The sequence below is a fragment of the Chitinophaga sedimenti genome (genome assembly GCF_023156195.1).
Taxonomy (GTDB): domain Bacteria; phylum Bacteroidota; class Bacteroidia; order Chitinophagales; family Chitinophagaceae; genus Chitinophaga; species Chitinophaga sedimenti.
On the sequence record NZ_JAKUKA010000001.1, the window covers coordinates 5,531,521 to 5,587,897 of the forward strand.

Below are 56,377 nucleotides of genomic sequence, written 5' to 3' on the forward strand. Positions count from 1 at the left end.
CTGAAAGTCAGTGTCTGCTTGGATTTGAAAGGCAGTTTGCGGAAGCCGTGATTCGTGTATTGCACTCCTGCTCCCAATGATATGCCATCGTCGAGGTTGTAACCGGCGTATACCAGTGGCACCACTTTGTCGTACAGGAAAGCCTTGCGGTTATAGTCAATGATCTCCGGTTTGTCCGATAAGTGCAGTTTCGCATTGTTGTGCGCGAAGCCGAAGGCATCGGCGCCGTTCTTTAAATCGTATACCTGTACACGTTTACCCACGTGCCCGGAAGTGCTGTCTACATAAGTATCCGCATCTTTGCCGCCAATGATGCGGATGAGGATGGGCGAGTGATCTTTGCCGTACAGTTCGAATCGATCTTTGCCACCCAGGCTGTACAGGCGGATTTCCTTCGTTACTTTTGGATCAAACGTACGTTTGTAGAGTGTTTGCTCCACATCACCGCTCTTCGCGATTTTTGAAACTTTCACTTTTACTTCGCCACTCGGTTGCCTTTCGATCTGGAACAATTCGTTTTTCTCGCTGCCCGGAATATCTACACCTTTAGAGATGAAGCGATAATGTTTGAGCGCCTGCTCTTCTAAAATACCCCTCCTGGCTTTTAATACTTCCAGCGTGCGTGCGGTGCCGGGCAGACTGCGGATGCTGTCGGGGAAGTAGTGTACGGCTTTCGCGAGTACGTCGTCGTTCATGGTGGCCACGAATGCCCGGGTTTGTTTATGCCAGTCGTTCGCGTCGAGCTCATTTAAAAATGAGCGGTCGAAATATCTTGGGTTGAAGTTGAAACCTTGTATGTACGGTACTTTCGCCCGGAAGCCCTGTGTGAATGGCAGCAGGAAACGCCAGCTGAGTACGCGCGTAATCACACCTTCGTTCACATAAAAGGCCTGGTCACGGTCGCGGGGAACAGGATAAAAACTGTAGCGGCCTTTCTTTTCTTTCTGCATGCCCCAGCGCCACTGATCGTCATGGCGGTCCCAGTCGGCCATCAGCATATCGAGCAGTCTTGCCTGCAAAGCGGCGTGCTGGTCCACCTGGTTATCATTATCACCGTGCAGCTTCTCCAGCATTTTTCGGTGTTGTATGTTTTTTTTCTCGCTGCCGGGTTCTCGTTCTTCGAACAGGTAGATCTGGTCGCCGAAGTCGTTGCGGTAAATGCCGAGCGAGGTGTCTTTGGGTAAGTACATTAACTTGGGGTTCGCGTGCGGAACACCTGCTGCTTCGGCCAGTGGCGCCACGACTAATGGCGCATAAGGATTGGCCGCCGATATCTGGTCCTGTACTAAATCTACCGCAAACGTTTCGCGCAATGCTACCGGAACGGCCACTATCGGGTTTTTACGAAGCGATCGAAGCACCCATTCCGTGCCGCTGGCATCTTCCAGCCGCAAAGAGTAAGTTTGTTTGCCCCCACCACGCTGTAAAATTTTCATCCCGCCTTTTTCGTGTTTCAGGTCCATTACGGGGAAAGACATGGGTTGCGCCCATTCCGCGCGGTAGTTGTTACCAAGCATTTTGCGGTGGAATCCGTTGGCGCGGTCGTACTGCGGATCAATGGCCATGATTACCGTATCACCGATTTTTTTATCAGATATCGGTGCCGTTTGCTGCAGGCGATGCGCCGTTAGCTTAATTACGTTGGTCGTGAACAGCGGCGCCGTCGATTGCTCGCCGTAGAAAGCTACGCGCATGGTGCTGTCGCGCAGCATTTCCAGTACGGTGTAGCCGTTATCACAGGTCGCGAATTCAGACCCTTTTCCTTTTTTACGCGGTTATCCTTCGCACCCGCGCCGCTTACGATGTAAGGAAAGCGATCGTCGCGGATAAACTGCAATGTATGGTCGTGTCCTGAAACGAAGACGGCTGGCTGTCCCTCGGGAATTGCAGCTTCTACACTCCTGACCATTCTTTGGTAAAGCGGATGTGGAATATCTTCCGTCGTACCAAACACGCCGCGGGTAACCGGATAAATAGAACCGATAACAGGCAGCGGAATATACAGCGAGCGATTCAGGTCTGTCTGTAAAAGGAAAAATATGTTGCTTTAAGGTATAATAGCCGCCATGGGGACCGTAACTCCGGAATGGATGATGCGTGGCGAATACTACGAGGCGGCCTGGATTACGAAGAATTACGTCGGTGATGGCGGTGGTCACTTCATCTTCTGTTTTGCAGTCGCAGGAGGAGGTGAGACCGGGTTTTTCGTACTGGTGCAGCCACCATTCACTGTCCATGATGATGAGCAGGAGTTGGTCGCCCAACGGTATGCCCACCGGGCCGGGACAGGCATCCTTTGGGAAAAACTGCACATTGGCGAGGTATTGCGAGTCAACGTAGCGCTGCTGGCGTTGTACGGTTTCCCAGCCGCCTGGGCCCTGTTTTTTCCAGTCGTGGTTGCCGGGAATAATATAACCATTTGCGTTAGTGCCGCGAATAAGATTGATCTGGTAATCGATAATGGCTTTGGCACCCGGATAGTTTTGTGCTACTTCCGGTGGCAATCCCTTAGGATAAATATTATCGCCCAGGAACAGCACGGTATTATTTCCTTTATCCAGGTCGATGCGCTGTTTCACTGCATCGATCACCGCATTGCGGCCGTTTTGCAGTTCACCTGCATCGCCTATCAGGATGATGCGTTGTAACACGCTGTCGTTTGTTTGCTGCGCCATGACAGGTAGTTGCGTCATGGTGGCGAAAGCGGCCATTGCCGCTATCTTTCTGAATGCTTGCATATTACTTGCCTGGTTGATACTTAAATTTCAGGATGTTTGCCGAACCTTCGTCGCCGGCCTCATTGGAAATAAACATGTCGCCGTTCGGCGCAAACGTAATGCCTTCGGGCTGTCTAAAGCGTGTATGCGGCAACTGGTATACCTCTTCTACTTTCCCTTTCAGATCGGTGATTACCAGCAGGTGGTTTACGGAGGCCACGATGTACAGGCGGCGCTGCAATGGTTGAATGGCTGCGGCCGAGGGCTGAAATGCTTTCAGCTTTTCTTTTTCTCTGTCATCTTGTCCAGTATTTCCGCTACACTGATCTGGAAAAAAGGTGCAGGGTCGAAGGCCATCGTTGTCAGGTTAAAGCGGTAAGCACTCGTCCGGTGCTGCTTTTTATCTCCTTCGCAGTGTTTGCAGATGATGATAATACTGTTAACATTGCGATCATAATAAGCCGTTTCAAACTCCTTTCTGCCTTTGACGGGCAGCTCATATTCCACGGCGCTGATGCTGTCGGTAAACATGTTTTGCACATGGAACAACGAGCCATTGCTCTTCAGTACAAAGTAGTCCTTGCCGGTAAAGGCGAGGTCCTCGTAGTCGGTATTTTTCCCGAATTTCCAGTTTTCGTAAGGCTTGTCGGCTCTTACGTCCATCCTGAAAATACGGCCTTCTTCGTCATTAATCGCCATAAACTCGCCATCCTTGCCATGATGGATAATTCCGGAAATCTCTTGCATAGATCCTCGTACCCGCAACTTCTCCGGGGTGGCCAGGTTGTACCCTTCAGGGGAGGGAGCTTTGCCGCTCTGGCCTTCGGTTAAGCCGTTACAGGACAGTAAAAGCAGCAGCAGGGCACAGCATGGATACAGTTTCATACTCATAGTTTGATAGGTAAAATTAACGCAAAAAATGCTGTAAATTGCTGTCATTCAAGTGCTGCTTTTTAACTCGAAAATCATATGAAAACAGGCGCTCTTATTGAAGCTGCAGAAGCATACGTCACCCAACAGTTCGAACAAAACGCCGACCCCGTGCTGGTATATCACAACCTTGGACATACGCGCCAGGTGGTGAAAGCCGCCTCGCAGATCAGTGCGTTTTACCGTTTGCGCGACGATGATCTTACCATTGTGATGGTGGCGGCCTGGTTTCACGACATGGGCTATGTGCTCGGCGTGCGCAAAGGCCATGAAGAAAAAGGCGCCGAAGTGGCCCGGGTGTTTTTGCAACAGCAACAGGCGCCAGATCACCTTGTCGACGGAGTAAGCGCCTGTATCCTGGCTACGCGGCTACCGCAAAATCCGGATACGTTGCTTGAGCAGATTGTGTGTGATGCCGATCTCTTTCACCCGGGCTCCAAGGATTACCGCGACCTCGACAAAAAACTGCGTACCGAAGCGGAACTGGTCACCGGTGAGAAAATTCCTTCAGAAAAATGGACCCTTGGTTCTATCGCTTTCCTGGAATCGCATCGTTATCATACCACTTATTGCCAGACTTTGCAGAAAGCGCAAAAGGAGGAGAATCTCGAAAAGCTCCGTTCCAAACTGGAGAAGAAACAACGGGAGGCTCTTTTAGCCGCTGATAAAGCTACTAAAGAAATGGAAGCGCCGGCCGGCTCGGGGCCCAATGATCCAACACAAACCATGATCCATACAATCAAGTTGAAGGAAGAGAAAGACAAGGATAAAGAGAAGAAGGTGAAGAAGCCCGAACGCGGTATAGAAACCATGTTCCGTACTACTTCCACCAATCATATTCATTTAAGCCAGATGGCCGATACCAAGGCGAATATTATGATTTCGGTAAACTCGATCATTATATCGATCATGGTGTCGGTGATGTTCCGCCGGCTGGAAGATTATCCGAATTACATTCTGCCGTCCATTATATTTTTGATGACGAGCGTGACCACCATCATATTTGCAGTGTTAGCCACGCGGCCGAATGTGAGCAGCGGCCGTTTTTCGGATGCGGATATCCGCGATAAGAAAGCGAACCTATTGTTCTTCGGCAACTTTCACCAGATGGAATACCTCGATTACGAACGCGGTATGGAAACCATTATGAGGAATTCCGAATACCTGTACGGCAATATGATCCAAGATATTTATCACCTGGGTGTGGTGCTTGGCCGCAAGTATAAGCTGCTGCGCATTTCCTATAATATATTTATGTTCGGGCTCATTGCTTCTGTGTTGTCGTTTGTAATTGCAGCCGTATTTTTTCCTGTAGCGCGATAAATGAATCATGACAAACCAGGCAGATAAGCATATGACCGCGCCGCTGTTCGACCGGGACCTCAGTTGGCTTTCATTTAACTTCCGTGTGCTGCAGATGGCGGGGGAGGAACGTGTACCACTATACGAACGCATTAATTTTCTTTCTATTTTCTCTTCTAACCTGGACGAGTTTTTCAGGGTGCGCATGCCGGCTATATTGGCCATGAGCCAGGTAGGGCCGGCTAAAATGCTGAAAGACGGTGACGTGCCGGATTCGGCGATCCTGGAAAAAGTCCGGGGGCAAATCCGTATGCAGCAGGAGACTTATGGACGCATCCTGACTCAAAAGGTGCTGCCGGCCTTGCGCGAAAGAGGTGTACACCTGTATTACGGCGAAACCCTGCATGCGGAGCACGCGGATTTTCTGACCGACTTCTTCCTGACCAAAGTGCTGTCTTATTTACAGGTGCTTTGGATCAATTTTGATAAACCGGGGAAGGTATTCCTGGAAAACAATGCCCTGTATTTTGCGGTAAGCGTCACGCCGAAGGGTGCTACTGAGCCGCGTTACGTGATCGTAAACATTCCTACCGCGGATGTGCCGCGCTTCCCGGCGTTACCGGGACAGGCGCCCGCATACATCGCCTGGCTGGACGATATCATCCGTGAGCATCTTGCTTACATCTTTCCATATCACACGATCAACGGCTGTTACAGCGTGAAAATTACCCGCGACGCCGAAATGGACCTGGATGAACTGAGTAGTGATATGTTGGCGCAGGTGGAAAAGATGATCATTCATCGCGAAATTGGTTTGCCGACACGCTTCCTGTACGACCCGGCGATGCCGGAAGAAATGTTGCAACAACTGGCGGCTTATTTTGAAGTGTTACCTGAGGAACGTGTTGCCGGCGGCCGTTATCACAATTTGAAAGACCTGAACGCCCTGCCCATGCCTGTTAGCGGCCCGGACCTCAAATATCCGCCGTTTCCGCCGGTGCATGTGCCGGTGCTGGACCATGCACCCATCCCGGACACGGTTGTAAAACAGGATGTATTGCTGCACCTGCCTTACCAGCGTTATCATTATATATTGCGCTTCTTTAACGAGGCCGCCATCGATCCCGATGTAAAAGAAATTTATGTAACGCTGTACCGCGTGGCTTCCGGCTCACAGATTGTGAACGCGTTAATCAGCGCGGCCCGGAACGGTAAAAAGGTGACCGTGCTGGTGGAACTAAAAGCCCGCTTCGACGAGGCGAACAATATTCACTGGGCGAAGCGCATGAAGGATGCGGGAGTAAAGATTATTTACAGCATCCCCGGGTTAAAAGTGCATGCAAAAATAGCGCTGGTAAAACGCCAACGCGGCCAGGTTTGGGACCACGTAGGGCTAATGGCTACGGGTAACTTTAATGAAAGTACTGCCCGTTTTTACACCGATCATGTATTGTTGACCGCCAACGCGCAAATGACGCAGGAAATGGAGCTATTATTCCTGTACCTGCAAACCCGCCAGCAGCCGCAAGCGTACGGTTTTATTCCATTCAGGGAATTGCTGGTGGCCCAGTTCAACCTGCTCGATCGTTTTAAAGAAATGATCGACCGGGAAATCCAACATGCGCGGGAAGGCAAAAAAGCAGCGATCGTCATCAAATTGAACAACCTGCAGGAAAGGGCGATGATCGAAAAATTGTATGAAGCGGGACATGCGGGCGTGAAAATAGAATTGATTATCCGCGGGATCTGCTGCCTGGTACCGGATTACGCGCCCAATATTACATTGAGGCGTATTGTGGACAGGTACCGGAACATGCGCGGATCTTTGTTTTTCACAATGATGGAAAGGAGGAAATGTACCTCGGTTCCGCCGACTGGATGAACCGCAACCTGCACCGGCGCATCGAAGTATGTTTTCCGGTATATGGCGCGGAACTGAAACGGCAGATAAAAACGATCCTGGACCTGCAATTGGCAGATAATACAAATGCCGTAATATTGGATAATGAAATGCGCAATGTGCCCATCGTTCCCGCCCCCGGCGAGCCGGAAGTGAACGCGCAGACGGGTATTTACGCTTATGTAAAACAACTGCAGCCGGCCGGAGTGCCTGCTGTATAAAATATCAGCTCATGATGAAATACCTGATGGCAATAGGATGCTCTTTGTTACTGGCTCTCCCGGCGGTAGCGCAACAGCCGCAACCCAAACCGGGGCATCTCGACAGTATTTACAACCCGACCGCCAACGCGGAAGCGGAGTTAGGCGCGGCTATTAAAAAGGCGGCGGCCGAAAAGAAGCATGTACTCGTGCAGGTGGGCGGCAACTGGTGTATCTGGTGTAAGCGCCTGTATAAATACGTGGAAGATAGCACTGATTTGCGCACCTACCGTGACGCGAACTATGTAGTATATCATCTCAATTATAGCAAGGAGAACCAGAATCTGCCGCTGCTGGCCAAATACGGTAATCCACAACGTTTCGGGTTCCCGGTGTTGCTGGTGCTGGACGGGCAGGGCAAATTGCTGCACATCCAGGACAGCGGTCTGCTGGAGTCGGCGGACAGTTACGATAAGCGTAAGATCATGGGATTCTTCAGGAACTGGTCGCCCGCCGCGGTAAATAAATCGTAACATGCCGGCCGTCATCAATGATAGTGCTGTAAACGCTTTTCTCCGGAAGATGAACAACCGGTGGAATTTCCGCCTGTTCCTGCTGGCGAAACTGCCTATAGCACTGCTCAGTGGCGTACGTGTAACGCAACTTGACCGGCAAACCTGCACGGCGAAAGTGCCTTTCAAATGGCTTTCGCAGAACCCTTTTCGCTCCACCTACTTCGCGTGCCTTTCTATGGCGGCGGAAATGAGTACCGGGGCTTTAGCCATGATGTATGTACAGGCAGCTTCACAACGTGTATCCATGTTAGTTACAGGTATGGAAGCTGCTTTTAATAAAAAGGCGAAAGATATTACCTGGTTCAGCTGCCATGAGGGCCAGGCCATCGCCGACGCGATTTCGGAAACGATTACTACCGGGCAGCCGGTCACCATAACAATTAACAGTACGGGGAAGGATAAAGCTGGACAGGTGATTGCCAGCTTTAACATTACCTGGTCTTTTAAAGCAAATCAGCATCGATCATGAAAATTGCATTCCACGGCGCGGCGCGCACCGTTACCGGCTCCAAACACCTCATCACTCTAAAGAATGGAAAGAAGATATTGTTAGACTGTGGCATGTTCCGGGCATGGGGCCGGATACAGATTCCCTAAACCGCGAATTTGGGTTTGAACCGAAAGATGTGACCTATATGATTTTGTCCCACGCCCACATCGATCACTCCGGGTTGATCCCACGCCTGACGAAAATGGGGTATTCGGGCAAGATTTATTGCACGCACGCCACGAAAGATCTGACTGAAATATTATTGATGGATTCCGCCGAAATCCAGGAGGACGATATCAAATTCACCAATAAAAGAATGGCGCGCGAAGGCCGGCCCTACCTGCAGCCGCTCTACACTATCGATGATGCTAAAAGTGCGCTGGACCAGCTTCGGCCCATCATGTACCGGCAGTGGTTCCGCATCGATGATGACATTGAAGTGATGTTTACCGACGCCGGTCATATTATTGGCAGCGCGGCCGTGCACCTTCGCATCACCGAAAATGGCAAAACAGAACAGGTGACATTTAGCGGTGACATTGGCCGTTACCGCGATGTGATTTTAAAATCGCCGGAAGAATTTCCGCAGGCAGATGTGATTATCATGGAATCGACTTATGGCGACTCGCTGCATACCGACGTGGCGCCAGCGGACGAGGAGCTATTGAAATACATCCATGAAACCTGCATTAAAAAAAGAGGGAAACTGATTATACCTGCGTTCAGCGTGGGCCGCACCCAGGAATTATTATTCGCGCTGAACAACGCGCAATTGAACGGTATCCTGCCGCCCGTGGATATTTTCGTGGACAGTCCGCTGTCCATGGAGGCTACGGATGTTACGCGTAAACACCCGGAATGCTTTAACCGCACTATCCAGAAGTTGCTGGAGAAGGATGAAGATCCTTTCGATTTTCCCGGACTGCGTTACATCAAATCCGTATCTGAGTCCAAGTTGCTGAATTTCCGTAAAGATCCCTGCGTAATTATTTCCGCATCGGGTATGGCCGAAGCGGGCAGGGTAAAACACCACATCGCCAACTCGATCGATGAATGGAAAAATACGATCCTGCTGGTGGGGTACTGCGAGCCGCAATCGCTGGGTGGTCGCCTGATGCGCGGCGCGAAAGAAGTTTCCATCTTTGGTACTAAATATGAAGTAAAGGCGGAAGTGGGCATTATCCGTTCGCTAAGTGCGCATGGTGACTACGAAGACTTGAGCCAGTGGCTTGCCTGCCAGCATCCGGGTGATGTGAAAAAGCTGTTCCTGGTGCACGGGGAGTATGATGTGCAGCAACATTTCCGGGACTGGCTGCACAAGAAGGGGTATAAAGATGTGACGATCCCGGACAGGCATTTCGAGATCGGCGTTTAAATTTCTATTTATGTTGATATCGGGCCACGGGCGGTGCAGCTGCCGGTGGCCTTTTTATTAATCTTCTATCAGGGGAAACCAGATATTAACACGCGTTCCCGAAGGTTGCCCATCTGCATCCCGGAGATCTTCGATATCGAAAGAGGCGTCCATGCCGAAACGGCTGTTGTATAAAGAGAGACGGTCGCGGGTAATCTGTAATCCCTTGGAGGTGTGCCGCTGGCTGCTGTGCTGTTTAAGTGCGGTGGCAGCCTCGCGCCCCACGCCATTATCTTCGATGGTACACAGAATGCGATCATTAATAACTTTAAAGCTTAGAAGAAGTAACCCCTTTCCCTTTTTGTGCATCAGCCCATGCCAGATGGCATTTTCCAAAAACGGCTGGATGATCATGGACGGTATTTCTGTATAATCCGCATCCAGCTTGGGATCCAGCACCAGTTTGTAATCAAATTGCCCGGAGACCCTTAACCGCTCCAATTCCGGTAGTTTTCCAGCATCTCCAGTTCTTTCGTGATGGAAATGTTATTCAATTGTGAGTGATCCAGCACATTCCGGATCAGCCGGGCGAAGCGGCCGAGATAGGAGAGGGCCTGTTCCGTTTCGTTCTTCAACATAAATGTCTGAATGGAATTCAGGGAATTGAAGATAAAATGCGGGTTCATTTGCGCACGTAGCGCCTTCATTTCCAGCTGATCGATCCGTTGTTGGAAGGCTGCACGTCTTTTTTCATCGCGTTTTACCAGGTACAATCTGGCCTGGAAGTAGCCGTAGACAAGGCTCAATGCAAACAGAAATAACAGCAGCCGGAACCACCAGGTTTGCCAGAATGCTGGTTGCACCACGATATCGAGGGTGGTCATATTCTCGGAAAAAATGCCTGCGGTGTTCACACTGCGCACACGGAACGTGTAGCTGCCCGGCGCCAGGTTGGTGTACCTTGCGGTGAGCAGTCCCCGGGCATTAACCCAGCGTTCGTCCACGCCGTCCAGTTTAAAAAAGTAGCGCAGGCGCTCCTGGTGGTATTGTAAACTCTTAAATTCTATACTGATGAAGTTCTGGCGGTAGTTGAGTTTTACCGGCTGATTGTTGGAGATCAGCGAATCGATGATCATGTCGTGATCAAGCACGCGGAAGCCGGTAATTGTTACATCCGGCGGTGGCGGCGAAGCTACCAGTCGCAGCGGGTCAAAGGCCAGCACGTGATCGGAGGCGCCGGTCATGAGTCGCCCGTCGCGCAGGAGGGCAATGCGCCGTCGAACTTTTCGGTCGTTGTCAATGATGTCGTCGTTTTGAACAAACGAGGTGAGTGCTTTGCCCCGCGGATCGAAACGGTAGAAGCCGTATTGCGTGGTGAGCCATATGCCGTTGTATTTGGAACCCTCAGGCTGAGCACCCATTCATCAAAAAAGGTGTCGTTTACCTTCAACGCCTCGTAGCTGTGAGTGTTAGTGTGATACAGGAACAGGCCATGATCTGTGCCGGCGAGCAGGGTGCTGTCGTTAAGATTGTACAGGCAACTGATGTTGCGGATGGTGTCGAGACCGTGTTGCCAGAACACGACCCGGCGCGTGACCGATTGCGTTTCTGTATTAAATACCAGGATGCCGCCGGTGCTGGTGGCGAGCCACAACAGCGAATCGCCCTGCCTGGCAATGTCCATTACGGAGGTGCTGCGCTGAATGTATTTGAGCACATCGCCGCACAGTTCCGCTTCGCCGGTGCGGGGATTCCAGCGGGCCAGGCCGCGTTTGTAGAGGCCTACCCATACGGTGGAATCGTTCTCCGGCTCCATTGTCAATACCGTCTGGTCGTTAAATGCCCTGGGCTGATAGTGTGTAAACCGCCGCTGCCGGGGATCGAATACGGACAGATAGCCATTTTCCTGTCCGACAAGGATGTTGCCATCAGACAAGGCGTTAATACTCCATACAAGTCCATGCTCTTCGGGCAGGCTATGTTCCGGGTCATTTTCATTTACGCTGAAATGTTGCTTCAGCCGGAACTGATTGTCCATCCACGCCAATCCCTGGCCCCAATAGGCAATAAACACATCGCCGTTCGGACCCTGGAAAATATCGGTGACTTCGGAGCGAGGAAGTTTAGCGTCGTTGGCGGATACGTTGCTGCGATGGTCCAGGCGGGTAAAGGACTGGCTGTGCAGACTCAGGATATTTACGCCGAGGTCTGTTCCGATCCATAGGTGGCCGTCGCGGTCGTTCAGGAAGCAGTTGACTTCATATTCGTAATGCAGCCCCAGTTCATCTTTACGATTGCCGGTGATGTGTTCGGAGAATTTGTCGCCCAGACTATCATACTTAAAAATACCACTATGCTCCGTGGCTACCCAGAGGTTGTGGTTCATGTCCAGCGCAATATCGTAGGCACGCACATTGGCGGTTTTGTCCGGGTGCGGAAAAACATATTCTTTCAGTTCATTGCTGGTGGGGTTGTAGCGGTACAGTATACTATTCCTGCCCGCTATCCACAGCCTGCCGCGGTGGTCGGAAAAAATCTTTTGCGCTGGCGGGAATATTGAGGGCGGCGACCTGGCCGGTATTATTGTATTGCCCGTATAGCGTTTTCCTGTCCTTGCTAAACATGTAAAGATTGCGGGTGCCGCTGATCCACAAATTACCATGAACATCCTCACCGATACCGCTGTTCATCTGCCTGCAAATACTATCCGGAATCGCTGCCGGCCGCAGAAACGCTTTCTTCGAGGGATCGTACTGCAGCAGTCCGGCGCGGGTAGTGGCCCATATTTCGCCATGGTGATCTTCCAGCAGATTATAGCAGGATAGTCCCTGCTGTGATACATCGAGGCCCACTTGCACGGGCATTACCGATTCCCGCGCAGTAACAGGATCGTACATACGAATATTATCGGGAGTGCCTGCCCAGATGCGGCCTTTACGGTCTTCCATCAGGCAGATATCTTCGTAGTAAATAGAACCCGGTACACGGTTGTAATCCGCGATGGTAATGAAGTTGGCGCCATCATACCGCTGCAACGCAGTGCTGGCATCCAGATGAAACCTTTGCGGTCCCGGAGAATGGCGGACACGTGATTGCTCGCCAAACCTTCCTGCATGGTGAGGTGCTTGAAGGTATAGGCGTTCGGTGACTGCTGCGCGTAGCAGGAGGTACTGCATATTAGCGTAATCAGGACTCGTAACCAGTGTCTATAAAAGGCCATTAGCGATTGTTCGTTACCGAAAATACTCTTTTTCAGCTTGTCATGTTAGGAGTTTGTCCGGCAATGGCGGCACGGTATTTTTCTTCGTCGAAGGCGTTTTCGCTTTTAGCAACCACGATGGTGGCCACGCCGTTGCCGATCAGGTTGGTGATGGCACGGGCTTCTGACATAAAACGGTCGACCCCCAGCAGGATCGCGAGCCCTTCGGTGGGTATGACCTTCAGGATGGCAAGCGTGGAGGCGAGTACGATAAAACCGCTGCCCGTCACCCCCGCGGCGCCTTTGGAGGTGATCATCAAAATAAAAATAATAGATGCCTGCTGTCCCAGTGTTAATGGTACATTAAACACCTGGGCCATAAAAATAACGGCCATAGACAGGTAGATGCTGGTGCCATCGAGGTTAAAAGAATATCCGGCCGGGATTACCAGTCCCACCACCGGGCGTGCGCAACCGAGTTGTTCCAGGCGCTCCATAATGCCAGGCAGGGCAGATTCCGACGAGGAAGTGCCGAGCACGATCAGTAATTCTTTGCGGATAAATTTTAAATATTGCCAGAGACTTACCTTATAAAAGCGGCAAATCGTACCAAGAATAATAAAAATGAAAAGAAACATGGTAATATAGACGCTCACCATGAGTTTGCCCAAAGGTTCAAGCGCTTTCAAGCCGTGTTCGCCGATGGTAAAGGCCATGCCCCGAATGCGCCGATCGGCGCCAGCTTCATAACGAATTTTAAGATATTAAAGAATACCTGTGACAGCTTCTCGAAATTAAGGATAATAGAATCGCCGGTAGCGCCCATTTTGGTAAGTCCCCAGCCAAAAGCACAGAAAATACGAGTACCTGCAATACATCGCCCTGTGCAAAGGCCTCTACTACATTAGATGGGATAATGTGGCGGATGAAGTCCATCCAGTCGATGCCGGCGGCTTTTTCCTTATACTCTGCTACCTTGGCGACGTTTTCATTGTGGAATACGACGCCGTGCCCGGGTTTTACGAGATTGGCCACGAGCAGGCCAATGCCGATCGCGAGGGTGGTAACAATTTCGAAGTACAGCAGGGCTTTTCCGCCCACACGCCCCACTTTTTCATATCTCCCATTTTCGCAATACCCAAAACGATGGTGAAAAAGATAATAGGAGCGATCAGCATTTTGATCAGGTTGATAAATAACTCGCTGATGAGTTTGGCGGTGGGTGCGAATCCAGGAAGCACAGACCGACGATAATACCGATGATGATAGCAATGATAACCTGAAAATACAGATGACCGAACAGTTTTTTCATGACGCAGCTAAAAAATTTGGCCTTTAAGATAATGTTAAAAAATATTCTTATTAGGAGAAGTTAATGCCCGGATAAGGATTATCTATTAGGCGGCTCGCGAGATAGGCGTATATTTGCAGGATCAATCGCACCTCGTGCGCTGATCAAAATCATTAATTGGGAATAGAAGGGTTTATAATTTCGTTTCATGAATAACACACCACAAAGAGGAAAAATTCACTGGCTCCGGGAGCTGGATTTTATAGGAATACATTTCGTGCCCTTGTTGGCATTTTTTACGCATGTGACCGCGTTCGACTGGATTTTGTGTGCTGCATTGTACGTGGCGCGTATGTTCTTCGTAACGGGTGGTTATCACCGTTATTTCTCTCACCGGTCGTACAAAACGTCGCGCTGGTTCCAGTTTATCCTGGCCGGTGGTGCGCAGAGCAGTCTGCAGAAAGGCGCTTTATGGTGGGCGGCTAACCACCGTGTGCACCACAAGCACAGCGATACCGAAGAGGATCCGCACTCAGCAAAATTGTATGGTTTCTGGTATTCGCATATTGGCTGGATCATGACGGAAGAGCATAAAGAAACCCGTTATGATCTGATCAAAGACTGGAAAGATCATAAGGAGCTGCATTGGCTTAACAGGTATCATTGGGTGCCTGCTGTAATACTCGCTGTTGCTGTGTATTTCGTAGGTAATAAGGTGAACGGTGCCGGTTGGTTCGACTGGTCTGCTGGCGTTTCTACCTTGCTGATCGGCTTTTTTCTGAGCACTGTGCTGTTGTTTCATGGTACTTTTACCATTAACTCACTGATGCACAAAATTGGTGGTAAACGTTACAAGACCGGTGACGAAAGCCGCAACAGCCTGGTGCTGGCGCTGGTGACACTGGGCGAGGGCTGGCATAATAATCACCACTATTACCAGAGCGCTACCCGTCAGGGCTTTTACTGGTGGGAGATCGATATCACTTATTATATTATTCGCACATTGGGCGTATTTGGTATCGTGTGGGATATTCGCGGTGTGCCTGAAAAAGTGAAGGAAAGTAATAAGGTGAACGCGCCGCATGCTGCTGCTGTGCCCATTGTAGAGCCGGTACACGACTAATATTACACGTAGAATATTGAAAAGGCTTTCCGGAAGGGAGGCCTTTTTTATGCCTCTGCTCCGTCCTGAAATAAGTTCGTTTTAAGTGTCAACTTATTTCAGGACGGAGCAAATTCCCCTAAAATGCTGCTCCGGCTACGAAGCGGCCTTATTGTTTTTAATCGTTATATTGAAGCATGAACAACTTTTATATTTCTACGGATAAGGAAAAGTTGGATGTCGATGTTATTACGGAGTTTCTCAGCCGCAGGTCTTACTGGGCACGGAACAGAAGCAGGGAGCAGGTGGAGCGTACCATCGAACATTCGCTTTGCTTTGGGGTGTATACGGAAGCGGGCGTCCAGGTGGCGTTTGCCAGGTTGGTGACCGATTATACCGTGTTTGCGTATATCATGGACGTGTTCGTGCTCGAGTCGTTCCGCGGACAGGGGATCAGCAAATTGCTTATGCAGCATATCAGCGAACATCCGTCGTTACAGGGCTTGTCTCGCTGGATGTTAGCCACCAGCGATGCGCACCGGTTGTACGAGCAGTTTGGTTTCCGCGGACTCGCGCATCCCGAAAAAATGATGGAAAAACTCTGATCACCGCATAATGTCCGTATCCACCGGCGTGTACCCAAAGTGCCGGCTGATCGACAAAATCTGCCCTTTGTGATGGAATTCGTGCGTGGTCACGTGCGTAAATAATTGCAGCGCGGAAGTTGGCCCCTGCGGTACGTTTACGAGTTCATGCATATCCAAGAACCGCGTGAAAAAAGCTTCCAGCAATTGATCTATCGAGGCGAACAGCTGCCGCGCATCGTCCACATTTTGCACATCGTGAAAAGCAGCATATGGAAAGTCCAGCTGCAGTGCACGTTTGCCGATCCAGGCCTGGTAAGTGGTACAGGTATGCACCAGCAGATTGCGAATGCTGCCGCCGTGGCCAAAACCTGCGCAAGGCGCGGTAAAGTGCATATCGCTAAGGCTGTCGCAATACGCCAGCAGCACTTGCCGCGAACCCTTCACCATCTCGTATTGTTGTGTGATCATGTGTATAAATTTAACAAGTTTGGGACCAGCATCCGTACTTTTTTCAGCGGCCGTGGGTCACTCACTTCAGCCTTTTCTCGCTATTCAACAAGCTAAAGTTACCCTCATAAATTCATCCCGCAAGCCCTGTTGTCGCGTATCGTCGTCAAGTGTCGTGATTGTCGCAATATGTCGTGATTGTCGCAAAGTGTCGCGGCTGAAATGCAAAATTTCTAGAGGGAGAGTGCACGGGGAGTGCACGGGGAGTGCTTGAACAGTGCACGGGGAGTGCACGAATAGTGCACGAAAAGCCCATCTTGAAGGAATCGATACAATCCATTAAAAAAAGTATTTACCTTTGAGCCGAACCTACAATCACCTCTCTTTTAACAATCCACGAAATTTTCTGAAACGCTCTATAACCGGAAGCAATTGCTTCAGGTAGGGCTGATTTTATGTTCAAATCAAAGGTCGCATGGAAAGGAAGACGTTTATATCATTAGTACTCATACTGGGCTCGCTCACTGCGTTAGGTCCTTTTTCGATAGATATGTATCTGCCGGGATTCCCGGCTATTGCCACCTCGCTGGATACTACGGTGTCGCACGTGTCGCTGTCGCTATCAAGTTATTTTATCGGCATATCGGCCGGACAGCTTCTCTACGGCCCGCTGCTCGACCGTTTCGGCCGCAAACCGCCGTTGTTCATAGGCCTGGTGTTATATATATTGGCTTCTGTCGGCTGCTCGTTCGCCGGCACTATCGATCAGCTGGTGGCGCTACGTTTTATCCAGGCGATAGGTAGTTGTGCTGCAGCCGTGGCATCTATTGCCATGGTGCGCGACCTGTTCCCGGTAGAAGATAATGCTAAAGTGTTTGCCCTGCTATTCCTCGTCGTAGGTGCATCGCCGATGATCGCGCCAACGGTGGGGAGCTATGTAACCGCCGCCTGGGGCTGGACTTCGGTGTTCTGGGTGCTCGGCGGTATGGGGGCGCTGCTCCTGCTTGTTTGTATTTACTACCTGCCCGACAGTTATCTGCCCGACACATCGTTGTCGCTGAAACCCGGGCCTATCATCAATAATTTCCTTTCGGTGATCCGTGAGCCGCAGTTTTACACGTTTGCCGTAGCCGGGTCGTTCGCGTTCTCTGGTTTATTTGCTTACGTGGCAGGTTCCCCGCTTTTATTTATGAAAGTGTTCGGGCTTAGTGAAAAGACTTACGGGTGGATCTTTGCGGCTTTATCAGTGGGCTTTATCGGTTCTAACCAGCTGAATACGCTCATCCTCCGCAAATTCCGGAGTGAGCAGATTGTGCCGTTCGCGTTGATCTGCCAGTCAATTACCGCGATCATCTTTGTGATCGGTGTCATGAATGGCTGGTTCGGATTGGGTATTACCTTGTTCCTGTTGTTTATCTATCTCAGCTGCCTGGGGCTTACCAACCCCAATACATCGGCTTTATCGCTCGCGCCGTTTTCGCGGAATGCGGAAGTGCCTCGGCCCTGATGGGCGCTATGCAAATGGGAGTTGGTACACTGGCTTCTGTGTGTGTTAGCCTGTTTGATGAGAAGATGGGCGCTTTGCCCATGGTGTCCGTCATGGCGGTAAGCAGTCTGCTGGCGCTTGGCGCGCTGCTGACCGGCCGCCGTAATATCGCCCGGTTAGCAACCGGGGCTGAAGCAGGCATGGCCGTACATTAAAAATATTTTAATTTGAACATTTGTAGACTGCCATCTATGTATGGCAGTTTTTTTTATGTGGTGGTTCGTGAAATTAATTGGTAATCAGGTCTTTTTTCGCTAAATTCGTCGTCCCCTTGAACTAAAACAAGAAAACTCGATTTACCATTTAACAATTGCCGCGTTATGGCCCCATTACAAAACTACGCTCCGCCTGGCGCCAGGGATCTCAGCTATAAAATGCTTGCGCATCAACTTTCGTCCGCTTTCAAAATTCCTGAAGCGATCGTTACATACGTGTTATTGGAAAAAATGTACCGTGAAAAGCCGGTAGAATGCAAACGTTTTTTTCCGCAAAGTGCATTGCATCATAGTCTGATGAAATCCAAAGGCAGTTATGAGCTGGTAATGCTGTATGACCGGTTGTTTCTGCGGTTTAATGATGGGACTACCTTATCGGCCTGTCATGCAGATATGACATGGGCAGAGTTTTTCAGGGAAATGTGTGTGGGGCGTCCGCAACAATTGTTCACGACCCTGCTGGAAGTTATGCGCAAAAGGGGCGTATAAGGTTATTAACTGAGTTGATCTATAATCTCCTGCCAGATGATCCTGGCGACCTGTTCTCTTTCAACTACCCTTAACCTGTCCTGTAACGGCGCAAGATCTGCGCTCACCTCCTGTACCTGTTTGTTCGCCTCGGCAATGCTGTAAAACTGCTCTCCCGGAGCGAGTACCTGGTAGGTGGTGGTACCTTCGTCGGCGTTAACATCTATGTAGAAGTTATACGGCCTGTGATCAATGTACACCGTTATTATAGAAGTATCCATGGTGAATGATTTTGATCTGATATTTATGTATAAAATTCCGTACCAGAAATCCCCGTACCTATTGTTTCTCCAACAAAATGCATGAGTTCCACATAAAGAGCCTGTGTTTCCCCGCAAATTTTCCATTACCGGCAAGGCAGGCAGTCGCTATTGAAATTTACACAGGCCACCATGGCTGTTTGGGGTAGAACCACCGGATACAGCGGCAAATTGGCAGCATGGCGTTTGTGTGACGGTGCTAAATATTATTTTATGAAAATTCGAACACTACTGATGGTGGGCAGCTTTTATGGCGCCAGTGCTTCTCTTTTCCTGCAGCAATGATGATGACAACGGAACGCCGGCCCTGTCCACCCGTGACCGCACGTTTATGACAGCAGCCTCTCAGGGCAGCTGGGCGGAAGTGGAAATGGGGGGAAACTGGCCGATTCTATTTCTGTCAATGATTCTGTTAATGTATTTGCACAGATGATGGTGGCCGATCACAGTACCGCACAAGCGGAACTGGAGTCTATTTCCAATAACTGGGCTTTCAGTTTGCCCGACACGCCGGATTCACTTCACCTGGCGCAGCAGATGATGTTGGCGGCACTGAGCGGATTGGCCTTTGATACGGCGTATATCAATGGGCAAATTGCCGATCACGCTAAAACAATTACCTTGTTTGAGATGGCGGTGGATAGTAGCAACTCGCCTTCCGTGAGGGCGTATGCTGTAAAATATCTTCCTAAAATCCGGATGCATTACGACCATGTTCAGCGCCTGAAATTACAGGTGCATTAAGTCCGCAGGCCGGTGTGGAACATTTCCCCCATTGGGGCGCGCCGGGCTTACAGTCAGCAACACGGGCCGGCGATATCGCAAGTCCGTGTTGTTTTTAAAAGTATTTGATGCCGGTGGCGGTTAGTAACCAATATACGCTCAGGAAGACTATCAAAAATGAAAGTGACAATGCGAAGTACCGGTGATCCGCCGCCGTGCGGCACGGAAAGGAAGGCCGATGATGAATACCGGCAGGGCAATTACGAAGTTGATTACCACGAATACCGTTGTGAACAGCAGTGTGAAAACCGCTGGCTGTATTACAATCCCGCTGATTAATCCGTACAGAGCGCCCATGACTGCACCAAGCAGTACAAACCAGGCGGCGTACAACAATCCCCTTTTCCAGTTATAGAAAAACCAAGAAAAACCTTTGAGGTCTGCCTGCGGAGGCGGTGGTACTGCTTTACGCGGACCCTCCCCATTCCTGCGTTGTTTTTTATAGCGCGGCCACCAGATGATAAAGCCGGTAATGAACAATACTAATGGCATAAGGCCGCCCAGCAGAGCCAACACCTGGGTGGGGCGGCCACCGAAAGCGCCGTAATGGATGGGCGTCAGCCAGCTGAGGTAGGCGTTGCCCACATCGGGGAAGTCCTGCCGGCTGTTAGTAAGTATCTTGCCGCTGTATTGATCGATCATGATCATTTCGCGGTTGCCACCGACCGGCAGACGTTTGCCGATGAGGTCCACGCGATAATTGCCGGTGGTGTCTGAATCTTTCGGCAGGGCAATGCCGGCGGCGCGACTGCCGGGCAGTGCTGTTTCCGCAATGCGCACAATTTCCGCCGGAGCCATTCGTGTGGCGCCCTCTTGATAAGTGCTTTTCACGCCGAGCAATTTGGCCACGCCCTGTGGGGGCTTACCGCTCAATATAAAAAGCAGGGGAATGACTAAGATAGAAAACGTGATGCACACGCCGGTGAGCGAAAGTATGCTGACTACGGGAGCTGTGTAAAAGCCAAGTACATTGTGCCAGTCGTAGTTTTGTCTTTTAAAACCCGACTTAAACTTTACGGTCAGTACAGCTTTCAGCTGCTTCCATTTCCATTTGTCGGGAACCCAGAGGCGGAGACCGCTGATCGTGAGAATTAACAGGCAAAGTGTGGCCAGTCCCACAATGTAACGTCCGGCGACAGGAATCAGGAGTTCCCGGTGCAGGTCGGTAACAATGTGGATAAAGCTGCTTTCGTAAATGCGTTTGCCCGACAAATCGCCGGTGTATGGGTTGATGAAAAACTGTTCTTCCGTTTTGAAGTTGTAAGCGCTGTAGGCGTCGTTGGGGCCATTTTCCAAGTTTTGTACATAATCGATGTGCGCTTCCGGGTGCTTTTGAAGAAAAAGCGGGATAACGTCACCCAGCGGGATTTTTTGTTGCTGCGCCGTCACCTCAAACAGTTCGCGGTTCAGGGCCCGGTCTATTTCATCATCAAAAACAAGAATGCTGCCGGTAACTCCCGTAAATGCTACAATGGCGCCGGCGATAATACCCAGGTACAAGTGCCATTTGCCAAACCATCTTTGTTGATGTCTGGCCCATTTAAGACGTTTTTTCTGTTTCATTAAGTTGATCTTTTCGCGGAAGTTTGGGTAGGCGGGTACACTCCCGTTAAGCAAAGCGCAAAACGGGAATGTCCCTCGCTTAAAAAGCTGCAGCGAAATTAAACCGCTGCTGCTTCCGCAAAAAGACGGATCGGGAAAATCTCTTGCTTAAAAAGGAAAACGGCTATTCGTATAATGTTTGTTCGGCGGTGAAATATGTTTTGCGGCCGCCCTTTGTTTGTTGCTGAATCGGCGCGCCGCCGGGACTTTCCTTCGTATGATGCTGGTGAATTTTCAGAAAATCGCGCACCTCGCCGCTGATGATATCCGGTTTGTGTTTGCGAATTTGTCTGATGGCTTCGTTGAGCACATGACGAATGGCTTTCAGCAGGGCTTTCACTGGGCCTCGGGGATGGCTTTGGCCACCGAGAAAGGCGAAATACCTGCCTCCCACAGAATTTCATCCGCATATGCATTACCGATGCCGCGTACCACGTGCTGGTCTAGCAGCAGGTTTTTCACGGCTGCCCGTGATTTGCCTAGTGTTTGCGCCAGGTAGGCTTGTGTGAACTCCTCTGACAAGGCGTCCGGGGCTTCGCCCGGGGTGGGTTCAGCGTGGGATTGGCGATGCCCCGGTAGTCTGTAAGAGAGAGCCTACTTCCATCTTCAAAAGAAAGCGAGAAAATAGTGTGTTTCTCCTCGGCGGCATCATCTGTAAAAACCAATTTGCCGTGCAGCATGAGGTGAATGCCCAGTAACTGCTCCTCGTCGAAGGCCAGTCGCAGCTCTTTGCCTTCGCGGTACACCTTTTTAATTGGCGGCCACGCAGGGCTTTAAGGAAGGCGGCGGCGGAGGTTTTTGTATTGGCGCCACTTTTAAGGTATGTATCAGAAACGGTTTTGCCGTGCAATATTTTCTGAAGGTTGTGACTGAATACTTCGAGATCGGGTAATTCCGGCATGATCGGCGTGATTTTTTTCTTACGTGGTGAATATTAGTATTCATTGGCACATATTCCATGCCACAGGTAACATAGCGCTCACAATGATCGTGTGGCAAATGGGGGCTTGTCCTGGTTTTGAATCCGATAAGTAAATAAATTTTCGCTAAAAAATATTAGGATGCGTTAACACCGGTCCCACTGCTTAGTTCAGGCAGGTGTTCGAAAGGGGCCGGCTTTTTATCCTGCGCGTATTTAGTTAACTTCATCCTATCTTGTGCCGGTTTTATGAGCGAAAAAATTCTGATCGTCGAGGATAATTTTATTGAGGCTAACAACCTGCAATTGCTGCTTGAGCGCGCCGGGTACGTGGTGAGTGGAATCGCTGCGAGCGTGGACAAAGCACTCACGATCATATCACGGGAAATGCCGGATTTTGTGCTGCTGGATATCTTTCTCCGTGGCGAAGCCACCGGCATCGATCTGGCCAGGGAGTTGCGCAAACGGCAAATTGCTTTCATTTACCTTTCCGCCAATTCCGATAAAACTACGCTGGAAGCCGCGAAGGCTACCGTTCCGTATGGTTTCCTGGTAAAACCTTTCCGGGAGAAAGATGTGCTTGTAAGCCTGGAAATTGCCCGTTACCTGCATCTGCATAATTCGGACGCCCTCACGCGCCGGCAGTCGCCACAACCGGCTTCGCCCGCTACGCCTGATCAGTCGCACGGCATTGTGGGCAATAGTCCGCAGTTGCAGGAAGTGTTACGCCAGCTGCAAATTGTGGCGCCGGTAGATACAGCTGTGCTCCTCACCGGCGAAAGTGGCACGGGAAAGGAAGTGATGGCGCGTTACCTGCATGCTATTTCGCCCCGTCGCCGTAAGCCGATGGTAATGGTGAATTGTGCCGCATTGCCGGCTACACTCATCGAATCTATTTTATTCGGTTATGAAAAGGGCGCCTTCACCGGCGCGCGTGAAAAGAGCATCGGCAAATTTGAGCAGGCCGACGGCGGTACTATTTTTCTCGATGAGATCTCTGAAATACCGCTGGAGCTGCAATCCAAGCTGCTGCGGGTGTTGCAGGAAAAAGAGGTGGACCGCATCGGATCAGCTTCTCCCAAAAAAGTAGATGTTCGCATCATAGCCGCCTCTAACCGCAACCTCGAAAAGGAGGTGGCCGAAGGTCGTTTCCGGATGGATTTATATTATCGTATTCACGTGTTTCCCGTTAACCTGCCGCCGTTGCGTGAAAGAAGGGACGATATTGCTTTGCTGGCGGAATATTTTGTGGCGTTGTACGGCGCCCGCACCGGCAGGCAGGGTGTTACGTTGAGTAAACAGGCATTGGATGAGCTCAGGGCGCATCACTGGCCGGGCAACATCCGCGAACTGGAACATACGCTGGAACGGGCGGTGTTGTTAAGCGAAAATCAAATCATTCAAAAAATACCTTTGCCGGTAAGTCTTTCCGAAGCTTTTTCGGGCGGACTTAAAACCTTCGAGGAAAACGAAAGGCAGCATATTATCACAGTATTACGCCAATGCAACGGCAAGATTTACGGTCCGGGCGGTGCCGCTGAAATACTGGACATGAACGTATCCACCCTCAACTCCCGCATCAAAAAACTGGGCATCGATAAAGAAGCTCTTTAAATCTGCAGCCTGCTTAATGTTTCGCGCGATACGCCAATGTAAGCGGCGATCAGCGACTTGGGGACGCGCTGAAACAGCGAGGGGTATTGCTCTAACAGCTGCCTGTACCGCGATTGCGCATCGTTGGTCATTAACGCCATCACACGCCGCTGCATGTGCAAAAATCCTGAAGTAACTTTCAGTCGCGAGAAATGTTCGAATTTATGCAGTTCGGCGCTGAGCTTATTACGGTCTTCCAGGGTAAAATAAAGTAACTCCACATCTTCCAGGCATTGTATGGTGTATACAGCCCGCGTGCCGGTATTGTACGCCTGGTAATCCGATACCCACCAGTCTTCCATCGAAAATTGCAGAATGTGCTCTTTACCCAGGTCGTCTGTCAGGAAGGTTTTGAGCAGCCCTTTCACCACAAAATATTCATGCTGGACCATATCGCCGGGTTGCACGATGATCGCGTGTTTCTTGAATTTTTTGGTTGGAAATGCGAAGCGATATAGTCGAATTCCTTGTCGGAAAATTCGACCAGCGCGTTCAGGTGTTCCCGGAGGGCGGTAAACAGGTGCTCCATGTTGCTAAAATAAAGCTATTCTGTGATGTACGTCACATCAAAACAGTGAGGTACGTCCTTTATGGACGTCCGGAACCGCTGTAGCTTTGTATAAATTTTTTAGATATGACATTTTTAATTGCACTGTTGGGCCTTGTGCTGCCCAACACACCTGAAACTGCAGCCCCTAAAAAAGTATTATTCGTGGTGACATCCTTCAGTGAAGTAAAAGGTGTTGGTAAAACCGGTCTTTGGCTGGAAGAATTTACCACGCCGTATTATGAACTGACTGCCAGAGGAATAGCGGTGACCATCGCTTCGCCACGCGGCGGGAAAACGCCTGTGGACCCGAAGAGCACTGCCGAAAACATGCAGACCGCTTCTGTTAAAAAATATTTAACCGATCCGGCTGCACAGCAAAAGCTGAACAGCGCACTGCCTTTGTCGACGGTGAACGCAGGCGACTACGACGCCGTGTTTTATCCCGGTGGCCACGGCCCGATGTGGGATTTGGTAGATGATAAGCATTCCATTGCGCTGATCAGTCGTTTTTATGAGCAGGGCAAACCTGTATCGCTGGTGTGTCATGCTCCGGCGGTGTTGAAGAACGTGAAAACAAAAGATGGCGCCTGGTTCGTACACGGCAAAACTGTATCCGGTTTTACCAATACAGAAGAAGTGGCCGGCGGTGCGTTGGATATGACACCTTTTTCGCTGGAAGATATGTTGAAAGAACATGGCGCAAAGTATGAACGCGGGGCCGATTGAGCGCGTTCGCGGTGCAGGATGGCTTGTTGATTACTGGTCAGAACCCTTCGTCGGCGGGACTTGTAGCAGAAAAGTTGCTTTCTGCGCTGGGTGTGAAGTAAAGGATGTTTAAACGGTGAGCGGTGTTCCCCGTTTTTGTAAAGATTCCGTGCGAACCGAATGTCCTGTTCAGGCAGCGAATGGATTGAATTTGTGAAGCGTTATACGGCCGTTGATAAAAGATGAGGTGGAGGAAATGAAAACGATGAATATTTCGAGCTGCTGGCGATTACTTAAAAAGAAAAAGGGCTGCTCAGTGAGCAACCCTTTGTACCGCGTACGGTACCAAAACCGAACTCTTTTCTGCACGATTTGAAGAAGTTAGCCTCACTTTTAGTCGCTTAGATATTTATATTATATTTAATTAGTGTAGGGCATGAGAAGCTCTCTATAAGGGCCCGCTTTCCTGTACGGTCGTCGGATCATGGGCGGCGACGGCTTTTACCCTGTAACTACTGCAACACTAGCACACTGTAACTGCCATCTGATATTCGTCGCTGACTTTGCTTCTCGGTATTTCCTGCTTTTTCTGTTCTCCTTCAGGTTTCTGATCAGGTTACTGCCAGCCCCACTGCTTATTTAAGTAAAAAATGTTATTAACGTAACACACGCCCCTTATACTTTAATCTATGAATCGCTGGATAAAGATCTTATTCATAGTCATTATAGCCGTACTATTGACATGGCTCTATGTCAGTCCGGGTGCGTATCAGCAACGGATTCGGGAGATTAATTTATTGCTTTCACAAAAACGCTTTCCAGCATTATCAATGTCGCAGCAACGGGATTTCGACAGTATCATTAATACAATAGCGACGGTGTCCGGGTTAAAGCAAAAGGTTTTTATCAACCAGCCTTTCGATGTGGCGGATGCTGCAGACAACGGACTTCATTTTTTTATCACAGATCATCAGACATCGTCTTTCACCAACTGCCAGCAGGGAAATGCTGTATATGATGCAGCCATCAAAGCGGTATTCATCGATATATCGCTACTCCGGTCTTCCGACTGGATGAGTTATGCTCCGCAAGTAGGATTCGAGATACTGGAAGAAGATATGCCTTTTTGAAGGTATACCTGGCTTATGTCTTGCTGCATGAACTCGGACATCATGAGTTGGGACACGGATCGGCCGGTAATCTCAGTTATGAAAACAAAGGGGATAGGGAGTTCCGACAGAAAGAAAAGGATGCAGACAGATATGCCTTTACTATTTTCGGAAAGTTGTTGCAGGCTAATCCAATGGTACGTAAAAAGGCAGACAGTATTATAGAGATAACACTCGATAATGCGACCCAGAAGGAAGATGCCGCTATTGCTATTCTTTATATGGCCGAAACAATTCTACTCTGCATGCAATTTGGCTTGTCACCTTATTCCCAATATTATTCAGATGATGCACACCCAACCTATTTGGATCGGATAAACGGAGTAGCAGAGGAGATCGCCGCTCTTCCTGATATTCGTCCCGATATTGTCGCTAAAGCCAGGCGCTTGCAAAAAACAATCGCAGTTACTCAGTCCCTCATTGGTCGGTATGATATAGCTGAGATTACGCTCAACGACGGTATTCTGGATGCAGCGTTTTATCCTGAAGGCGTTCGTTTTATTTCTACAAAATTTAACGGCTATACGCAAATTCCTTTTGCTAAAGTACGACAATATGCTGGTTCTGGGTTATGGCATTACAACGAGCAACCAGCAGACCTAATTCCGTTTAAAGCCTCCTTGGACTCAAGCGCAGATATTATTCTGTTTTCCCTGAAAAATGCCGGTACATATTGCCTGGAAAAGGGAACCGACCGTTTATACGCCGTTGAGAAGAATGCTTTCAGAATGCTACCGGCCGATACTTTTGACCACGCATTTGAAACGCCGGGCACTGTTGTGTATGGTCCTATGCCCTCACCCAATGTGTATGTTCTTGCTGGTGGAGAACTAAAAAGCGTTTCAGCAAAGGGGGAGCCACCAAAACACAAAAGCAGCTTGAAGAGTCAATTGCTGATAAATTCCACTTGTCTTCAGTGGAGCTGGACAATCTTCATCCGCTGCCCAACGGTAATTTTTTGGGTATGGGCTTTAGAGCTAAGCAGGATACGATAGAAAGGCTTGGCGTGGTGATACTGGACGGGGAAAATCTTGCAGTTAAAAAGTCCGTATTATTCAATCTGCCGGACAGTTTCTTTGCTGCAAATACTTATGATAATCACTTTAATGGAGGAGAAAATCTGCTGCTATTTTCCCAAAACGCAGCATTAGATGTTTATATCACTACAGTCGAAAAACGGGCGACGTCAATACCTCCGGCTGCTGTGGAAGATCGATCAACTGGGAAATCCCCGTTTTTTGAAACGAATAGAGTTTCTAACTAAAGACATCGGGCGAGAAAAGTGGAACAGATCAACCTCCCCTACATGTATAAGCAGAGAGTGTCTTCTATTGGAGACGATATGTTTATCGCAAATTGGAATAGTGATCTATGTTACCTGCTTGATTTGCGAACTGAATCTGTGAGCCCGGCATTTTATCCCGGTGACGAAGAGCAAAAATTCAAAGGAGGCATTGGCGGCAAGGCGCTATATTTTATACTGGGAACAAAAAGATGTTTTCTAATAGATTATAATAAAACTAAACAACATGAATAAGAAGATTTTTGTTTTTCCGGTGGCCCTGATCGTTGGATTTTTGATCTGGTCGCTAATGATCAACACCCATCAGCGTACATTTGGTGCCCAATCGGTACCATTTCAAAAAAACGTGCTTTTTGCAGTATATGGGTTCACTGTGACACTAATTGGTGTATTTCTGGGTTCCGCTTATAGGGCGTTACAAGCACTTCGTGAGAAAGGGACAAAGAGAATTCCAAACCTTGGAAAATTTTTTACTGGGCTGCTTTCTTCAGTTGATTTATGGATAGGCATTGTCAGTGCACCAATAGTATTTGCTCTTATATGGCAATCTCTGGCTACAGTGAGTATTGCCGGGCTTACCGTTGTTGCTCTTCAGAACGGATTTTGCTGCACGCTTATAGTGGGTAATCTGGTCAGCGGACAGGCTGCAGGCGTAAGTCAGCCTGTTAAAAAGGAAGAGATAGGCTAAATAGTTATCTTATGAATTCCTGTTCTGCCGAAAATGGGCAGGTCTAAATAATGAAAATAAGTTAATCTGGAGTTATAAATAACGTTAAGCTCAGATGTCTGAAATCGCGGCTCTACGGAGAAAACAAGCCCAATCTAATGAGCCTAATCATTTAAGGGTGCAGTGGCCAGATGTGCTCCATTCCCGTACGGTCACCTACGGTATTTCGAACGTAGAAGAGTAATACCCCATCAGCCAATATTAATCTGTTTTATATCAAAAAAATAGGAACAGACTTTCATCTGTTCCTACCTTGTACCCCACAAGGTACCATCTTCGAACCATTTCTTGCATGATCTAAAAAAATTAGCAAGTATTTTGGTAGCATAAGTTTGTGAATAATAGTGATTTGTGGCTTTTTCTAAGGTTGACTTCGTGTCGTAGCGAAATTTTAAGCGAGGGTTACTTTGAACATCTGATGACGTTTATTCAAACTTGCGTTTCAAAGAACTTCATTAACGGAAAATTCAATTAAGGTGACCGCGAAGGTCACCTTTTTATTTTCTATAGCTTAATGAGGCTGTCCCTGTTGAAGGACAGAATTGTCGTTTGAACAAATGTCTTTAAGTGTTCGGGTAATCAATGCTATCTCGGACTTTTATTTCCTCAAAATTCGATATTTACTTCCCGACACATAGCCCTCACCCTTCAAAATTCTTGTTTCACTTCAGTACCTCTCATTTCCACACCAGTTTGGGGCCTGTTATAAAAAATCTTTTTATGACAATTATTTCTCTTGGCCTGGGTGTTCAATCAGTGGCATTATATTACATGTCCAGTTTGGGACAATTACCCAGGGCCGACTATGCCATTGTGGCGGATACAGGTCGGGAAAAGACGGCGACGTATGCCTATCTGGACAAGTTGATGATCTGGGCAAAGGCTAATAATGGAATTGATATTATCGTCCGTTCTGAAAAAAATCTTTACGCGGACCTGCTTGAAGGCCAGAATAGCGGAAAAAAGCGGTTTGCCTCCATTCCGGCATATACCCAAAATTCGGATGGATCTCAGGGAATGCTACGGCGACAATGTACTAATGAATACAAGATCCGGTAGTTGATGATGCTATTCGGGACTTATATGGTTTGGAGAAAGGAGCTCGTCGGCCGAAAACTGAAGTTTGGAAAGGTATTACGATAGACGAGGTGGATCGTATGAACCAACCGAGAAACCCGTGGAAGATTCACGTTTACCCATTTACAGGATTTAAATTTACCCGCGATGGTGGTGGACGCCGAATTGCATGGGGAATTCCGATGAGCCGGACAGATGTAGTCGCCTGGTACAGGCAAAATCAGTATCCAATTCCCGAAAAAAGCAGTTGCGTGTTCTGTCCGTACCAGTCGGACGCCAGTTGGGCAAGACTGAAAAGGTTATTTCCCGTCGACTTCCAATATGCCGTGGAGGTCGATAATGCTATTAGAAACAGCACCCAGAGGGGAATTGAGCAACCCTGTTTCCTACACCGAAGTCTAATTCCTCTTGATAAAGTAGATTTGGATTCTAATAATAGGCTTTGGAATGACGAGTGTTCTGGAAATTGTCATGTATAAAGTATGGGTTTATAATAAACGGCCCGATGTAAAACTTCTGCTTTCCTTCTAATTTTGATATAAAATAAATGTCCATCGGTAGTTAAGTAAGCAGTATTAATCGTTTTATACTGAGGTTATTATCGATAAATCCAAGAAAAATGTCCACTACAAATGAGGAATACATCGATGTCTTGAAAAGATTTTACGAAACCAATGGCCGGGCGCCGACTAAAAGGGACCTGCCCGGCATATCCCGAAAAATAGAGAAGGCTTTTTCTGGTTGGAACTATGCTCTGCAAGCTGCAGGGGTGGCAATCGTGGTTGATAAAAGCGTTCCTCTAACAAAGCTGAAGGCCAGTTTGCAGAATTTCGTTTCAAAGGAAGGTCGGAGCCCAACAGTGTACGATTTGTATAGATCAAAGGGCCTGTATGATGAGAAAACGTACATGAAATCCTTGGGTTTAAATAGGTGGTCAGAAGTGCTCGAATGGGCAGGCTTGCCGTTTAACCGCGAGAGAACAAATGAAGAGATGCGCGCAGAAAAGGTACTTCTCTCATCTATAAAGACATTGATTGAAGGGAGCGGTACACCATCTTCTATCGTATATAAAAGTCAAAGAGGGGCCCTTCCTGCTTTGGAGGAGCTTGAGATCCAATTCGGCTCCCGGAAGGATGTTCTGAAGCTGGCTGGGGTTAGCCTTAACCGTTTTTCATTCAATAAAAGTTTCTTTGCTAAGGAGGTGAATAGGTACATAGAAGATTGCGGCAAGGTTCCGAGCCTTGGTGACCTTGTTAAAAGTTTAGGTGTATCTTCTTTGACTGTACTATCGCATGTAAACAATTACAATAAGTTTATAAAGAGTATACGGCTAACCCCAGTAAATAAAACTCCGATCGCAGTTACGGATACAAATGATCGCCTCAAACAACAATATATAGTTTTTTCCCACAAGTATGGATATCCTAACGGGGCACCAAGTACAGCACTTGATTCTTCAAAGGAGATTAGTAGTTCAGATGTATACTTGTTAAGATTTGGTACAATGGACCAACTGCGCCTTGAGTGTGGCTTTCAGCCTTTGGAAAAAAGACAGCATAAGTTCACAAAGGAACAGATAACTGAAAAGCTGCTTGCGGCGTATGCTAAGAAAGGCAAAATTCTCACCTCCAGAGAAGTCAATGCGGATCCCGCTCTACCAAGTCTGAGTTCACTATTGAGGTATTTTAAAGTGACGTGTCTATCCGCAGTTTGGCGAGATGTTCTAAACCCACCAAATTCCCAAATCTCCACAAAGGATTAAATCCTCAAATCACACTTTTTTCATCTCCAATTTTTTTGTTCTCCTGGCTGCTAACCTGTTGCAGTATTGGGTCTTATCATTGCTATTCAGAACTTCAATGCTGATGTATTACCACGTCGCCGGGGACTATTGAGTCAGTAGAACAATAAATAACTGAGCAGTTTTTGATGCGTACTTTACTTCTATTAAGGAAAAAAATCATGTTTTAACGAAACAGATTGAATTGTTATGTACCCAGAATTCATTGCAACAGAAATTGCGATCAGGCTACCTATGTCTGCCCAGGTCGAAAAACCACAAAATATACCTGATGCATACCGACGAGAAATTATCAAAGGAGCCAGGATTAACTATGTGGAAGGGGATTTCGGCTGTCACTTTAGCCAAACTTTTATTCAGCGGGACTGGACATTCGGAATATTCCGTTTTGATATAAAGCGCCTTCAAAAGTTCCATACTTTTAATAACCTGGCTTTTACAGGCCTCCATTTCTCACTTAAGGGAGAAGTAAATAATCTTATTGACCGAAAGTCTAAATTGGTTTTTTCACCAGGGAAATATGGGTTCTACTATATGCCTGCAGGATCTATGGGGGCATTCACGTTAAATACAGGATCATATAAGGGATATTATCTCTCATTTTCATCTACCTATTTATCTTATTTCTGCCATCAGCATCCGGATTTGCAACTGGCTTATACTTGGTTACAGGCAAATAATCCATCATCAGAGATGTTGGCGGAATTTGAAATGCCAGAAGAGATGATTCGCATTTTAGAATCGGCATTCAGTAGTAGTAAAATAGGAAGCTATAATAATGTATACTTTCAGCACAAAATAACAGATTTGTTACTTCGATTTCTGAAGCAGTTGCAAGAGTCTGTGTCAATGCAGACGAAAATGGGAAAGTTTTCTCCAACGGGGAATATTCTGAATGCTGCAGAATACCTTGAATTGAATTTTAATAACCCGAAGTCCATGCCAGAACTGGCCAGGGATGCAGGAATGACACTTCGTGCTTTTGAACGTCGGTTTAAGGATGTGAAATCAGTGTCTCCTAAAGAGTACATACAGATATGCCGGGTAAATGAAGCTATTGGGCTCTTGCAGCACACAAGGTATTCTATGGATACTATAGCCGCCCATGTCGGATTTTCCGACCGTTCTCACATGAATCGAATATTTAAACGACTTGGAAAGCGGATGCCCAGCCTATACCGAGAGTCTGGTAATAGTGATCAAGAATAGATGAAAACGTTCACATAATTGATCTAATTCGTACACGAATTTAATGTCTAATAATTGGACTTTTACATCGGAAGAGATGGGTTAAAAGATTACTTACAGCTAAGTATAGCTTAAGATAGGTAATGGAAGAATATGTGAAAGGATTTTCACTAATGTCAAGGGAATTACGGCATTGTAAAATGCCGATAATTTGATGAGTATTTCTCAATAATCTTAAAATTAAAATTTTATGAAAAAAAAATATCATCGGTGTTGCTGCTCTGCTAATCGCATCTGCATGTATTTCTTTTGGCTCCAACGGGAATGGAAATACTTCTACGATGTTCTATTTTCAGGGTGTGAGTACTGCGGCTTATTATGAAGAAAGTGGTTGGACAGAATTGGATGGTGAATTTTGCGACCATATCGGCACGTACCCCTGCGTTGTTGGGCATAACACTATCACCACTCCTGCTGCTTTGGCTTCTGCTTTGGTGGCTGCGTCGGGTGCTACTATACAGGCAAAATTAGCAAACATTGGTGCAACCGTTATTGCCACCAGGCCTACAGTAGGGCCATGAATTGTAATGGCCATGGGTTATCCACAGATGGTTTAAATAAGACCAAATAGCTTTTCAGCATTGCATTTAAAGTATTCTTTTCTTAATGCTCGAGTAAAACAGCTTGGAAAACGACAATATCTCAGGCAAGAAAATTTAGTTTAAGATGTATATGCTGTCTCGATGATCTACTTAGAAATGTAGTCAATGAAAAACAAAAATTATGAAAAAAATCACCACTGCCATTGTCGCATTGCTTGTTGCCGTTGTTGGAATCTCTTTCAACAACTTTGCTGCAAATACTGTCACGGAATTTTATTTTCAAGGTTCAAGTGCCGCCGATTATTATCAAGAAAGTGGTTGGGCGATACTTGAGTCTGAAACCTGTCCAGACACAGGTACTCAAATTTGTGCTGTTTCGCACCCTAATATTAGCTCTCCAGCTGCTTTAGCTTCTGCTTTGGCGGCTGCATCGGGTTCTACTATACAGGCAAAATTAGCAAACATCGGAGCAACCATAATTTCCACAAGGACTATAGTAGGGCCATGAATTGTAATGGCCATGGGTAATCCACAGATGGTTTAAATAAGACCAAATACCTTTTCAGCATTGCATTTGAAGTATTCTTTTCTAAATGCTCGAGTAAAACAGCTTGGAAAATGACAATATCTCAGGCAAGAAAATTTAGTTTAAGATGTATATGCTGTCTCGATGATCTACTTAGAAATGTAGTCAATGAAAAACAAAAACTATGAAAAAATCACCACTGCCATTGCTGCATTGCTTGTTGCCGTTGTTGGAATCTCTTTCAACAACTTTGCTGCAAATACAGCCACGGAATTTTATTTTCAAGGTATAAATGTCTCCGATTATTATCAAGAAAGTGGTTGGGTGATACTTGATTTTGAAACCTGTCCAGACATAGGTAATCAAATTTGTACTGTTTCGCACCCCAATATTAGCTCTCCCGCTGATTTAGCAGATGCTCTTGCAAATGCATCAGGATCTACTATTCATGCAAAAATTTATAACATCGGTGCATCTGTTGTCATTCATCGGCCTACTGTAGGTCCTTATTGAAGTAAGGTGACTATATTATCGGTTGGCTGATGCTGGCTGTTTAGAGTATTCTTAAACGATATTTAATTTCGAATGCGAGAAAAAGATTGTGAATGAATAGGCATAAACGAAAGTAAAGCGAAAACGTTCACGATAATTGGTCCAAATCGTACACGCTTTTTAGATTAATAAATAGGACTTTTACATTGTAAGCGGATAGACACAGAATATATAGCTTAAGAATCGTTAACCTTCGAATCAGTAACCAGGACATATAGATGCAACCTTTTGTATAGATTTCGATGTTTTTTTCCCACAGTAGTTTCCACGATTTTGGAGCATAACGTTAACTGTTTAATTGATTACTCCTATGTTTCGCAAGATTTTTCCAGAGCTAACTTCCTTATTGCTAATTGTACTTTTTGTGTATACAGGATATATGAAACTCGCAGATCATACCCGTTTTGCAAATACAATTGCATATCAGAAAAACATAGCAACATTTAGTGAGATAATTGCCTGGGCTATCCCATTGATAGAACTTGCGATCGCCCTACTGCTGTTCATTCCACGTTTTCGTCGTGTCGGCCTGCTTGCAGGTGGCGCTTTGATGAGTTTCTTTACAATTTATGTAGGAGTAAGTCTCTTAAGTGGTGAAGAGTTGCCATGCTCCTGTGGAGGTGTAATTTCTCAAATGAACTGGACGGAACACTTCTTTTTCAATTTGTTCTTTTCTGTTTCTGCTATATTATCATGGTTTATGCTTCGTAATGTCAATCATGGTAAGAGCAAATATAAATTGTCCAACCCTTTACCTCGATAAGAGCTTGCCAGCAAGATGCTGATTTAGCAAAAAGGCGGATTTAGTTGCAAATAAGTTCGTTAAAAAGGTCAATGCTTCTGTACCTAAAAACCAGAGGTCTCATAATTATCCATAAAATTTAATCCATGAAAAAGTACATCACAGGCGTTGCCGCTCTGCTCATTGCCGCTGTTGGTATATCTACCGCTGCTAACAAAACTACTACATTCTATTTCCAAGGTCCAGATGTAAATGCATACTATCAAGAAGAAGGCTGGAAAGAGCTGGACAACGAATCTTGCCCCGCCACTGGTCTTAATCCTTGCACAGTTTCGCACCCATCTATCAGCACTCCTGCTGCTTTAGCGTCTGCGCTTGCTGGTGCAACAGGTTCTACAATTCAGGCGAAAATTGCTAACATCGGTGCATCTATCGTTGAAGCAAGACCTACTGTAGCTCCATAATTATTTTGGACAAAAATGTAAAGAGCATCGGCTTAGCCGATGCTCTTTTAATCTCTTTGAATAATGTGGTTAAGTAAAAAGTTATTGATTGCTGGCTTGATGCTTTCAGTTTCCCTTCGTGCATCTGGCCGAAAGGAGACAAGTACCGCTTTTTATTTTAATGGGAATACTATCTCACAGTATTTTGTTTCTGGAGGTGATGGGTGGGTGCTTTATACAACGCAACCATATAGCTATGTGGGAAACATGCCTTCTATAGTTTCGCATTCAATTATATCTACTCCAGAAGAATTAGTTGAGGCTTTGGCTGCTGCCTCGGGTTCATCAATACATGAACGCATTACAAATATTGGAGCTGTTATTCTAAATTATAAGATATTATAATGCATTAAATTGTTTGATCATCCTCAATCAGAGATTATGAAGAAGTATTTTTCAAGTATTTTGGCTTTGTTTATTGCCAGTGCGGCTTTAGGCTATCAAAAAGAGAACTCCAAGTTTGCAACTACATTTTATTTTAGAGGATCAACTGCTGTAGACTATTATTACGCTTCAGGCTGGGAAGTCCTTACAACTGAATATTGTGAAGGTTATGGCCCATATGTATGTGCCATAGTCCATCCAACAATCGACACTCCGGAATCACTGGCGGATGCTCTCGGAAGTGAAGTTGGGACAATAAGCCAAAGACTGACTATTATTGGAGCATTTATTATTGCGACAAGGACCACTTTAGCGCCTTGAGGGGCCGCTTTTTGTCATTTACTATATAAATCCAACTACTATTCCTTACTTAAATCCAGTGTCCATGAGACAGTTAATATTTCTGTTGGCAGTTTTGTGTGCATTGTCCGTGTCTGTAGTGCGTGCCAAGTCTTTTCGGGACACAACCTTTTTTATTTTCAGGGTACGAGTGCTTCTGATTACTATGTATCTTCTGGATGGAGAATTTATGTAAACGAGCTATGTCCCGGTGCCGGACCAAACCCTTGCGTAGTTGGACATCCCGTAATTGCCACGGAAGCCGACCTTGCTGCCTCTCTTGCTGCCGTCTCGGGAAATATAAATGCTCGCCTGGTCGCAATTGGTGCAAATGTAGTTATAAACAGGGTGACCTTAGCCCCATAAAGAAGAAAGCACCGGTTTCCCGGTGCCTTGCTACTTCGTTATTAAAATTATCGAGGATTTTGTTGTTGGCCGGACAATCTTATCACGAAAGGAGGAATCGCTATTGCGAATCGCAGGTCTTTTGCTGGCAAATTGTAAATCTTTCCACCGATAGACCGTTTAAGCGAAATGTTCCCATTTACCTGGTTAAGCCTTTTTATATCGAACCATCGCAGCCCCGAGAACGGAAGTTCTTTTCTTCTTTCTTCAAGAATGTGCGTCAATGCCTCTTCAGCGTTAGTTGCGGTAATCGGGACAAATGTGCCTGTAGTGTATCGTTTTACAAGTAGAAGATTTAGATCCAATAAGGCTTGTTCAATCTTGCCGGTTCTTGCGGATGCCTCCGCCCTCATTAAATATACCTCATTGCTTGCTATTCCCGAAAAGAAATTTGAGTTTCCTGTATAGAAGCCTTTAAAATTGTGCAGTCCTGTGGCCTCAAAGAAAATAACTTTTCGTAAGTCATTTGTTTTATAAGATTTGTAGAGGACAGTATCTGGCTTCATTGTATACTGACTCATTGTATAATTATAGTAGCCTGTAGACGCGTAAAAGATTTCTGGATTGCTGAGCTCTGGAGCAAATGGAAGAGCAGCAGTTGGAGACGCCAGGTTATAGTCGTAAATATTACCATTAATCGTTAAGGCTTGATTGGCATAACTAAAGCAGCTGTCATACTCTTGCATTCCTAAGTATGTTCTTGCCAACAGAGCCAATGCCGACTGTTTGCTGGGTCTTACTTTACTTATCGGAGAAGTTAGCAACAAAGGAGCCGCTGCTTTTAGATCCGTAAGTATTTGGTTAAAGGTTTGTTCTTGCGTACTTCTTTCGATTTTTTCGTTAATATCTGTTCCTAATCTTAATGGAAGTCCAAGAGTATTATTAGCGTTTATTTTGTCATATGCAAGGAGATGAACAGTAGATAGTTGAAGTAATGCTTTGGCTCTGAGAAAATGAGCTTGCCCCTTTAAATCATCCCATGTCCTTTGATTTATAGTTGTTCTCTCAATCCTTGTTAAATTATCCAAGATTGTATTTGCTTTATAAATGAGGTCGTAGGCATATCCCCACTCCGTTATATTTGATTCATAGATATCATCGTTAGACCAATTGTAAAGATTTTTTTGTTGTTGAGTTAAAGCATCATAATCTGCATCCGTCAGATAATAGTTGTCTGCCTGTGCTTCACCGTTAAATGGATCTGCGAAATTTACAAATATCTGATTTTCGATCAACCCTTGTAGGTCCATTAAGTTTCTGATTGGGACTTGGGAGGAATCTGTAGGTTCGTCCAAATATTTTTGCATCCTGCAGCCAGCGTTAATAATAATGTTAGAGTTATATAGCCATATGTTTTTTTCATGCGAAATAATTTAAAGTGTAAAATTTAAGCCTCCGGCATACCTGGTTGGAGTTTTTATCCCTTGATTGTCTGGATCGATTCCTTTCTTATTTGCTCGCCAGATAATACCGATGTCACTTATATTGACATATAAATTTATCTTTTGAAATGGCAATGCTTTTAAAGTCTGGCGATTCATTTCGTAATTTAGATGCACAAATTGTAATCTTATGTTATCTCCTTTTTCGACCAATGGGCTTGAAAAGGTATAGAAGGTTGTTGCACTTGTATTGACTGGGTAACGAAATGATGGGATATTTGTGATCTTCTCATCACCGGGCTTCTGCCATCTATTATAATAATCGCTGTGTCCAACACCTTGCCTAACGAGAACATTGTAGTCAATTGAATTTGCCCTAAAATAATACCCAAATCTATAGGCAATTAATGCTGTCAGTGAGATATTTTTGAAACTGAAGGTATTGTTCAGGCTGCCGAAACTTGTGGGAATTCTTGATCCATGATATGTCATGTCATTTGGAGATTTGTCTCCGCTTGCAAGTGCTCCATAATCCTTACTAATAACTCCCTTTAAATATCCCCTTGCCTCGCCCGTGTTAGGGTCCAGGCCAGCCCAAGGAAGTGAGTAAACACCATATATACTTTTACCCTTTGCCAGTGCCTTTCCTGTCTGAAGGGCGGCAGGTCCGTAATTGTTGAAGTAATATTCAAGAATTTCATCTTTTGAATAAGAGTATATTAAACCTGTGGTCCACCTAAAATTACCATCTATATTAATACTATTTAGGGTAATGTCTAATCCTTTGGTACGCAGTGTAGCGACATTTTTGGAAGTTCTGATCTACCAAGACCAAGGGTTTGGTCAATTTCTACGCTTGAGTACAGATCCTTCGCATTTTTCTGATAAAATTCTACACTTCCTGACAAAAAGTTGTTTTTGAAACCAAAGTCGATTCCTAAGTTATATGTCCCAACTTTTTCCCATTTTAATTCCGGATTATAGAATGTCATGAAGTTGGTGGTCGGCTGTTGTGTATATTTACTCGTTAAGCCGGTGTAGGTGATTGTGGTAATGGCCGCTCTGCTTTGATCCACATTGCCCTGGTAGCCGAAAGTTCCTCGTATTTTCAGTAGTGGAAGTAAGTCTAACTTGTAAAAATCCTCCTTCGAAGTATTCCAAGCTAAGCCGGCTGACCACAATGGGGTCCATTTGTCATTTGTATTTAGGCCAAATAAATTTGAGGCGTCTCTTCTTGCACTTGCAGATATTGTGTAGCGCTCCTTATAAGAATAAGAGGCGTTAGCGAATTGAGATACAAACCGATCGGTTGTTCTCGCAAATCCGCTGTTGTTCGGTATGTAACCTGTTGCGCCGGTAACGTATGTTGGATAAGGATTTACAAAATCAGTGGGGATGCTGGTAAGGATCTCATCATCGTATCCGTATGTCCTAAAATTACTTCGATTTACTTTGGTTTGTCTTAATTCTGTACCGAGGATTGCTGCAATATTGTGGTCAGACCACCTTTTAGAATATCCCAACTGTGCGCGTGCGGAGTGGTTTATCAGCTTCCCATTCGATTGATCAAGAATACCGCCAACAGGCACCGCGTATTTGACTGTCTTAGTTGTCCTGTTAACTTGCGAGTAAAAGTTTATAAAATTTCGTGCAGAATAACTTTGGGCATTGCTCACGGATTTGCCATCAGTTACTTGGCTTTCGTATTGATACCGGCCGTCAAATGTAAAGTCTCCAACTTTGTATGACAATGCAATGTTTCCAAGAAAATCTTGTAGATTATTCTGGACGGATAGATTTTTGTAATCTGTGCCGGGATAATATTTCCAATCCATCAATAAACCGGCGCCGGTGGTGTCAAGGTATACCTTCCTGTAATCTTTATATAGTGGTATTGCTGAGCCGTTATCATCAAATAGCCTCGTATATTGTGGCATTGAGAATGAAGGGCCACTTATACTGCCATAGGCTGTTCTGCCTCCTTCCGTCGTGCTGTTTGTATATGCCAGACCGGTTCTAACTTGTGCGCCCTTAAATATTGTAAAGGTATTGTCAGTCCTCAGATTTACTCGACGGTAATTCTCATAAAGCGATCCGATGTTTTTGTCGAGCCCGCCCGAGAAGTACCAACTAATATTGGGGGCGCCCCCTGATACGCTAATTGAATATTGTTGATTTAATGGTGCACGATACATATATTTTGGAAGTCGTTTCGTACGTCTTGTGACTTATAACTGTCTATAAGAGATGCCGAGTCCGCTGCTGATATTTGTTTTTTTCGATATTTAAAGAGTGTCTCGTAGACCTCGGTAAATGGCAGTTTGTTTCTGTTCGATGTGTCTGTGAAACGATACTTATTTTGAAATAGAAATATTTCTACGTCCACCAAGTCTTTGCTGTCCATTCGAGGGATGGAAAATAGGTCGGGGCGTTGAATACCGGTGATGTTACTATTAAATTCAATTTTTGTTTTTTGATTGTATTTTGATTTTTTCGTTGTTATTACAACTACACCGTTGCCTGCTTTAGTTCCCCAAATAGATGCAGCAGCTGCGTCTTTTAGGATGGTAATGCTTTCAATGTCATTTGGATTAATATTATTGATATCTCCTTCGTATGGGAAGTTGTCTAATATTATGAGCGGGTCTCCTGGACCATTTATGGTGGATTGACCTCTGACAAACATATTGAGTTTAGATTTAGGATTTACTCCTTCTTTTGAGAATAATACACCACTGGCAACTCCCGACAGCCGGTTTAGTATGTTTGGTCCTACCTGTTGGCTAAGAGTTTTGGAGTCAATTTTTGTAAATGATCCTGTCGCTCTTTCTGCCGGTATGTCTTGGTATCCCGTATGAACCACTGTGACCTCGTTAATCATTGTGGCGGTGGGTGATATTTCGATTTTAATATAAGCCTGGCCATTTACAGGTACGGTAATTGGATCAAAGCCTACATTACTTACAATTAGGCTACTGTTAGTCGGTGCGCTTTGAATAGAGAACTCTCCGTCTGAATTTGTAGCAGTTCCAATCCTTGTGCCTTGTATAAGAACTGTGGCACCTGCAACAGGTTTCTGATTTAAATCCCGGACGATTCCAGTGACATTTATAATGGATTTTGTGCCTTCAGGAGTATTAGGTTTTTCAAGTTTTGGCATAATCGAAACATAACCGTCATTGAATGTCCATCCTATACCTGTACCTTGAAAAGAGAGCATTAAAACTTCTTCAAGTGGTTTTTTTACGACGTTCAATGTAATCTTGCGGGTATGATCTACAAGTGCATTGGAATAGTAAAACTTGTATCCTGTCTGTTTTGTCAGTTCTTTTAATAGATTTTCAATGGTGATGTTTTCCGCTTTAAGAGTGATCTCTTTAAATGCTTGATTGGATTGTGGTTTCGCCGTAATGCTTAACAAGACATAGGTTATAAGCAATAGGGCCTTGTAAATTCTTGGTTGATTTACCCTTAGTTTCATGATAATAGGCTTTGATGTTTTAGTTGATTGTCTTATTGCCGCACGGAGTCGGGCCTACTTGTGAGTAGGAGCATAGTATTCCCATTCCCGATATGGGATTTCTTACTCTCTGGTGAACATGACCTTACACGCTCGTTTTATCTAATTGCTCTGACTTAAGCGGAAGTGGAGGGAATGATTGCTGGCAGCATACTTTTAAAGTTGAAGTTGTCTTCGTGATAAAATCTATTGTCGCCCTTTTTTTAATTAGTTTTGTCGGTAAACACCATAAATTCCACTCCTTGAACCTTAAGTTCCATTTTAATTCCATATTTCTTTAATACAGCAAGTAGTGCGTTGTAGTCTTTTAGATTTTTAGGTAATTCCATTGTTACATCAGTTGTAATTCCCGTATTGTCAACAAAAGGAGTATCATTTATTTGGTTCAAAGCTACCACCAATGACTTAAATGGCTTGTTTCGAATATACTTCGACGTTGTAGAGTCTTGAATGTACAGATTGTCTCTTTTTTTTCGCCTGCTTTAGCTTTGCTTAAGTTGGAATCTAAGGTCGTTAAGGACCATGATTTAATCTCTTTAATTTGTTTCTTAATTTTTACCGGGAAATACCTTTCGAGGTCTTTTCGCATTACTGCCAATGCAGAATCTCTACCTTTTACTGGTGTAAGTAGTTCATAAGTATATGTGTTTTGTCGTTCCCAGTCTCGTGAAGGGTCGGCAGGAAGTATATATTTTGATGAATCTAAGACATCTATAATTAATAATTTGCCCGGATAATCAAAGATTTCAGGATAAGCAAATTCGTAAATTTGCATTATAGACATGTTGATTGCAAAAATCTGCGTTAAATTTAGGTCATCATACATATTCATCCCCAATGATGACCCGCTGCCTTCAATATTGCCGGCAAGAATGGACTGGTTTATGAATTTTACAGGTAAGGCTTTTTCAACTACGGATGAAAATATCGGAGTGTTAAGATTTAATTTGATCTCCTTTTTGGGTTTTAATACCTGAGTATTATTATTTATTACGGACTCAACATTCTGCATAGAAATTTCATCTGCATTTGTTTCCGCAATAAGGTTTCCTCTCTATCGAGCCAAACATAGTGAGGAATGTATTTATGTGGGAACATTTTGTTGGCCGTTGAATCCTCATAGGCACTTGGCAGGGCGAACTTTTTACCAATTTTATCCGAAACCCTGTTAAAAGTCTTAAGGATTTTTTTTCAGGTTTATCTTCAGATGCCTTTGAATCTATTAATACGATCTTCAGGTCATCCTTATATTTTTCCTGAATACTATCCATTTTGGGGAATTGCTTAATGCAGGCGCCGCAGTATGTATTCCAAAAGTCCAATATGACTATTTTGCCACGGTACTGAGAAAGGTCCAGCGTAGGGCTTGGGTGGTTAACTACGGTGTGCCATTTAAGGTTTGGCGTTTGTAAGCCATTAACATTCTGGTCTGGATTGGTTGATTTTTGACAGATTCCAGTCTGAGCCGATAAGGCAAAGGTCAGACCCGTCAAGGCCGCCAGCCTGCTAAGTAGCTGTATTCTCGCTGTTTTCTCCATAGTTTGCCGAAGTCCTACGCGGACATTTCACATGATTTAATAGTAAAGGGTAGGGGCCCTTTTTCTCAGTATATGATATGTATACACGCGATCGGCGAAATGGTCATCATTCAAAAAGGTATTTTTTTGACCTTTTTTAGCCTGGATAACATTTTTTTAACTAAAAATTAAAACAATTGGGTTATTTTTCGGTTCTTTGAATATAGTGAGTCCCTTTGCGGGCTTTATCGATATGATGACCTGGTGGTCTCACCGGTCAGAAAGTATCCAATAAGCATTAAGCAAATTTGGCAGGATATTATCCATGAATAATGTTCATTAAATATGGATATTCATCTACGTCCGTTCTCCTATCATAGCCAAAGCAATCAGACCAACATTATTGTCAAATGAAACGATAAATCGTTGCTATGCAAACAAGTGATCTGGACGACGACCATTTATGGCGCCAGCTGCAGCAAGGAAGCGAATCAGCGTTTAAGGAGTTATTTTCCCGATATTTCAGGCGCATGATTACTATTGCTTATTATGAACTCAAAGACGTGGAGTCATCCCGTGATGTGGTTCAGGAGGCATTCGCCAACCTGTGGGAAAAGCGGGCAAATCTGGATTGCGATGCCAATCCGAAAAGCTATCTTATTACTTCTGTGCGTAATGCTTGCTCTAACCTTCATCGGAAGAGGGGAAGTCATGATCGTTATGTGCGCCAGGTTGAGCCAACAGAGCCGGTGATTCAGCCACGCTGGATGGAGAACAAAGAGTTGGGAGTAAGTCTTGAGCTTGCTTTTAGTAGTGTTCCGGCTGCCAGCCAGCATGCTGTTAGAATGCGTTATCAGCATGGGTTCAGCTGTAAAGAAATTGCCCGAATGAATAATATTTCGGAGGGCAGTGTTAAAAACAATATTAGTAGAGGTTTAAGGATCATCAGGGAGACGCTGGGTAAACTTGGCCGTTAATGGTTACCAAAAGCCAGCTCGCGTGTATATATATTTTATGGAAAGGGATGATCTATATCGTTTAGTAACGGACGATTTAAATGGTGATATATCGCCGGAAGATAAGATCCTGCTGGATAAACTTTTGGCTGAAAAGCTGGAGTATCGGCTCCTGTACGAGGATTTTAAGAATATTCATAGCGGTACCGATATTGCCGGGGAGTTGGACAAGCTGGATCATGTTATTGCATTTGAGCAAACCATGTCTGCGGCAAAACCTCCTAAAACTCGCCGTGGCTGGTACTGGACCGCTGCCGCTGTCTTTGCTGGCGGACTGGCTTTGGGAGCGACCGTTTTAATGAATTCAAATCGCCAGGTGGCTTCTCCATCTGCTGCCGCCCGGAAGAAACCCACAATAAATCTGCAATTGCCCGACGGGCAGATCATTGATCTGGCAATAAATAAAGGAACCAACCGGTTCGGCGATGCCGTGGTGGCCAATGAAGGAGACCACTTGACGGTATCAGGCCAGAATTTGGAAGGGAAGCAGGCGATTTTACAGGTACCACCCGGCCTGGAGTATAAAATTACATTGTCTGATGGTACAGATGTAAAGCTGAACTCGGCCAGTACATTAATATTTCCCACCTCTTTCGGGGATGGGGATCGTGTCGTTTCAGTCCAGGGCGAGGCTTATTTTAAGGTAAGCAAGAATGCAGAAAAGCCTTTTGTTGTTAAACTCCGGTCATCGGCAGTAAAGGTGATCGGTACAGAATTTAACGTTAATACCTATAGAGAAAATGCGGAGCAGGTGGCCCTTGTTGAAGGCCGGGTTAAGATTGGCCGGGGAGCTGACTCGCTTACATTGGTACCTGGTGAACAGGCTGTCTATGGACCTGCAGGAAAATTGCTGGCCACTTCATTTGATAAAATGACGGTGCTGGGCTGGATGACAGGTGTGTATTACTTCTCCGACGCCCCCTTGGAAGAAGTCTTTAAAGTTATCCCTCGTTGGTTTGGCGTCAATGTGCAATTTGACAATAATGTCTGGAAGCAGCACCATTTCACCGGCGCCATAGAGCGAAACAAGCCTGTTACCCATAGTTTAAATGCGATAAAGAGTCTTGGTCTGGTAGATTATTACTTCGACAAGGATAGTGTAATACACATAAAATAGCCGTTTTCATATCTGGATATTGCCTGAAAGCAATTTGCTTAACCTTGTTTCCCCTACCCGTCTTTTTTATATCCTACATAGCAGGATATAGCTTCAATAAAACTTACTCTTACCCATATTCGCTGAAAACCAGCGATATGAAGATTGTTCTAAAGGGACTTCGCGTATACGAAGAAATGAGCGAGGAGACGAATGCTTTTTCGGCGGACTTGTGGATAGAAGGCAAGAAAGTGGCAAAAGCTAAAAATGATGGTCGGGGAGGGATGACTGGCTAACCCCTGAGTCTGAAGCTGTCATGGAACTGATGGATAAAGCCGCAGAGTATCTGAAGGACGAGCATTTAAAGTCCCCGGATCCGGATCCCTGGAAGGTAAAGACGTGGGATAAGTCAGATTATCTGTCTTACAAAGTAGATGCTCTGGTGGATGAATTTATAGCGAAAAGAAATAAAAAGGCGATGGAAAAGGATATGGAACATGGTATCCTGATCGGAGAGGATGAGACCTATTATCTATTGACGAGGCTAAGCAAACCTGTCGAGTATTACTTGTCAACAGATGAGAATTTTGGGAGGCTGGCTGATTTGATGGGTAAATATGTAGCTGAAGGACGGGAAAAGGGGCACAAAATTCTTAATACCAATATTCCCCCTGAAAATATAGTGGTGATGGAAGTGGCTGCCAATATTTATCTCCTTAAAAAGGAAAAGCAACAGCAACAGGCAAAGCCTTTACCCCCTGGTAATGCGCGTGGGAAGAAAAGGTGACTGTCAATTTCAGGTGTTTGGTGCCATATATAAAAATATACACCTTATTTATTTGTAGGAACTAAGGCATTCAATAGTTGTTTTCAGCCGGACGCACGTTTATAAGAAGGATGCCAATTAAGGGCTGTCACCCCAACCTGTGAAAACCATAAATATCCACCCCGTAAAAGTCTATACCTTTTCATATTGATAAATAGCTAACCATCATTTTTATGAAACATAGTCGTTTGCTTCCCTGGGGCATGGCCCTTTCTACTCCATTTATACTGCTGGTTTGTTTTAATAGCCTTTGCATGGCCGGATCGAATGCCGGTGTGGGGATATGGAACATATATGCCAGTGATGCAAAAGAAATTGATACCCCAATTAGACCTTTAGGAGGTACGCTGACGGTAAACGAAGAGATGATTAAGTTGTATGGCAGGGATTTTAATGGAAAGGTTGCTATTGGAGAAAAATATAATTGCCGTATAAGTAATGATACAGGATGGTTTGAGCCAGTCGATCCTCGGGAGCCGATAGTTCAGATTTCTACACATGAATTGTATGTTCCTGTCGGCCGGCATCTTTTCCTTTTTCTGCCGGATGGCTCACAGATTTACATTCTGCCACAGACTACGCTTTCGATTGATTATTGGGAGTATGCAAAACAAGCCAGTGTAACTGTTAGTAGTGGTGAGGCTTGTTTTTATTTAAAGAAAAGTCCGGTGGGCACGCACTTTAGAGTTAAGACCGCTCATGGTGAAGTTCGATCAGATGACGGTTTTTTCACTGTCAGAGCGCTTGAAGGTGATGATTTGGCGGATGTTTTAGTGAGTGCTGGTACAGTTTCTTCAGCAGGTTTACCGCTTTCATTCCCCGTACTCCCCGCATTGTTTCATTTAACAAAAGGGATGGCCGTGGAGACGGCCTTGACAAGGCGCCAGATAGAAAGTCGGGATGTACAGGTTAAGTATAGCATGAAGGGCTACTTTTATTATCCTGATGCTTTTGTTGCTGAGATAGTGCTTGACATGGAAAGATGGTATAACCTTACGCTTGCAACGCCTGCTTTCAGAAAGGAAAGGGTAAACAATTATCATATCGATATATTGTCGCATAGGACCCACTATGGCCAGCTGGCAAAGTCGGTTTCAGCTTCCCGGGCATTGGAAGTCTCTGTCAAAGGGAACAAAATATATGTGAGGCCCTACCCAAAGGACAAAAAGGATTAGCTGTACTTAATATATTAGTTATTGCAGTCCAAGGGACGAAAACAATTGTTTTCAATATGCTGCCGGGCATGCTCCCAGCCCTTTTCCAGGAACCTTCGTTTACGATCAAGACGTAACAGCGCCATCCGCCAAGCAATTTTACGAGTTATATGTGGAAATCTTTCGCAATACTCATCGAATTCGTCTATATATCGCTGGGCTTTATCCTCATGCAGCCTTAACGGATCAATGCAGGTTTGAGCCATTGCCGGAGGGTAGGGTAGGGCGCGGTACTTTATGCGCCAGTATGGCAATGGGAGTTCATAAGTCATGTATGACCTAATTCGATGAAATATCAAGAATGCCTTACGGGCAAATGGGCCTATTGCCATTTTTTTATTTTGTAGTCTGATAGTTCCCAGCGTAGCCAATGATACTGGCGACATTTTAAATCAAAATGGGCAATTCTTCTGCATTCTACATCGAAAATTTCTTTGTTACTGGGAAGCCAGGGACATTTGAAATTATCTATTGTATACTTTCTTATGTTTTCTTCGATAGGCAAAAGGAGTACTTCGTCCCACCAATGTTGAAGGAGTCTGTCGCTGAAAGGTTGATCAATTTCTGAAAATAGATCGTCTTGGTCTTGCAGGCTGATAGGAGATTTTGTGGGCATGTTCAAATTGTTGTTTGAATTCGGAATGGGAGCGGTTTACTCAGGTCTTCTAATGATTAACCACGCCATTCAGTTTTTAACCAGCCACATTGTGAGATATTTTGACAAAATTTTGATAGGGCGAAAAAAGATATATGTAAAACTAACGTGAAAGTGTAGTTGATACCATTGTTTTTTGATCCGGCTCCTTAACGATAAATTGCAGTTCTCATTGACAAATTGACGTTATGGAATGTTATCAAACAGATTATTCTTTCCTTGCTCATTATAGGTCCGACGATGAGTCTACAGTAATATCTGTTGTTTTATTAGAAGCCTGTCTTGTGAGCGAGGTTTCTTATCAGTGTGCTGATGATAGTAAGTTTTTGCTGACCAATGAAAGCGGGTTTAAAAGTATAATCTCGGGGCGGCTTTCATTGCCACCTGGAAATAAGAAGGAATTTTTAAGATTGTATGTCCTTGCAAATGCTTTTACTTCAAGAATCCATTTGTCAAAAGTGGAGGACTTGTTAGTCCAGGCAAGTACCGAAGAAAACGACGCCGCGTTATACGACAGGTGGGAAATACTAATGTTGATTTCAAAAGCTGGCGATCTGATGGAGATTAAAAACAGTACCGATACTGATGGGGAGGGGCTGAATATTTACCGGAAATTTGTAGTATCGGAGAAGGTTTACTTGGATATTCCGGGATAAAGTGTCCCATCGCTAATGGTGGCAAAGTGACCCACCTGGTAGGATACGCGTGAATGTTAAAGGTAGGAATTATTGTTTATTCCTCAGAGACTCACCGATCAGTTCTATTCTGTTCATTCCGGCCATAAGTCTGTCCATAATAGCATCAGCATGTGTTGTGTTGGTAATTTGCTCATACCACTTTGATACTGGCAGCTGTGAGGTCAGAATAGTAGCTCCCCGCTCGTATCTGTCTTCCAGAATATTAACAAGTGCTACAGATGCTACTGGTTCCAGTCTTTCCATCAAAAAGTCGTCGAGGATCAGTACATTGGTTTTAGATAGCTTGTTTACAAAACTCATATAGCTGCCATCTGCGTTACTGGAATGGATGTTTCCAACAAAGCGTTGCATCGGATAGTAGGTCACCTTATAGCCGAGTTCACATGCCTGGTTGCCCAGCGCGCATGCGAGATAGGATTTGCCACATCCGGTAGCGCCTGTGATGGCAACGTTCTGTCCCTTTTTTATATACTCCCCTGGCAAAGCAGCTGCCACTGGTCAGCATGTAAATTACGCTCTGGTCCACAATGGATCTGCTCCGGAAAAATGGTGTATCTAATTTTTGCCATTCTCACAAGCATGTCAGTGCGGGCGTTCTTCTTGGAATTTATCTCCTGATCAACCATTGCAGAAAGCATATCATGAGAGCCTGGCTGCTCATGTATTGGTTTGCCGACAAATGCTTCGTAGGTATTGGCCATACCGCTGAGTTTGAGGATTCTTAGCCGCTCCAGTGTCTCTGAGGGATTGGCGTTCTTTTTCAACATAAGTGTTTTTGACATGATGATAGATGTTTGATATAATGAAAAATGAAGTGACCGTTAGGAGTAGCTTTCCTTTCCTCTGATGTTATCATGGATGGGAACTTTGTGTTGCTGGCTGGATTGGACCTCGATGTCCTTATTGGTTTTAAGCATGTTCTGCACGCTGCGGCAGGAATAAAGGTTGTGGTGGATAGCCATCCCGCAGCAGGCCTCCAGGCGATCCTTGCCGTAGTGTATCCCTAAGCGTAATACGCCATTAACGGCAGATATGGAATCGTCCCTGAAGCCACGCTCGGCAAATATGCCCTCTGCAAATTTTGCGGTGTTGGGACCAATGGCCAGCGCCCTGGCCATAAAGGCATCCTTTTCCTGTGACTTTTTCTCTTCGGCATATTGTTGGTGACCCTCTGGCATGTGCTCGGTAATGGTGCTCCAGCCCTTCTTCTTGCGGTTGCGGGGATGTTTGGCTACAAACACGTGTTTGTCATATATCTCCACTTCATCCCGGCAATAGATGAGCGCGAGTTTTTTGCCAATGAGCGTGTGAGGCACACTGTAGTGATGGTTGTCCTCACCAAGGATCACATGGTAGTCGGCGCCTACGGTGGATACTGCCCTGTGCTTGATGACAAATTTGGATGCGGGCAGTTCGGCCAGCAACGCTTTTTCTTCTCTTTCAAACAGTTCCAATCGGCTGTAGTCCAGCTTCTGAAATTTGGTCAGGTGGTGGATCTTGAGTTTTTCCTCGATTGCCGCATTGAGTGTTTCCAGTGAATAGAAGGTCTCATTGCGGAGAGGCGCATAGATGCGCTGGTAGGTCAGTTTTACCTCATTCTCAACACTGGCTTTGTCTCGAGGTTTGCGAACCCGTGCTGCTGTCAACCCAACGGCATAGTGAAGCGCCCACTGTTGAATAGCGGCGGTGAATTCTGGTTCGTACTTGTTGCTCCTGGTAACGATTTGAGCCATGTTGTCGGTCTTAACATGGCGGGGGATACCTCCGATCCAATCCAGGCATTTGTTAAGCCCCTTGATGATCTGTGGCAGTGTGGCGTCCGGAAGCGCGATCACATAGCTGTAGCCGCTGAATGGTAGTACACATACAAGCACCTGCACCGGTACCTTTTTCTCCGTCTCAGCATTGATGACATAGTGTAACTTATCACCAGCGAAGTCAAAGTACAGGTAGTCACCGGGCTTATGCTCGAAATGCATTACAGCCTTTGTGGATTTTTGATGTCGCAGGATCTTTGCGCTAAACTGCGCATAGCCGTAAGGCTCTGCAGCTGTTTCTTTGTATTCTCTCCAAAGAAGCAATTTGGTGACTCCGGACTTTTTGAGCTCTGCCAGGTAGTAGTCCAGTTTGTCGTTGATATAGAGCTCCCGTGAGCTCATTTTGGCGGGATCTTTTTTGGCCGGCTCGTAGATGATGGCGGACAACTTGGGGTCGTCCAGGGCGAGCAATTCCTTAAGGGTGAAGCCTGATTTACGCGCTCTGGTGGCGTATTTTCTGACTGTTCGGCGGGCTAATTGAAGAAGAGTGGAGATGTTGTTTAGCGATTCTCCGCGATCCATGTACTGGATAATAGCACGTATCTGAAGCATAGTCTTAACGCGATTTGGCATGGAAAAGGCTTTATACCTAATTCCTGCGGGTTAAAATCTGCGTTCCTTCAGGTGGGTCACTTTCGTCTGGAATGGGAGTTGTAAACCGGGTCACTTTCGATCAGAAAACATTTTTCCTGTATCAAAAATGCCGTAGCCGGATAGGGATACTGGTCATGGCTTCGTAAACATCCCGGGTCACTTTTTTCGTATTAGGTGGGACACTTTCCGTCATAATATCCAAGAGGGGAATAAGGATATAGTATATTCGCAAAAACACCCCTTGGCTTCTCCGTTATGAAACTATTATTTTTACAGCGCTCCAATATTTTGATATCTATCAACCGATAATATTTTTAGATCAGTATCCTCTGTTCCTGTTTTGTATACACATAGTAGGTGAATGTTATTTTTCTTAAGTCATACCAGCTTTGGAACCTGTAATGTCTGCTATATTCGGGGTAGGCAAGTTGCCTATAATGACCTATCTCCTTATCATGGACCATAAATACTACATCCAGGTGTTGCCCAATGGCCGAAATTATATTAGTGTGGCAAGTGATCCCACCAAAATTAGACTGGTCATAATCCATCGGGAAGAGTGTATAGAGGAAAAGGGGATTGATAAGTGGTCACAGCAAAATATGGTTTGGACAATGCTGGAAGGCGCCGCAAATAAGCTGATAGCGATTCTTTCAGGGGCGTCGCCATGCACTTCGGAAATTTTTCGCGCAGCCGCGCAGGATCTAAAGCGATATCAAAATTTAATATCCTGAGTCCGGGAAGTACAATTTTCGTTCTTTTATCCATTCATCCAGTTCATCGGCGCCTCTGACGGGGTCGTATCCTTCAGATTGAATGGTGAGTTGATAGTAATCCTCTATAGCATTGTAGTACAAAGGTTGTAACGGCTTGTCGCCCAGTACTTCTTTTAATTTACTATAAAAGTTTATGAACCCTTCATATATTGACGAACTTGCCAACCTGCCGGTAAATCGCTGTTTCATCAGTTCACTTTCCGTTTTGACGATCGCTTTTATTTCCGGAGGGATTTTATTCTTACCATATTGCTCTTCAAGATTGGTCTGCAGGCGTCCGAGATCCTTAGCTGCCTTCAGGGCGTCCCGAATCAATTTGCTTCTATTTTCCATAGTAGTAAGGGTTGTAACAATGGTTGTATGTGTCAAAATAACAAAATAACAGGCAGGGACCATTATTTTGGAGCCATCTTATTTTACTTGACTCAGATCAAACCATTCAGGCTTTAAGCAGGCATCTTTACTCCGGATTCCATTTTGAGCAGTCAAGTGATGGTCTTTGCGAATCCCTGAAACCAGCACAATGCCCGGGAGTATGATGTGTCTGATTATCCTCAAAAAATATAATGCGCCCGTGACGCGCAGGTCAAAATAACGAACTTTGTTCACCGACGCCTCGCGGGTAGTCGTTTCCAAGTGGCGGTAGATTCTCCCAAATCCACAGTGCGTCTTTAGGCTTGTGGTCCGGCCTGTCACCTTCTGTTCGCAGCGAATGCACCGTGTGGTAGTTAAGGTGCTGGTCGGGAATTATATATTGGAGAATTTCAGTCATGTCAGCTTTGGTAAGGGTGTGGTTCAACCACGCATTCTCCATTTCTTTTGTAAGAAATAACGGCATCCTGTGTTTGTTAGCGCCATCATTGTGGATGCAACGCATGACGTTATTTGCCTCTGTGGTAACCAGGGTAAATGTTCCTTTGCGCACTGCCTGTCCATTTTCATCTGGTTCATAGTGCCACTGATAGAGTCCTGGAACATAATAAGGTAAACCTTCACTGTGGAAAGTTGTTCGTATGGCGTAGGGAACTTTTTTGGTCCAGGTCATGATTTTACGATGCTCGAAAATATTGGTTAGGGGGATAAGGCATCTATTCTGGGAAAGCCTGTGCCAATAAGACGAAGTATCGCCAAGTATTCTGTCTGCCTTTGCATTGACCATCGATCGTCTACGTTCGGTGGCCTCTGCTTTATCCTGTATATGTAGGGGCTTTATTCCCCATTCCATGTCTGCTAACACCTGTTGTCCCTCGTCGGTTGCGATGATCGGATAGGAAGCAAAGACTTCAGCTTGCCGGTGGATAAGGCTTTGCGTATCCAGCTGCCTGGTCCTAATATCCTTTAAGCCTGGATAGACCTTTTGAACTTCCTCAATTTCAGAATGGAATGAGATATCCCTACACATCTTTTTGTTATTTAATCATGGAATAAAATAGCACCTGCCTTTGTTGGAGGCCGGAGGTGATTGTGGCTACCAGCCTGCCGTATTCGACCCGCAATGTTACGTCAAAGCCACCTTCATTTTTCATTTTCAGGACTGATCGGATATAGGAACCAACCTTTTTCCGATACGCGATGGCTATACTTCGCTCGATACGCTGGCCCTGATTGGTAAGGTTTATAAAAAGGTGAAATCCGGAATCTTTGGCCAGTAAGGCAAGTAACTTGTTTTTATCTTCATGGCCGTTAACGTTGAGCAGTTTTCCTTCCTTGGCCTCCAGATGGAGGAGGTGGTTCTCTGCTTCCTTAAGGTTGCCATACGGGCTGGCGATATATCCGGTGCCTGACGGTATTCCTGGCCATGAGAACCTTTGCACTACAATATAATGGTCCCCCTGGTTATGGAGAAAGTTGAGCATCTCCACATCCAGGACTGCAAAAGGATTATATAATATAATGTCCTTGAGTGCCATTTCGGGTATTGGTGATCGAAAAACAAAAATACTAAAAATATTAGTACTCGGTTTGTTCATTTCTTCAGCCATTGTAGGGGCTGCTTTGGTAGGAAGTGTTCTTATAACAAAAAAGGACCGACCAGCGGCCGATCCTTTACGATGTTAAAACTGAGTTTGTCGCCTCAAGTTTTTGAGACCAGGTTACATTCTTGTAAAAAGGTGAGACAACGTAGCCTTTCCGCCAGCACTGTCTTTAGGAAGATACTGTATATGACCGAAGAGGTATTTATTGCCGCCATAAACTTCTGAGATGAATGTATAATAATGATCTCCACGGAACTCATAATTGACAACAAGCACCTGCTTGCCATCAATTTTCTGGATTTCATGTCCAATCAACTTCAACGTCGAATTAGGCTTTTTCTCCATAGTACGGTAAAACTGAAGTTTTTCTTCAAAGTTGACAGACTCATTTGCTTTCTGTTCATTTTCAACATACATCACAAGGGAGTTGCCGTCCTGGTAGAGATTCGAACCAGCTGCGTATTCGCGCGGGTTTTTAAATTTAGCGACCGATATCTTATTAAATTCTTCCTTCGATAACTTTTTGGCCACGCTTGTCCATTGTGGTGAGAGGGGGCTTTCTTTGAAAGATTGTGCTTGAGTGGCTACGCTGCATATTATCGCTGCGATAAGAATCATTAATTTTTTCATTTGATCTACGGTTTTTTAGTTGCAAGGATTATGTACTGATGGGCCGGTTTGGGTTGCAGCCGGGGTGTATGACTCAAAGTCAGTTTGTCCCGCTGCTCTACGGTAAACGTTTATACCGCCGTCGAATATTTCCAGTAACCCAGCCATGTGGTCCTGATGGGCAATTTCTCTGTCTATGAGGTCATCGTCAAATGCGGTCTTGTTTTTCCGATATTCCTTTGCCTTATCCCATAGTTTCTTCCAGTCTTTGGGCATAACAACGTAGTCATAGGCTGTGCCAACTACAAATAAAGATACATTTTCCATATACCATTGTACGTGTATATCTTCAATGGTCTGATTGGGGAAATTCATAGATTGAATAACACGTAAACCTTCGACAATGTTAGCGATATCACCGGGACTCGGTGGAGTGTTGTCCGGATGATGGTGGACGGAGGACACTGGTAGTGCCCGTCAGTCCATCTGAACGTTGGTGCCTTCCATTTGTTGTTTATGCCGCTTGTTGTCGGGCTACCGGCGTAAGTGGTGTTCATATCAAGAATGGAAGCCCAGATTGGAGCGCCCCATTCAATCCCGCTATTACCTGCTGCATTTTTTACGGCTTGAATGCCTTGGGATACCGCAGCATGCGACAGCATTTGCGTAATTTTTATTTTGCCGGCGCAGGGATCATAGTTGGTCACTGGTGGTGTCGAATTTCCTTCGCTGCTGCCAGGGCTGCCGCCGGATCTACACTGCCAGGGTCAGGATCTGGAAAGTCGGGATCATCTACCCAGTTACATATATAATCATTTTCCTCGCTGTGATAGTTCCAGTTGCCACAAGTGAAATCATAGAACTGCCAACCGTCGGGTCCCGCTATCAAAACGTCTTTGGGCTGCATCATCGGAGGAAAGCATAAGCCGGCATCTCCAAGAGATCGGTCAGATACTTCTCTAAAGATAGCGCCTGTTGACCAGGAGAAGTAAGTGCAGCTGGCAACATACTTGCACATGACCACATCTACGCATTGCCAGCCACTGGTACGAAGACCTGTAGTACGGGACTTACTCAAATTAGGGGTGATGCGTTTTTCTCGGATACCGTCCTTAAACTGTGTACCATACTTAAATTTCTGACCAGTCGTATACGTTGACCTCGCCGGTAAAATTATTGCGGTTTGTCGGCAGCTCATAACTGCTGGTATCCGTGTATGGCACATCTTGCACAACCGAAAATACAATCCCATTTACTGAATCTCTATGCGCAATCAAATACGGCGCAGGGAGCTCAACGACAATTTTCTTTCCTGTATACGGTTCCGTGAGTTGCAACACACGATAGCCGTTGGCCGCAGATTTCAACGGGATTTTCCAGAAGGAGGCGCCTTTATCACGATTTTCCCAGCTGGAGGATTTCCAGTCAGGTATATTGTAATAAGTGGTTGGTGCTGCATCTTCCTTTGTCGGAATTACTGGACTCACTGTTGAGAATGCAGCTTGTACGGTCTTTAGTGATACCCGGGCACCGGTATCATTTTCTTGATTCAGGCTATCCTTTCGGCATCCATAGCACAAAAGGGTTAGCAACATAAGCGTAGTCAGGTTTCTTAGGGACATCATTTACTTCTCCTTATTTATTAAGTGTTATACCAACTCTTTCTTTCTCATGCACAAACAGTAGGTTAACAAGTTCGAACTTGAGCGCGAAGATATTGCGGTATTGATCAATCTGGATAGCACGTTAGTGTTATATTGCAGTGTCTGGTATTATTAATATGTTATTGGGAGGTTAGCGTATCTGTATAACGATTCGTAGCGGTAACGTAAGGAGTCATGGAAACCAGTTTGCTATTCTATTCTCGGGTCAATTCGGTAAGGCAACCTGGCCATGCGAGTTATCTCCAGATTGTATTGCCCGAAACTTTCCTTCACAACGCCTTCGAGCAGATAGGTGCCTGGTCCCTGCAGCGGCCAATGTTTGAGGCTCTTGTAAAAATGCACAGTATTGAGCAGGTCAAAGGACGGGTCAAAAATGCTCCGAAAAGCATTGGTTCGCGCTTTTTAGTCAGCAGGCTTTTACCAACGATATAATGCCCGACCATTTTCACCTTTTTATTCAGGAAAGAGGGCATCTGACTGACCAGGATCTGGCCTCTGAATGCGGTCTTAAGCATGTCGAACGGTGTTGTTGAAACCGCAAACCCCAACAATTCCATCTCATCGTAAAAAGATTCATCGGGGTGCGTGTCAAAGTGCGGCAGCGTAAAATGCTGGACTGTTGTTTCCAATGGAAGTACAACGGGAGCGGCTGTATTGGTTATGGATTGGTAAAATTGATAAGACTGCCAGAGCAGTGCTTTCTTGTCCGGGTTTATACGTCGTAGTGCTCCCGTGCGGATCAGCAGGTGAAGTTGGGACAACTCGATACCGGTACGCTCGATCAGATCGGCCATCGTCACAAAAGGCCCTGCCTGCCGGCATTCTGCGATGCTTTCCCGTGTAG

The 56,377-nt window shown here is 45.8% G+C and carries 65 protein-coding genes and 3 pseudogenes (2 of these 68 running past the window's edge); 34 read left to right on the plus strand and 34 right to left on the minus strand.

The genetic code is table 11. The annotated features are described in order from the left end of the window. The 4 genes from MKQ70_RS31825 to MKQ70_RS31840 form a co-directional block, all read right to left on the minus strand. Positions 1-1,712 carry the 5' portion of a BamA/TamA family outer membrane protein gene (locus MKQ70_RS31825; protein ID WP_248078769.1) on the minus strand. It extends 931 nt beyond the left edge of the window, so 1,712 of the gene's 2,643 nt are visible here — the first part of the coding sequence; the start codon lies at positions 1,710-1,712; its stop codon lies beyond the left edge, outside the window. 63 nt (positions 1,713-1,775) lie between these two features. Next, a complete protein-coding gene (locus tag MKQ70_RS31830) occupies positions 1,776-2,738 on the minus strand; it encodes a metallophosphoesterase (RefSeq protein ID WP_248078771.1) in 963 nt (320 codons plus the stop codon). 1 nt (position 2,739) lies between these two features. Then, the gene (locus tag MKQ70_RS31835) at positions 2,740-2,958 is read right to left on the minus strand and encodes an NHL repeat-containing protein (protein WP_248078774.1); all 219 of its coding nucleotides are present in this window, start codon (positions 2,956-2,958) and stop codon (positions 2,740-2,742) included. Between the two features lie 35 nt (positions 2,959-2,993). Next, entirely contained in the window at positions 2,994-3,602 is a 609-nt protein-coding gene (locus MKQ70_RS31840; RefSeq protein ID WP_248078776.1) for a hypothetical protein, read from the minus strand. A gap of 84 nt (positions 3,603-3,686) precedes the next feature. On the opposite strand from MKQ70_RS31840, the gene MKQ70_RS31845 reads away from it, so the two are divergent. From MKQ70_RS31845 to MKQ70_RS31865, 6 genes and pseudogenes are all read left to right on the plus strand, one after another. Beyond that, positions 3,687-4,970 (plus strand): Pycsar system effector family protein, encoded by a 1,284-nt coding sequence (locus tag MKQ70_RS31845; protein ID WP_248078779.1) that lies wholly within the window; start codon positions 3,687-3,689, stop codon positions 4,968-4,970. 94 nt (positions 4,971-5,064) lie between these two features. After that, positions 5,065-7,070: pseudogene (ppk1, locus tag MKQ70_RS31850) on the plus strand (polyphosphate kinase 1). An 11-nt stretch (positions 7,071-7,081) separates the two neighbouring features. After that, positions 7,082-7,582 (plus strand): thioredoxin family protein, encoded by a 501-nt coding sequence (locus MKQ70_RS31855; protein WP_248078782.1) that lies wholly within the window; start codon positions 7,082-7,084, stop codon positions 7,580-7,582. Position 7,583: 1 nt separating this feature from the next. Further along, the gene (locus MKQ70_RS31860) at positions 7,584-8,093 is read left to right on the plus strand and encodes a DUF4442 domain-containing protein (protein WP_248078784.1); all 510 of its coding nucleotides are present in this window, start codon (positions 7,584-7,586) and stop codon (positions 8,091-8,093) included. Beyond that, on the plus strand, positions 8,090-8,221 hold the full coding sequence (locus MKQ70_RS40240; protein WP_282456906.1) for a hypothetical protein: 132 nt from the start codon (positions 8,090-8,092) through the stop codon (positions 8,219-8,221). The genes MKQ70_RS31860 and MKQ70_RS40240 overlap by 4 nt, the downstream gene beginning before the upstream one ends. Before the next feature lie 29 nt (positions 8,222-8,250). Further along, positions 8,251-9,489: an MBL fold metallo-hydrolase RNA specificity domain-containing protein gene (locus tag MKQ70_RS31865; protein ID WP_248078787.1), complete on the plus strand. Its 1,239-nt coding sequence runs from the start codon at positions 8,251-8,253 to the stop codon at positions 9,487-9,489. Positions 9,490-9,546: 57 nt separating this feature from the next. Here the strand turns inward: MKQ70_RS31865 and MKQ70_RS31870 are convergent, their stop codons facing one another. From MKQ70_RS31870 to dctA, 5 genes and pseudogenes are all read right to left on the minus strand, one after another. Further along, on the minus strand, positions 9,547-9,969 hold the full coding sequence (locus MKQ70_RS31870; protein WP_248078790.1) for a LytS family sensor histidine kinase: 423 nt from the start codon (positions 9,967-9,969) through the stop codon (positions 9,547-9,549). Next, complete coding sequence (locus MKQ70_RS31875; RefSeq protein WP_248078793.1) at positions 9,957-10,712, minus strand: histidine kinase; 756 nt, start codon at positions 10,710-10,712, stop codon at positions 9,957-9,959. The genes MKQ70_RS31870 and MKQ70_RS31875 overlap by 13 nt, the downstream gene beginning before the upstream one ends. Beyond that, positions 10,709-11,881 carry a ligand-binding sensor domain-containing protein gene (locus MKQ70_RS31880; RefSeq protein WP_248078796.1) on the minus strand — a complete coding sequence of 391 codons (1,173 nt, stop codon included), beginning with the start codon at positions 11,879-11,881 and terminating at the stop codon, positions 10,709-10,711. The genes MKQ70_RS31875 and MKQ70_RS31880 overlap by 4 nt, the downstream gene beginning before the upstream one ends. 76 nt (positions 11,882-11,957) lie before the next feature. Next, positions 11,958-12,644, minus strand: a complete 687-nt coding sequence (locus MKQ70_RS31885; RefSeq protein ID WP_248078798.1) for a two-component regulator propeller domain-containing protein — start codon at positions 12,642-12,644, stop codon at positions 11,958-11,960. Between the two features lie 76 nt (positions 12,645-12,720). Continuing rightward, positions 12,721-13,908 (minus strand): annotated as a pseudogene (gene dctA, locus MKQ70_RS42965) (C4-dicarboxylate transporter DctA). 258 nt (positions 13,909-14,166) lie between these two features. On the opposite strand from dctA, the gene MKQ70_RS31895 reads away from it, so the two are divergent. Together MKQ70_RS31895 and MKQ70_RS31900 are read left to right on the plus strand one after the other, a co-directional pair. Next, a complete protein-coding gene (locus MKQ70_RS31895) occupies positions 14,167-15,081 on the plus strand; it encodes an acyl-CoA desaturase (RefSeq protein WP_248078801.1) in 915 nt (304 codons plus the stop codon). Positions 15,082-15,257: 176 nt separating this feature from the next. Beyond that, a complete protein-coding gene (locus MKQ70_RS31900) occupies positions 15,258-15,665 on the plus strand; it encodes a GNAT family N-acetyltransferase (protein WP_248078803.1) in 408 nt (135 codons plus the stop codon). Here the strand turns inward: MKQ70_RS31900 and MKQ70_RS31905 are convergent, their stop codons facing one another. Beyond that, positions 15,666-16,115, minus strand: coding sequence for a DinB family protein (locus tag MKQ70_RS31905; RefSeq protein ID WP_248078806.1), 450 nt, complete (start codon positions 16,113-16,115; stop codon positions 15,666-15,668). Between the two features lie 454 nt (positions 16,116-16,569). Here MKQ70_RS31905 and MKQ70_RS31910 point away from each other — a divergent pair, with 454 nt between their 5' ends. The 3 genes from MKQ70_RS31910 to MKQ70_RS31920 all read left to right on the plus strand — a co-directional run bounded on the left by MKQ70_RS31910 (position 16,570) and on the right by MKQ70_RS31920 (position 18,344). Continuing rightward, positions 16,570-17,601, plus strand: coding sequence for a multidrug effflux MFS transporter (locus MKQ70_RS31910; protein WP_248078808.1), 1,032 nt, complete (start codon positions 16,570-16,572; stop codon positions 17,599-17,601). Then, a complete protein-coding gene (locus tag MKQ70_RS31915; protein WP_248078810.1) occupies positions 17,601-17,795 on the plus strand; it encodes a hypothetical protein in 195 nt (64 codons plus the stop codon). The genes MKQ70_RS31910 and MKQ70_RS31915 overlap by 1 nt, the downstream gene beginning before the upstream one ends. 165 nt (positions 17,796-17,960) lie before the next feature. After that, positions 17,961-18,344, plus strand: a complete 384-nt coding sequence (locus MKQ70_RS31920; protein ID WP_248078812.1) for a hypothetical protein — start codon at positions 17,961-17,963, stop codon at positions 18,342-18,344. Between the two features lie 5 nt (positions 18,345-18,349). Here the strand turns inward: MKQ70_RS31920 and MKQ70_RS31925 are convergent, their stop codons facing one another. Then, entirely contained in the window at positions 18,350-18,604 is a 255-nt protein-coding gene (locus MKQ70_RS31925; protein WP_248078815.1) for a hypothetical protein, read from the minus strand. Between the two features lie 420 nt (positions 18,605-19,024). Here MKQ70_RS31925 and MKQ70_RS31930 point away from each other — a divergent pair, with 420 nt between their 5' ends. Further along, positions 19,025-19,387: a DUF4142 domain-containing protein gene (locus MKQ70_RS31930; protein ID WP_282457805.1), complete on the plus strand. Its 363-nt coding sequence runs from the start codon at positions 19,025-19,027 to the stop codon at positions 19,385-19,387. Positions 19,388-19,537: 150 nt separating this feature from the next. Here MKQ70_RS31930 and MKQ70_RS31935 read toward each other — a convergent pair whose 3' ends face one another. From MKQ70_RS31935 to MKQ70_RS42970, 4 genes and pseudogenes are all read right to left on the minus strand, one after another. Beyond that, the gene (locus MKQ70_RS31935; protein WP_248078821.1) at positions 19,538-20,989 is read right to left on the minus strand and encodes a PepSY-associated TM helix domain-containing protein; all 1,452 of its coding nucleotides are present in this window, start codon (positions 20,987-20,989) and stop codon (positions 19,538-19,540) included. A 163-nt stretch (positions 20,990-21,152) separates the two neighbouring features. Next, positions 21,153-21,368 carry an Fpg/Nei family DNA glycosylase gene (locus tag MKQ70_RS31940; protein WP_248078824.1) on the minus strand — a complete coding sequence of 72 codons (216 nt, stop codon included), beginning with the start codon at positions 21,366-21,368 and terminating at the stop codon, positions 21,153-21,155. After that, positions 21,365-21,550, minus strand: a complete 186-nt coding sequence (locus tag MKQ70_RS31945; protein WP_248078827.1) for an Fpg/Nei family DNA glycosylase — start codon at positions 21,548-21,550, stop codon at positions 21,365-21,367. Before MKQ70_RS31945 ends, MKQ70_RS31940 begins: the two co-directional genes overlap by 4 nt. Further along, positions 21,508-21,929 (minus strand): annotated as a pseudogene (locus MKQ70_RS42970) (DNA-formamidopyrimidine glycosylase family protein). The gene MKQ70_RS31945 and the pseudogene MKQ70_RS42970 overlap by 43 nt, the downstream one beginning before the upstream one ends. A 267-nt stretch (positions 21,930-22,196) precedes the next feature. Here MKQ70_RS42970 and MKQ70_RS31960 point away from each other — a divergent pair. Then, complete coding sequence (locus tag MKQ70_RS31960; RefSeq protein ID WP_248078833.1) at positions 22,197-23,561, plus strand: sigma-54-dependent transcriptional regulator; 1,365 nt, start codon at positions 22,197-22,199, stop codon at positions 23,559-23,561. Here MKQ70_RS31960 and MKQ70_RS31965 read toward each other — a convergent pair. Then, a complete protein-coding gene (locus tag MKQ70_RS31965) occupies positions 23,558-24,007 on the minus strand; it encodes a Crp/Fnr family transcriptional regulator (protein ID WP_248078835.1) in 450 nt (149 codons plus the stop codon). The two genes, MKQ70_RS31960 and MKQ70_RS31965, sit on opposite strands and share 4 nt — an antisense overlap. Positions 24,008-24,234: 227 nt before the next feature. Between MKQ70_RS31965 and MKQ70_RS31970 the strand changes: the two genes are divergently transcribed. From MKQ70_RS31970 to MKQ70_RS32040, 15 genes are all read left to right on the plus strand, one after another. Then, positions 24,235-24,876 carry a type 1 glutamine amidotransferase domain-containing protein gene (locus MKQ70_RS31970; RefSeq protein WP_248078837.1) on the plus strand — a complete coding sequence of 214 codons (642 nt, stop codon included), beginning with the start codon at positions 24,235-24,237 and terminating at the stop codon, positions 24,874-24,876. 668 nt (positions 24,877-25,544) lie between these two features. Next, positions 25,545-25,985 carry a hypothetical protein gene (locus tag MKQ70_RS31975; protein ID WP_248078839.1) on the plus strand — a complete coding sequence of 147 codons (441 nt, stop codon included), beginning with the start codon at positions 25,545-25,547 and terminating at the stop codon, positions 25,983-25,985. Then, the gene (locus MKQ70_RS31980; RefSeq protein ID WP_248078841.1) at positions 25,982-27,019 is read left to right on the plus strand and encodes a phage exclusion protein Lit family protein; all 1,038 of its coding nucleotides are present in this window, start codon (positions 25,982-25,984) and stop codon (positions 27,017-27,019) included. The genes MKQ70_RS31975 and MKQ70_RS31980 overlap by 4 nt, the downstream gene beginning before the upstream one ends. Further along, positions 26,989-27,288 (plus strand): hypothetical protein, encoded by a 300-nt coding sequence (locus MKQ70_RS31985; RefSeq protein WP_248078843.1) that lies wholly within the window; start codon positions 26,989-26,991, stop codon positions 27,286-27,288. Before MKQ70_RS31980 ends, MKQ70_RS31985 begins: the two co-directional genes overlap by 31 nt. A 265-nt stretch (positions 27,289-27,553) precedes the next feature. Then, entirely contained in the window at positions 27,554-28,015 is a 462-nt protein-coding gene (locus tag MKQ70_RS31990) for a hypothetical protein (protein ID WP_248078846.1), read from the plus strand. A gap of 759 nt (positions 28,016-28,774) precedes the next feature. Continuing rightward, positions 28,775-29,113 (plus strand): hypothetical protein, encoded by a 339-nt coding sequence (locus MKQ70_RS31995; protein ID WP_248078848.1) that lies wholly within the window; start codon positions 28,775-28,777, stop codon positions 29,111-29,113. Between the two features lie 637 nt (positions 29,114-29,750). Then, positions 29,751-30,893 (plus strand): homing endonuclease associated repeat-containing protein, encoded by a 1,143-nt coding sequence (locus MKQ70_RS32000; protein ID WP_248078851.1) that lies wholly within the window; start codon positions 29,751-29,753, stop codon positions 30,891-30,893. A 228-nt stretch (positions 30,894-31,121) separates the two neighbouring features. Further along, positions 31,122-32,141 carry a helix-turn-helix domain-containing protein gene (locus MKQ70_RS32005; protein ID WP_248078853.1) on the plus strand — a complete coding sequence of 340 codons (1,020 nt, stop codon included), beginning with the start codon at positions 31,122-31,124 and terminating at the stop codon, positions 32,139-32,141. Positions 32,142-32,461: 320 nt separating this feature from the next. Further along, positions 32,462-32,701, plus strand: a complete 240-nt coding sequence (locus MKQ70_RS32010) for a hypothetical protein (protein ID WP_248078856.1) — start codon at positions 32,462-32,464, stop codon at positions 32,699-32,701. 202 nt (positions 32,702-32,903) lie between these two features. Then, entirely contained in the window at positions 32,904-33,230 is a 327-nt protein-coding gene (locus MKQ70_RS32015) for a hypothetical protein (protein WP_248078859.1), read from the plus strand. Between the two features lie 186 nt (positions 33,231-33,416). Then, on the plus strand, positions 33,417-33,761 hold the full coding sequence (locus MKQ70_RS32020; RefSeq protein WP_248078862.1) for a hypothetical protein: 345 nt from the start codon (positions 33,417-33,419) through the stop codon (positions 33,759-33,761). A gap of 349 nt (positions 33,762-34,110) precedes the next feature. After that, positions 34,111-34,563 (plus strand): MauE/DoxX family redox-associated membrane protein, encoded by a 453-nt coding sequence (locus tag MKQ70_RS32025; protein WP_282456910.1) that lies wholly within the window; start codon positions 34,111-34,113, stop codon positions 34,561-34,563. Positions 34,564-34,688: 125 nt separating this feature from the next. Then, the gene (locus MKQ70_RS32030) at positions 34,689-35,006 is read left to right on the plus strand and encodes a hypothetical protein (RefSeq protein WP_248078867.1); all 318 of its coding nucleotides are present in this window, start codon (positions 34,689-34,691) and stop codon (positions 35,004-35,006) included. Positions 35,007-35,069: 63 nt separating this feature from the next. Beyond that, positions 35,070-35,390, plus strand: a complete 321-nt coding sequence (locus MKQ70_RS32035) for a hypothetical protein (protein WP_248078870.1) — start codon at positions 35,070-35,072, stop codon at positions 35,388-35,390. A gap of 36 nt (positions 35,391-35,426) precedes the next feature. Beyond that, positions 35,427-35,750 (plus strand): hypothetical protein, encoded by a 324-nt coding sequence (locus MKQ70_RS32040; protein WP_248078873.1) that lies wholly within the window; start codon positions 35,427-35,429, stop codon positions 35,748-35,750. Positions 35,751-36,181: 431 nt separating this feature from the next. Here MKQ70_RS32040 and MKQ70_RS32045 read toward each other — a convergent pair whose 3' ends face one another. From MKQ70_RS32045 to MKQ70_RS42975, 7 genes are all read right to left on the minus strand, one after another. Next, a complete protein-coding gene (locus tag MKQ70_RS32045; RefSeq protein WP_248078875.1) occupies positions 36,182-37,480 on the minus strand; it encodes a RagB/SusD family nutrient uptake outer membrane protein in 1,299 nt (432 codons plus the stop codon). Between the two features lie 66 nt (positions 37,481-37,546). Further along, positions 37,547-38,047, minus strand: coding sequence for a hypothetical protein (locus tag MKQ70_RS32050; protein WP_248078878.1), 501 nt, complete (start codon positions 38,045-38,047; stop codon positions 37,547-37,549). A gap of 284 nt (positions 38,048-38,331) precedes the next feature. Further along, positions 38,332-39,750, minus strand: a complete 1,419-nt coding sequence (locus tag MKQ70_RS32055; RefSeq protein ID WP_248078881.1) for a TonB-dependent receptor domain-containing protein — start codon at positions 39,748-39,750, stop codon at positions 38,332-38,334. Further along, the gene (locus MKQ70_RS32060; RefSeq protein ID WP_248078883.1) at positions 39,732-41,036 is read right to left on the minus strand and encodes a SusC/RagA family TonB-linked outer membrane protein; all 1,305 of its coding nucleotides are present in this window, start codon (positions 41,034-41,036) and stop codon (positions 39,732-39,734) included. Before MKQ70_RS32060 ends, MKQ70_RS32055 begins: the two co-directional genes overlap by 19 nt. Positions 41,037-41,278: 242 nt before the next feature. Next, a complete protein-coding gene (locus MKQ70_RS32065; protein ID WP_248078886.1) occupies positions 41,279-41,473 on the minus strand; it encodes a hypothetical protein in 195 nt (64 codons plus the stop codon). After that, entirely contained in the window at positions 41,467-42,087 is a 621-nt protein-coding gene (locus MKQ70_RS32070; protein ID WP_248078889.1) for a hypothetical protein, read from the minus strand. The genes MKQ70_RS32065 and MKQ70_RS32070 overlap by 7 nt, the downstream gene beginning before the upstream one ends. A 7-nt stretch (positions 42,088-42,094) precedes the next feature. Beyond that, complete coding sequence (locus tag MKQ70_RS42975; protein ID WP_372490048.1) at positions 42,095-42,613, minus strand: TlpA family protein disulfide reductase; 519 nt, start codon at positions 42,611-42,613, stop codon at positions 42,095-42,097. 410 nt (positions 42,614-43,023) lie between these two features. Here MKQ70_RS42975 and MKQ70_RS32075 point away from each other — a divergent pair, with 410 nt between their 5' ends. From MKQ70_RS32075 to MKQ70_RS32100, 6 genes are all read left to right on the plus strand, one after another. Continuing rightward, the gene (locus MKQ70_RS32075) at positions 43,024-43,569 is read left to right on the plus strand and encodes an RNA polymerase sigma factor (protein ID WP_248078891.1); all 546 of its coding nucleotides are present in this window, start codon (positions 43,024-43,026) and stop codon (positions 43,567-43,569) included. Between the two features lie 37 nt (positions 43,570-43,606). After that, a complete protein-coding gene (locus MKQ70_RS32080) occupies positions 43,607-44,725 on the plus strand; it encodes a FecR family protein (protein ID WP_248078894.1) in 1,119 nt (372 codons plus the stop codon). Positions 44,726-44,862: 137 nt separating this feature from the next. After that, complete coding sequence (locus MKQ70_RS32085; protein WP_248078897.1) at positions 44,863-45,000, plus strand: hypothetical protein; 138 nt, start codon at positions 44,863-44,865, stop codon at positions 44,998-45,000. Positions 45,001-45,020: 20 nt separating this feature from the next. Further along, on the plus strand, positions 45,021-45,491 hold the full coding sequence (locus tag MKQ70_RS32090) for a hypothetical protein (RefSeq protein ID WP_248078899.1): 471 nt from the start codon (positions 45,021-45,023) through the stop codon (positions 45,489-45,491). Between the two features lie 212 nt (positions 45,492-45,703). After that, the gene (locus MKQ70_RS32095) at positions 45,704-46,705 is read left to right on the plus strand and encodes a FecR domain-containing protein (protein WP_248078902.1); all 1,002 of its coding nucleotides are present in this window, start codon (positions 45,704-45,706) and stop codon (positions 46,703-46,705) included. Between the two features lie 978 nt (positions 46,706-47,683). Beyond that, entirely contained in the window at positions 47,684-48,055 is a 372-nt protein-coding gene (locus tag MKQ70_RS32100) for a hypothetical protein (RefSeq protein WP_248078904.1), read from the plus strand. 69 nt (positions 48,056-48,124) lie between these two features. Here the strand turns inward: MKQ70_RS32100 and MKQ70_RS32105 are convergent, their stop codons facing one another. The 11 genes from MKQ70_RS32105 to MKQ70_RS32155 all read right to left on the minus strand — a co-directional run. Further along, positions 48,125-48,592 (minus strand): ATP-binding protein, encoded by a 468-nt coding sequence (locus tag MKQ70_RS32105; RefSeq protein WP_248078908.1) that lies wholly within the window; start codon positions 48,590-48,592, stop codon positions 48,125-48,127. Continuing rightward, positions 48,562-48,864, minus strand: coding sequence for an ATP-binding protein (locus MKQ70_RS32110; protein ID WP_248078911.1), 303 nt, complete (start codon positions 48,862-48,864; stop codon positions 48,562-48,564). Before MKQ70_RS32110 ends, MKQ70_RS32105 begins: the two co-directional genes overlap by 31 nt. 54 nt (positions 48,865-48,918) lie before the next feature. Next, complete coding sequence (istA, locus tag MKQ70_RS32115; protein ID WP_248078913.1) at positions 48,919-50,436, minus strand: IS21 family transposase; 1,518 nt, start codon at positions 50,434-50,436, stop codon at positions 48,919-48,921. Between the two features lie 794 nt (positions 50,437-51,230). After that, a complete protein-coding gene (locus MKQ70_RS32120; RefSeq protein ID WP_248078916.1) occupies positions 51,231-51,617 on the minus strand; it encodes a hypothetical protein in 387 nt (128 codons plus the stop codon). 253 nt (positions 51,618-51,870) lie between these two features. Next, positions 51,871-52,686, minus strand: coding sequence for an SOS response-associated peptidase (locus MKQ70_RS32125; protein WP_248078918.1), 816 nt, complete (start codon positions 52,684-52,686; stop codon positions 51,871-51,873). A 7-nt stretch (positions 52,687-52,693) separates the two neighbouring features. Continuing rightward, the gene (locus MKQ70_RS32130) at positions 52,694-53,266 is read right to left on the minus strand and encodes a hypothetical protein (RefSeq protein ID WP_248078922.1); all 573 of its coding nucleotides are present in this window, start codon (positions 53,264-53,266) and stop codon (positions 52,694-52,696) included. A gap of 111 nt (positions 53,267-53,377) precedes the next feature. After that, on the minus strand, positions 53,378-53,890 hold the full coding sequence (locus MKQ70_RS32135) for a hypothetical protein (RefSeq protein WP_248078925.1): 513 nt from the start codon (positions 53,888-53,890) through the stop codon (positions 53,378-53,380). 15 nt (positions 53,891-53,905) lie between these two features. Beyond that, positions 53,906-54,196 (minus strand): hypothetical protein, encoded by a 291-nt coding sequence (locus tag MKQ70_RS32140; protein WP_248078928.1) that lies wholly within the window; start codon positions 54,194-54,196, stop codon positions 53,906-53,908. Between the two features lie 376 nt (positions 54,197-54,572). Continuing rightward, positions 54,573-54,947, minus strand: coding sequence for a hypothetical protein (locus MKQ70_RS32145; RefSeq protein ID WP_248078931.1), 375 nt, complete (start codon positions 54,945-54,947; stop codon positions 54,573-54,575). 52 nt (positions 54,948-54,999) lie between these two features. Next, a complete protein-coding gene (locus MKQ70_RS32150) occupies positions 55,000-55,464 on the minus strand; it encodes a hypothetical protein (protein WP_248078935.1) in 465 nt (154 codons plus the stop codon). 338 nt (positions 55,465-55,802) lie between these two features. Then, positions 55,803-56,377: the final stretch of a helix-hairpin-helix domain-containing protein gene (locus MKQ70_RS32155; RefSeq protein ID WP_248078939.1), read on the minus strand. The gene runs 883 nt beyond the window's last position; the window shows 575 of its 1,458 coding nt (coding positions 884-1,458); the start codon falls outside the window, past its right edge — the gene reads right to left on this strand; its stop codon occupies positions 55,803-55,805.

Bases quoted from the DNA above. Each gene is read 5' to 3' on its own strand.
- MKQ70_RS32050 (WP_248078878.1), bottom strand. From the start codon at position 38,047: ATGACATATCATGGATCAAGAATTCCCACAAGTTTCGGCAGCCTGAAC.
- MKQ70_RS31975 (WP_248078839.1), top strand. From the start codon at position 25,545: ATGAATCGCTGGATAAAGATCTTATTCATAGTCATTATAGCCGTACTA.
- MKQ70_RS42975 (WP_372490048.1), bottom strand. From the start codon at position 42,613: ATGGAGAAAACAGCGAGAATACAGCTACTTAGCAGGCTGGCGGCCTTG.
- MKQ70_RS31920 (WP_248078812.1), top strand. From the start codon at position 17,961: ATGGCCCCATTACAAAACTACGCTCCGCCTGGCGCCAGGGATCTCAGC.
- MKQ70_RS32075 (WP_248078891.1), top strand. From the start codon at position 43,024: ATGCAAACAAGTGATCTGGACGACGACCATTTATGGCGCCAGCTGCAG.
- MKQ70_RS32125 (WP_248078918.1), bottom strand. From the start codon at position 52,686: ATGTGTAGGGATATCTCATTCCATTCTGAAATTGAGGAAGTTCAAAAG.
- MKQ70_RS31875 (WP_248078793.1), bottom strand. From the start codon at position 10,712: ATGACCGGCGCCTCCGATCACGTGCTGGCCTTTGACCCGCTGCGACTG.
- MKQ70_RS32025 (WP_282456910.1), top strand. From the start codon at position 34,111: ATGTTTCGCAAGATTTTTCCAGAGCTAACTTCCTTATTGCTAATTGTA.
- MKQ70_RS31985 (WP_248078843.1), top strand. From the start codon at position 26,989: ATGGGCTTTAGAGCTAAGCAGGATACGATAGAAAGGCTTGGCGTGGTG.
- MKQ70_RS32085 (WP_248078897.1), top strand. From the start codon at position 44,863: ATGAAGATTGTTCTAAAGGGACTTCGCGTATACGAAGAAATGAGCGAG.
- MKQ70_RS31970 (WP_248078837.1), top strand. From the start codon at position 24,235: ATGACATTTTTAATTGCACTGTTGGGCCTTGTGCTGCCCAACACACCT.
- MKQ70_RS31860 (WP_248078784.1), top strand. From the start codon at position 7,584: ATGCCGGCCGTCATCAATGATAGTGCTGTAAACGCTTTTCTCCGGAAG.
- istA (WP_248078913.1), bottom strand. From the start codon at position 50,436: ATGGATCGCGGAGAATCGCTAAACAACATCTCCACTCTTCTTCAATTA.
- MKQ70_RS32080 (WP_248078894.1), top strand. From the start codon at position 43,607: ATGGAAAGGGATGATCTATATCGTTTAGTAACGGACGATTTAAATGGT.
- MKQ70_RS31905 (WP_248078806.1), bottom strand. From the start codon at position 16,115: ATGATCACACAACAATACGAGATGGTGAAGGGTTCGCGGCAAGTGCTG.
- MKQ70_RS32020 (WP_248078862.1), top strand. From the start codon at position 33,417: ATGAAAAACAAAAACTATGAAAAAATCACCACTGCCATTGCTGCATTG.
- MKQ70_RS32110 (WP_248078911.1), bottom strand. From the start codon at position 48,864: ATGTTGAAAAAGAACGCCAATCCCTCAGAGACACTGGAGCGGCTAAGA.
- MKQ70_RS32135 (WP_248078925.1), bottom strand. From the start codon at position 53,890: ATGAAAAAATTAATGATTCTTATCGCAGCGATAATATGCAGCGTAGCC.
- MKQ70_RS31925 (WP_248078815.1), bottom strand. From the start codon at position 18,604: ATGGATACTTCTATAATAACGGTGTACATTGATCACAGGCCGTATAAC.
- MKQ70_RS32060 (WP_248078883.1), bottom strand. From the start codon at position 41,036: ATGAAACTAAGGGTAAATCAACCAAGAATTTACAAGGCCCTATTGCTT.
- MKQ70_RS31895 (WP_248078801.1), top strand. From the start codon at position 14,167: ATGAATAACACACCACAAAGAGGAAAAATTCACTGGCTCCGGGAGCTG.
- MKQ70_RS31915 (WP_248078810.1), top strand. From the start codon at position 17,601: ATGGGCGCTATGCAAATGGGAGTTGGTACACTGGCTTCTGTGTGTGTT.
- MKQ70_RS32070 (WP_248078889.1), bottom strand. From the start codon at position 42,087: ATGCAGAATGTTGAGTCCGTAATAAATAATAATACTCAGGTATTAAAA.
- MKQ70_RS31845 (WP_248078779.1), top strand. From the start codon at position 3,687: ATGAAAACAGGCGCTCTTATTGAAGCTGCAGAAGCATACGTCACCCAA.
- MKQ70_RS31960 (WP_248078833.1), top strand. From the start codon at position 22,197: ATGAGCGAAAAAATTCTGATCGTCGAGGATAATTTTATTGAGGCTAAC.
- MKQ70_RS32040 (WP_248078873.1), top strand. From the start codon at position 35,427: ATGAAGAAGTATTTTTCAAGTATTTTGGCTTTGTTTATTGCCAGTGCG.
- MKQ70_RS32015 (WP_248078859.1), top strand. From the start codon at position 32,904: ATGAAAAAAATCACCACTGCCATTGTCGCATTGCTTGTTGCCGTTGTT.
- MKQ70_RS32120 (WP_248078916.1), bottom strand. From the start codon at position 51,617: ATGGAAAATAGAAGCAAATTGATTCGGGACGCCCTGAAGGCAGCTAAG.
- MKQ70_RS32045 (WP_248078875.1), bottom strand. From the start codon at position 37,480: ATGCAAAAATATTTGGACGAACCTACAGATTCCTCCCAAGTCCCAATC.
- MKQ70_RS32030 (WP_248078867.1), top strand. From the start codon at position 34,689: ATGAAAAAGTACATCACAGGCGTTGCCGCTCTGCTCATTGCCGCTGTT.
- MKQ70_RS31995 (WP_248078848.1), top strand. From the start codon at position 28,775: ATGACAATTATTTCTCTTGGCCTGGGTGTTCAATCAGTGGCATTATAT.
- MKQ70_RS32005 (WP_248078853.1), top strand. From the start codon at position 31,122: ATGTACCCAGAATTCATTGCAACAGAAATTGCGATCAGGCTACCTATG.
- MKQ70_RS31840 (WP_248078776.1), bottom strand. From the start codon at position 3,602: ATGAAACTGTATCCATGCTGTGCCCTGCTGCTGCTTTTACTGTCCTGT.
- MKQ70_RS32130 (WP_248078922.1), bottom strand. From the start codon at position 53,266: ATGGCTGAAGAAATGAACAAACCGAGTACTAATATTTTTAGTATTTTT.
- MKQ70_RS40240 (WP_282456906.1), top strand. From the start codon at position 8,090: ATGAAAATTGCATTCCACGGCGCGGCGCGCACCGTTACCGGCTCCAAA.
- MKQ70_RS32095 (WP_248078902.1), top strand. From the start codon at position 45,704: ATGAAACATAGTCGTTTGCTTCCCTGGGGCATGGCCCTTTCTACTCCA.
- MKQ70_RS31910 (WP_248078808.1), top strand. From the start codon at position 16,570: ATGGAAAGGAAGACGTTTATATCATTAGTACTCATACTGGGCTCGCTC.
- MKQ70_RS32150 (WP_248078935.1), bottom strand. From the start codon at position 55,464: ATGTTGCTAACCCTTTTGTGCTATGGATGCCGAAAGGATAGCCTGAAT.
- MKQ70_RS31990 (WP_248078846.1), top strand. From the start codon at position 27,554: ATGAATAAGAAGATTTTTGTTTTTCCGGTGGCCCTGATCGTTGGATTT.
- MKQ70_RS31900 (WP_248078803.1), top strand. From the start codon at position 15,258: ATGAACAACTTTTATATTTCTACGGATAAGGAAAAGTTGGATGTCGAT.
- MKQ70_RS32000 (WP_248078851.1), top strand. From the start codon at position 29,751: ATGTCCACTACAAATGAGGAATACATCGATGTCTTGAAAAGATTTTAC.
- MKQ70_RS32010 (WP_248078856.1), top strand. From the start codon at position 32,462: ATGTTCTATTTTCAGGGTGTGAGTACTGCGGCTTATTATGAAGAAAGT.
- MKQ70_RS31935 (WP_248078821.1), bottom strand. From the start codon at position 20,989: ATGAAACAGAAAAAACGTCTTAAATGGGCCAGACATCAACAAAGATGG.
- MKQ70_RS31830 (WP_248078771.1), bottom strand. From the start codon at position 2,738: ATGCAAGCATTCAGAAAGATAGCGGCAATGGCCGCTTTCGCCACCATG.
- MKQ70_RS32055 (WP_248078881.1), bottom strand. From the start codon at position 39,750: ATGTATCGTGCACCATTAAATCAACAATATTCAATTAGCGTATCAGGG.
- MKQ70_RS32140 (WP_248078928.1), bottom strand. From the start codon at position 54,196: ATGGAAAATGTATCTTTATTTGTAGTTGGCACAGCCTATGACTACGTT.
- MKQ70_RS31885 (WP_248078798.1), bottom strand. From the start codon at position 12,644: ATGCAGTACCTCCTGCTACGCGCAGCAGTCACCGAACGCCTATACCTT.
- MKQ70_RS32035 (WP_248078870.1), top strand. From the start codon at position 35,070: ATGTGGTTAAGTAAAAAGTTATTGATTGCTGGCTTGATGCTTTCAGTT.
- MKQ70_RS32090 (WP_248078899.1), top strand. From the start codon at position 45,021: ATGGAACTGATGGATAAAGCCGCAGAGTATCTGAAGGACGAGCATTTA.
- MKQ70_RS31855 (WP_248078782.1), top strand. From the start codon at position 7,082: ATGATGAAATACCTGATGGCAATAGGATGCTCTTTGTTACTGGCTCTC.